The organism is Clostridioides sp. ZZV14-6387, assembly GCF_020657835.1.
Taxonomy (GTDB): Bacteria; Bacillota; Clostridia; order Peptostreptococcales; family Peptostreptococcaceae; genus Clostridioides; species Clostridioides difficile_A.
Window position 1 is genome coordinate 1 of the sequence record NZ_JAGWCW010000011.1, and the last position, 57671, is coordinate 57671.

The following is a 57671-nucleotide window of genomic DNA, read 5'->3' on the forward strand; positions in this document are numbered from 1 at the left end:
ATTCAACTCCTACTACTACACTTTGACTTGCATCTGTTTGTTCTATTGGTGTAAATGTATATGTTATTGTTTTAGTAGCTTTTTCATATTTGAAGTTATCTAATGCTAACTCCGTTTCTTGTCCTCCATCTATTGATTTATTTGCTGTAAAATCTCCTGCAACTGGATCTACTGTTGGCGCTTTATCTAGTACTATTGTTAATGTTCCATTTGTTGCATTCACAGTTGACACTGCTGCTACTACTTCTGTTGATTTTGCTGGCACTACCACATCTATCTCTGCTGTATCTGCTGTTTTCCCACTTGATATATGTGTTACTGTAAACACTATTTTTACTGTTTCTTCTGCATCTGGTGGTATTATTGTTCCATCTTTCTTTATTACAGACTCATCACCTGCTGATTTTATTTTTATTGTATATCCACTTGCTACTGTTGGCATAGTTAATTTAATCGCATCTTTTTCTGGTGTAGTTACACTTGTTACTTTTGCTGCCTCATTATTTACTGCTATCTGTAATTCTTCATCAGTTGATTTAGCTGGTACTATTACAGAAATTTCCTTTGTATCTGCTGTCTTTCCACTTGATGTATGCGTTACTGTAAACACTAATTTTACTGATGTTGCCGTATTTGGTGGTAATATTGTTCCATCTTTTTTTATAACACTCTCATCACTTGATGATTTTATCTTTATTGTGTATCCACTCGATACTGATGGCATAGTCAGTTTAGTTGCATCTTTTGCTGGTGTAGTTACACTTGTTATTTTTGCTGCCTCATTATTTACTGATGTTTGATTAGAAGAACTTCCTCCTGAAGATGAACCTCCTCCATGTGAACCTCCTCCACTTGATGAACTTCCTCCTGATGAATTAGAACTTGGACTATTTCCACTTATTGTTGGAGAATTATCTCCCTTAACACTACTTATTGAGCCCTTATTATCTATAGTAGTTCCTTTAGAATTATTTGTAACTGTAGTTATCTTTCCACCATTAGTCACTTTTACTTGGCTTGCTCCAGATGCTACTGTTAAACTACCAATCTCACCTTTAGAATTATTCTCTATCTTAGCTCCATTTTTATCATTAACCTTTAAGTTAGTTATTTTTCCATAGTTAATGAAAGTTCCATCTTTTACATCATCTATAACTACATCATCTACTTTTGCATAGTTGTTTACATCCCCATTAGGCATGTTTATAGTTACAGTCTTTGTATATGTACCATTTAAATTTACTGTTACTGCTTTATCAGTTTGTATTGTAAATGCTTCTTTAACCTCACTGGTTGGTTTAAAGTTTATAACATCATTTGCAGTAGCTTTATCTACAACTGATTTTAACTCAGAAATTGTCTTAGCTTCAACTGTACTTACTTCTTGTAATGACTTCATTTCATTGAATGTTGTCTCATTACCATTTCCACCGACTTTAGTTATTTTATCAAAACTCTTAGAGTTAACTAAGGATTTTTGTGAAGCTGATAAATTTTTTCCAACTAAAACTACTGGTGATTGATTCTTAGCACCTAGTACACCTACTGCTAATGCATCTATAAGTTGGTCTTGTTTATTCATACCATCTTTAGTCACATAAGCATTTTTTAAATCTGTATTCTTATAGAATTCTTTTACTACCTTTGCATTTGTATCATTTCTATCTGTTCCACCTAATCTTGTACTATTTGGTAGTTTATTTTTAACAGCCTCAGAAACCGAACTCTCTCCACCTACTACATAAGATTGAGTTATCCCAGCATCCTTTATAAATTTATCCGCTACTGCTGTTCCATTTTTAGAATCAGCAAGTATTACTGGCATATTGTTTTGTGCAGCTGGTGCTCCCACACTTACTGCATCTGCAAGCCCTTTTTCACCATTAACTACAGCTATTTTCTTAACATCACTTATAGCATCTAATCTCTTAGCTAATTCTAAAGATGTTTGGTATCTTTCAGCTCCAGAGATTCTCTCAAAAGATATTTTTAAATCTTTTATTTGTTTTTCTATATTTGTACTTAATACAGAAGTTCCACCTATCAAGTATACTTTTTTAGCTTTTAATCTTTGTATTTCTGCTTTTGTCTTATCATTTAATTTATCTTTACCTGTTAAAAGTATTGGAGCATTTTTTGCCTTTGCAAATGGTGTTGCAGATAATGCATCTGCTATAGATGAGTCATTTACTATTACTACCTCATCTGCATTTTTCCATCCATCTTGACTTATTTTAACAGCAGTCTCATATCTTTCTTGTCCCGTTAAATTTGTTGCTACAGTTTGTGCACTAGCTATACCTGCTGTTGAACTTCCAGCTATCATTGTAACTGTAAGCATGGCAGCAATCTTCTTTGGTATTTTCATTGTATTTTTCCCCCTTGTCCATTTGATAACATTTAAATTTTTTAATTCTGTTCCCGTTCTAATTCTAAGGGATACTTAATGCTTAATTTTAAAGAGGTTTTCTGACTATAATGATTTTATAATTAATATATAATTCACTTACTATTTTTTTACATTATAGTTATTATAAGGAAATAAACAAGTTTTCTAATTAATTGAAAAGTTAGTAAATTTATACTTTAACGTAGATTTAATTTTTTTGTTAATGAATTGTAGTAAAAGAGAGGATTTTACATAAAAAAAAGTAGCCCTTAGAATTAAAAGTGCTACTTTTTTTACAAATAAATTTTATTATTTACACTTGTAATTATATCTTATAAAACCAATTTTTTCCATATGAAAAACAAATAATTATGATATTTTTTTAATTATTCTTTATATTTATATTTTAATTTAAATTACTTTTATAAAGATAATATAAAATTCTATCATTCCATCACAAATTTCAACCCTGTATCCAAAATTATTTTCTTCAAGTATAGTTCTCACTATAGTAAGACCAAGACCTGTGCCAGAAAGTTCTTTACTTCTCGACTTCTCCAAAACATAAAAAGGCTTCCAGATATTCTCTATATCATCTTCCATATCATAATCTATACCATTTTTTATAGATAATACAGCATTCTCATTCTCTTCAAAAAGATTAATCTCTATTTCATTATTACTAGTATACTTTATCGCATTACTAATCAAATTATTAAATACTATATCTATACTATCTTTATCTGAACTTATTACAAAGTCTCTATCCTCTATACTACACTTAACACTTATACTACCTTTATCAATCAAAAGTTCATAGTTTTTCAAACTTTTATATAATCTTTCCTTTAAATCTACTGGTTGCAAATTAACTTCTCTCTTCTCATATTTTGCCCAGTACAAAAGAGTATTTATTGTATTAGCCATATTTTCTGCCTGTTCAATTATTGTATCAGTATAAGTACCATCATCTAGCCCATCTTTCATACCTATAGCATATGCTTTTATGAGTGCTATTGGAGTTTTCATTTCATGAGATGCATCTGATATAAAAGATTTTAGATTCTTATTTCTCTTATTCAATTCATTATGTGCTTTCTCAAGCTTTACACTCATTATATTTATGCTATAGGCTAATTCTTCTATTTCATCATTAGTTTTTATAGATTCAGTTCTAAAATTCAATTCAGATATATCTTTAGATAGAAGTTTTAGCTTTTCCATAGGTCTTATAATTCTATTTGATAAGATAAATATAAGTATAGTTATTATGATTACTGAAAAAATACCCATAATTATATTAAATCTATTTACAATACTAATAGTTTCTTCAGAATGTTCTATAGGTATAGATATAGCAAACAAGTAATTATCTTTCTTCATAAATTTTACAAGTAAACTATATTTGGTTTTACCCTGATTATATATTTTATTTATACTTTTATTATCAATGTTTTTTAAGCTATCTTCTTCAATCCAAAATTTATTTAAACTTAGTCCTTTCTTCCAAAATGCATTTAATAAATCATTATTTATTTTATCTATATTGCCCTTATCTTTGTAATCTTCATTTAATTCTATATATACTATATCTGTATTATTTTTTTCTTCAATAGAATCAATATCTGACTTTAATCTGTTTATGTCTTTATGTTTTATTTCATCTGCAATATTATCCAATATATTTCTTTTTTCATGTAAATAATATCTATGAATAAACATACTATTTATAGCTATCGACATCACATATACAACTACAACTACTATGGATATGCTTATGGACAGTTTTTTGTTTAGTTTAGTCATTAAAGTCCTCCAAACTATACCCTAATCCTCTATAAGTTTTTATTATATCTTCTCCTATCTTCGCTCTTAATCTCCTTACATGTGTGTCTACTGTTCTAAAATCTCCATCATAATCCAAGCCCCACACTAAATCTAAAAGTTTTTCCCTAGATAAAACAATCCCCTTATTATTGATTAGGCAGTGCATTAATTCTAATTCTTTTTTAGTCAATGGTAGTTCATTGCCACTTTTAAAAACTTTATTTGAACTAAAATCTATTTTTAAATCTTTAATATTGATTGTATTCTTATAATTTACTAGTTTCTTCGCTCTTATTATTAAAACTCTAGGGTCAAATGGTTTTTTTATGTATTCATCTGCTCCTATATTAAGTGCCTCTATCTCATCTTCACTTTGACTTTTGGCAGTCAACATAAGCACTTTTGTGTTACTGTTTTCCTTTATTTCTTTGCAAACCTCTATTCCATCAATTACTGGCATCATCCAGTCTAATATCGCTAAATCTATCTTATTCTCATAAAAAATATCTAAAGCTTCTTCCCCATTTTTTGCAGTAAGTACATTGAAATTTTCTTTTTTGAAATATGCACAAAGTATCTTAAGCATACTAATTTCATCATCAGCAATTAATATATTCATCTATTCACATCCCTAAAATTTATTATCATATTACATATTATATCCATTGCTTCAATTATATAAAATATATGTTACAAGAAGTTTACAATTATTTATAATATATTAATTACATGTAATTGCTATCTTTTTGAATCAACTTAAAATTTCATGTACAAATAAAAAAGTACCTCATCTAGATTAAAAATCTTTCTGAGGTACTTTTTAAAAGATTATATACTCTGTATAATGTGTATAATCTTAAAAATTACTCTATTATGAATTTAATTTACCCTAATTACTATACCTTTTATTACTACTTCTATTATAAATTTAATCAATCTATTTATAATCCTCTTTGACACATACAGTATATACATTTATTTAAAATAATCCCACAATACCTGTAATAGCTCCCACTACTATTAATATAAACATTATTTTTATTGGAGAAAGTCCTTTCTTTAAGGCAAAAAGTACTAATAATGTAAGCACCAAAGGAATTAATCCTGGAAATATCTTATCAAGTAAATCAGTTTGAAGACTAAATTTAAAATCTCCACTAGTATAACTTATTGGTGTGGATAAATTAATAAATCTACCTACAAGTCCTCCCATAACTAAAGTACCTAGTATAGAAGCTCCCTCTATAACCTTATTTACTATCCCACCTTGAAGTATGCTTTCAACAGCTTTTTTACCGTACTTATATCCATTTGTCCACATTCCATAAGAAATTGAAGTCATTATTACATATTGAGCTATTACAAATAATATAGGTCCTGCAATTGATGCTCCTCCCTCAGTTAAACCAATACAAACAGCTAACACTATTGGTGTTATAACTCCCTGAGTTAAAGTATCACCAATACCTGCTAATGGACCCATCAAACCTGTTTTTATTGCATTCATACCATCTCCACTTATCTCATCTGCACCATTAGCCTTTTCTTCCTCCATTGCTATTGTTATTCCATGTATAACACATCCACATATAGGCTCTGTATTAAAAAATGCCAAATGAGTTTCAACTTCTTGTTTTAACTCTTCTTTATCTGGATATAGTTTTTTAAGTACTGGTAACATTGAATGTGAAAATGCTGTTGATTGTAATCTTTCATAATTATAATTAGACTGTGCAAAGAAAAACCATCTTAACCATGATTTTATTACATCCTTCTTGCTTAACGTTTTCTTAGACACTTCACTTTTTATATCTGACATAATATTTTCCCCCTCTCATGTATTTAAGATGTAGCACTATCTTTTCCGTACTTGATTGAAGTAATTGTAAGAGCAAGTATTACCCCAATAACAGATATTACTATTATATCTACTTTAAAATAAACAGCCATTAATATCCCTAATATGAAAAAAGGCATAGTAAATTTATTACCAATCAATTTTAAGTTCATAGCAATTCCAAGTGCTGGTAACATAGCTCCAATTACATTAAATACATGAAGTACATTATCATTCATTACTTCCAACATCCCATCTATGGCATTTGGTCCAAAATAAACAACTAATAATGCAGGTATAAAACTCATTGCAAATAATAGTATCTGTGGAGGGACTATGTTTATAAATGCTACTTTGTCAACATTCCCCTTTTGAACCTCCTTATCAGCCCAATGTGCAAAAAAAGAATTTACTGTCATCTTTCCAATCCAAAGAACCGTTGCAACAGTACCTAATGGAACTGCTATTGCCATTGCAGTACTTACATCTAGCTTAGATGCTATAGCTAAAGCAGTCCCCACATATCCTGCAAAAGCTGGGTCCCCCATTTGAGCCCCCCCTGCTGATATAAATCCTAAATATATCATATTTATACCTGCTCCTATAATTGCACCTTGAACAGGGTCTCCTAATATAATTCCTGTTACAAATCCAGCTAACAAAGGTCTATTCCATGTAAAAAATCCAACATAAGTCAACCATGGACTCCAAGAAAGATAATAAAAAATTGCTATTAATACTGCCTGAATTAATGAAATTTGCATAGACTTCCTCCTTATATACTCCTAAAGATTCACAAGATAGTATTTTTATAATAACGTTCCTACATCAATTTTTTTTGCATCTGGTACTATTTGTATAAAACACTTAATATTCTTTGATATTAGTTCTTTAAATATTTCTTTTTCTTCATCTGATACAGATATATTTTTATAAAAACTTCTTCTTCCAAGTCCAGCTCCCATACCTCCAACATTTAACTCTTTTAAATCTACTCCATTATTTACTAGACCCAAAATAGTTTTAGGGTATTTAACTAAGACTATTAAATTTTCATCCCCATTATATGATTTTAATACCTCAGCACCTGATTCTACATCATGTACCTCAACCTTAACAGTTGATGGTGCTGCCATTTGTAAAACTTGAACTATGAATGGGTCTTTTACAACCAAATCGTCTACTATTATTATCCTTTTTGCTGATGTAATCTTACACCAAGCAGTAATAACCTGACCATGTATTAATCTATCATCAATTCTTGTTAATGCTATATTACTCATAATAATTCCTCCAGATTTTTATTTTATATATTTAAAACTGCTTTTACATCTTTAATCCCTGATATACCAACTTCTTCACATAAATTTTTTAACTCTTTTAGTTTCATATTTTCTCTATTTAAAAATAATTCTAAAAGCATAGGTAAATTTACACCTGTTAAACATTCTAATTCACATACTTTAGCAAATTTATTTATTACAATAGCAGATGTATTAAATGGCGTTCCACCATAAAAATCAAGCAATAATAAAACACCTTCATCTTTATATTTTTCAATTCCATTTTCTAATCTTTTACTAAAATCATCTATACTGTCACCATGGTTTAATCCTAAAGTTTCCACTTTTTCCTGTTTGCCTACTATTAATTCAGCACTTTCCAACATTGCCTTAGCCATATTTCCATGTGCAGCTATAACTATTCCTGCCATATGAATCATACCTTTCTTAACTAAACTTTTTATATAAATTTAAATTATTACTTTAATACTATAATCTAATTAGCTACATTAACCATTATCTTACCAAAGAAAATATCTCTTTTGTATATTTTTTCAAAATAAGATGGCACTTCCTCCAAGTTTATTCTATGTGTTACTAATTTTTCAACATTCATATCCCCTTTCTTCATATGATATAACCCAGCACTCCATTCTTTTCCTGGGAATGGGAATGAATTTCCAAACCAAGTTCCTTTTACAGTCAATTCACTTCGTACTATCTTCTCAAATTGTTCTCTAGTCAAAGCTACATCTCCATATGGTACTCCTGCATACAACACTGTCCCCCCCTTTTTAGCTAACAACAACACTTGACCACATGTCATTGGAGTTCCTGCTGATTCAATAACAACATCTGCACCAGCATCATTAGTTAATTTTTTTACTTCCTCTATAAGATTCTTGTCTTTTGCATTTATACAGATATCTGCCCCTAACTCTTTTGCTAGTTCTAATTTTTCATCAAACACATCCACAGCTATTATTTTCGTAGAGCCAAATATCTTTGCCCATTGTATTGAAAATAATCCTATTGGTCCTGTTCCAAGTACTACAACAGTATCTCCAACTTTAGTCTCTGACCTAAAAAGACCATGTCCTGCTATACATACTGGTTCCAATGCAGCAGCTGTCTCATAGCTTATTTCATCTGGTATTTTTATTAAATTTCTTTCTTTTAACTTTGTATACTCAGCAAAGCATCCTCCAAGCTCTTTATTTCCTATTATTGATACATTATTGCATCTTGAATATAGTCCTTTTTTACATTCATCACACTCAAAGCATGGCATAGCTGGGCAAACAGCAACTCTATCTCCTATTTCGAAATTTTTTACCTCTGAACCAATTTGAGCTACCTCTCCAGAAAATTCATGACCTAAAATTTCTCCCACCATATGTGGACCTGTCTTTGAATATTTTGATATATCAGAGCCACATATTCCAGCTACTTTTACTTTTACTATCACATCATCGTTTTCTAATATTTTTGGTACCTCTACATCCTCAACTCTTGTATCTCTTATACCATAGAATCTAACTGACTTCACTACCATTCACCCCTATTGTTTATTTTATTTAAATATACATTCATGTTCTATATGTTAAATATATTAAGCAACTTCCATGCCAATATATGTAAATACTGTTTTCATGCGATTTATCAGATTATCATTAAATGTGTGTCAAAGTGTGTCAATTTTTTTTTATATGAAGCCTTATGTGTGTCAATATAAATGACACTCACCTTCTGTGATATGTCTTATATCATAAAATCTATAAAATGTACTTTTTTTATTATTTTTACAAAAATGTTCGGAAATTTTACTACTATTTGTGATATAATATTAAATATAAGGTATCAACATAAATCTTCATGCGAATATCAGAACTTTTTTGACACTAATGCCTTATTCAATATAATAATTTAACTTTTTGGAGGTTGTTTATGAAAAAAGTGTATCAAGGAAAAACTAAAGATGTTTTCGAACTAGATAATGGAAATTACTTATTAAAATTTAAGGACGATGTAACTGGTAAAGATGGTGTATTTGATCCAGGTGAAAATAGTGTAGGCCTAAGTATAGATGGAATTGGTAGAGCTAATTTAGAAACATCTGTTAAATTCTTTGAAATTCTAAACAATGCTGGAATTAAAACTCATTATGTAGGTGCTAATTTAGAAGAAGCAACTATGGAAGTTCTACCAGCAAAAGTTTTTGGTAATGGATTAGAAGTTATTTGTCGTTATAGAGCTGTTGGTAGTTTCTTACGTCGTTATGGTTCATGTGTTGAAGAAGGAGCTAAACTAGATTGTTATGTAGAAGCAACTTTAAAAGATGATGACCGTTGTGACCCACTTATAACATCTGAAGGTCTAGAAGCTTTAAATATTATGACTCAAGCTCAATTTGATTCAATGAAAAGTATGACTCAAAAAATTTCTAATATAGTTCGTGATACTATAGCTGAAAAAGGACTTGAGCTTTATGATATCAAATTTGAATTTGGATTCTACAATGATGAAGTAATATTAATAGATGAAATAGCATCTGGAAATATGCGTGTTTATAAAGATGGTGTAATAGTTGACCCTATGGATTTAACTGCTCTTTTATTAGCAAAATAATACATAGTATATACATCTAATTTTCAAATATAATAAACTTGTAAAAAAGAAAAGCTATGAAGTAAAGAATTTTTAAATGTAATTATCTTAAGACATTTAGAAAATCTTTACTTTCATAGCTTATTTAAATTAAGTTATTCTAATTAGTAGACAACAACTTTAGACCTACAATCCCCACAACAATAAGACCTATACATGCAATTCTAGCTATACTGATAGGCTCATTTAATATAGCAATCCCTACAATAGCTGTACCAACTGTACCAATGCCAGTCCATATGGCATATGAAGTTCCAAGTGGAAGATGTTTAAGTGCTAATGATAAAAAGTAAAAACTGACAATCATTCCAACGACAGTAAGTATGCTTGGAGTTAATTTAGAAAATCCATGAGAATTTTTTAGTTGAAAAGCCCAAAAAACTTCAAACAAACCTGCAATAAATAAAAATAACCATTTCATAAAATCATCCCTCTTTTCAAATATCTCTTTTTTTACCAATAAAATAACCTGAGAAATATTCTAAAATATCTCCCAGGTTTTTATCCTTCCGTGTTCACAACAAAACTATGTTGTGGGTTTTATCTTGGACCAGACCAATCCTTAATAATTGCGGAACCCTATAAAACTCTATTAATTATTCTATTGTATTTATAATACTATCAACATATATAATAAAAGTCAATATATGGATATAGCCCATAATCATAATAATATCTACATATTTTTTTAGATACACTTATTTATTTTATTTACCTACTTATAAGAATCTAAGAATATCTAATTTTTATTTAATATGTTATAATAACATAAAAATATTGAAAGGAGTAATTTCTATGAATTCCTATAAAATTGCAGTATGTCAGATGATGACTACAGAAAATAAAATTGAAAATATCAATCATGCTGTAGAAATGGTAACGGAAGCTGCCATCAATGGAGCTAAAATTGTGATTCTGCCAGAAATGTTTAACTGTCCATATGAAAATAAATACTTTCCTAAATTTGCTGAAGAATATCCAGGTGAAACGACAACTATATTGAGTGAATTAGCTGAAAAGCATGGAATTTATCTAGTGTCTGGTAGTATACCTGAATTAGAGGATGGAAAAATCTATAATACTTGCTATGTATTTGATAAAAGTGGAACTCTAATTGGAAAACATCGTAAAATGCACTTATTTGATATTGAAGTTACAGGAAAGGTTAGCTTTAAAGAATCAGATACTCTTACAGCAGGAAATGATGTTACTGTAATAGATACTGAATATGGAAAAGTTGGTATAGCTATTTGTTATGATATTCGATTCCCTGAGTTATCACGTTTAATGGCTCTTAAAGGTGCTGAAATCGTTATCTTGCCTGCTGCATTTAATATGACTACTGGCCCTGCTCATTGGGAGTTATCTGTAAGAATGCGTGCTTTAGATAATCAGATATTCTATGTTGGTGCTGCACCTGCTAGAAATAAAGATGCTTCCTACATAGCTTTTGGCAATTCAAGAATTTCAGACCCTTGGGGAAAAATTATCGCTCAAGCAGACGAAAAGGAATGTATTATTTATGCTGATATTGATAGAGATTTAATTCCTGAAATAAGACAACAGTTACCTTTGCTTAAACATAGAAGAACAGACTTATATGAACTTAATACTTTGAAATAATAAACATAAGAGATGAGGCTATTGCATGAGCAAATTAAATCTGCTCTGCAATAGCTCTCTCTAGTTGTACTCTAACAAACACTACTATTTTCACCATATTTCATAGTTTTGACTTAGCAAATAAATCATTATTTTACTATTAACTCTATTTACTTGATGATATTTCTATTGATTTGGAGATATACACTTTTTAGGACATATAAGTTGACAAGCTCCACAGTCAACACATACAGATTCATTAATTATTCTTTTTTCTTCTAATTTTGTTATACATCCAACCTTACATACTTTCTCACAAGACCCACAACCTATACAATTAGATTTATTAATTCTTCTTGGCATAATTTTCTCCTCAAATTTAAAATATACTTTATAAAGTTTGTTTACAAGACTCAACTGTAATTTCTAATACTCTTGTTAAAAAAGGAAATTTCTCTACCATCAGTTTAAAATCACTTCCTTCTTTTAAGAATCTAGCTTTTCCCTCAAGTAAAAAACCTGTTCCCATGTATCTATATCCCATTACTTCATGACTACCAATAGTTAATTTAACTTTGGAGTTGATATTAATATTTTCCTCTGTTTTAATCATTGCAGCTGCTGGAATTAAGATTTTATTTTCGTCAGCAAGAACTATATAACTATTCCAAGTGTTAGATACATGAGCCTCACTATTATTATAAGTTACTATAGAAACTACACCTTCATTATTTAATACTTCAAAAAATTTTTCTGTAAACAATTTATATTTCCTCCTGTATATTAAGAATCATTCTTAAATTGATAAATATTTAAAAAATATATCAAAGATATTTATTATCGTCGATATTAATTATCTTTAATTATACTATAATAGTTTTTACACTATGTCAATGATAAAAATTATATTATTCTGTAAAATTTGATATTAAGGTAATGGGTTGAATGATAATTAATAATAATGTATTATTAAAGATATTATTTTAGAGAAGGAGTTTTGTTGTAATGAAGTTTTCAATAGGAGTAGAATATGCACTACATTGTTTATTATATATGGTGAATTTAGAAGAAGGTAAATCTGTTGGAATTAGAGATTTGGCAACATTTCAAGGAATATCAGAAACTTATCTATCAAAAATATATGCTAAATTAAGTAAATCAGGAATAGTAAAATCTGTTCCAGGAGTAAAAGGTGGATATGCATTAGCTCGTGATGCAAAAGATATAACATTTTGGGATGTTATTGAAGCAGTAGAAGGAAAAGAATCATTCTTCCAATGTGCAGAAATTAGACAAAATAACATATTATTAGATAAAGAAAATTTACCAGACACGCATACTAAATGTCCTTGTTTAATAAAAGTAGTAATGCTAGAAGCTGAGAATGAAATGAAAAAATACTTGAATAATAAGACTTTATCATGGTTATATAATCAAGTATATAATAACATACTTCCTAAAGATATGGAAAAAGCTACAATAGAATGGTTTAAAAATACTAAAAAATAATTTATTGAAGAAGTTACACACTATAAAATAACACCATGTCTTTTTATAATATGTAACTTCTCTCTTAATTACTAATCTATCCACTAATAAATATATATCTTTTCTTATCAAATATCCTTAATAGTTTCCTTCATCATATCCTCCAACTTTACATTTGGATTATGGTATCTCTTTCTATCTTTAGTTACATCTTTCCATTGAATTGCTTGTTTAGGACACCAATGCACACATGCCAAACAATGTTCACAATTATGTAAAAATCTTGGTCTACCCTCTTCAATGTCAATATTATTTACAGGGCATACTTTTGAACAAATACCACATTCTATACAACTATCTTCAACAGAAAAATATCTATCTTGATTTGCACAAGATGAAATATATTTTTTATATAACTTTTTATATATAAAATTTGTTTTACCAATTTTATTGCTTTTCTTATTTAAAATATCCTTTGACACTTTGTTAGCCTTAAGTTCTGCTTTACTAAGTAAATTACTAATTTTTTTATCATCCTTAATGCTGTACTCACAAATATAATTAGAAACCATTTGTATACCTGAACCTAACTTTAATTCATACCCATTCTCTTTTAACAAAACATCAACATCGAGATTTCTCTATTTATTTAATAACTATCTAAAATAAAATTAGTTGGTATATCAATTATATTTTAATCAAATATAAAAAACAACAGTAAGTGATATATCAACTGATTAATGTATATTAATTCATTTTTATAATTTATCTGATGTTTAATTGATATAAAATATGTCTTCAATTAAAATTACCAACAATCATATGCTTGATTTATTTAATGCCTCAAAATATACTAACTTTAATGATTAAATTTTGATATACACCTAGAAATTTGATAATTTATTGAGATTTTTATACTAGAATAAGCATACTTTAAAGACTTATATTTAGAAAGGAGAATTTTTATGAACAATAAAATACTTGTTGTAGATGATGAAGAAGGTATAATAACACTCTTAAAAGATTACTTTGAAATGAACGATTATGAGGTCTTCACTGCTCAAAGTGGAAAAGATGCATTAGAAAAAATATCCATGAACCCAGATATTATTTTACTTGATATAAATATGCCCGAAATAGATGGGATTGAGGTTTGTAATAGAGTTAGAGATTATGTATCATGCCCTATTCTATTTATTACTGCTAAGATTGAAAATACTGATAAGATAAATGGCTTTCGTGCTGGTGCTGATGATTATATTGTAAAACCTTTCGACTTAGATGAACTTGAAGCTAGAGTGTCTGCTCATTTAAGACGAGAACAAAGAAAGTCTAAACAAACCAAAATTAAATTTTATAATAATTTAGTAATAGATTATGAAAAAAGGTCAATTTCTATAGATAACAATCAAGTCTCACTTTCGAAAAAAGAATTTGATATAGTAGAGCTTCTCTCCATGAATCCTGGTCAAGTATTTGATAGAGAAAGAATTTATGATAGAATCTGGGGATACAATAGTAATGGCAATAGCGATGTTATAATGGAGCATATTAGAAAAATAAGAATCAAATTATCAAAATATACTCTTGAAAATTACATAGAAACAGTATGGGGAGTTGGTTACAAATGGATAAAATAAATAATATGTCACTAAAAAAGTCTTTCTTTTTTCTTACTTTATCTTCACTAATTATAGCATCAGTACTTACAGCTCTATCGTACATTTTGCTTAATAATATATATAACTCTATACAAAATAAGTATTTAGGTACACCTCTACATACAGGAACTATAACTATACTACAAAATAATATTAACCAGTTTAGTGATTATGATAAAACATTACTTAATGCAATTAGCACACTTCAACTTGTGCTTCCACTTGTATTTTTTATAGGATTTTTATTACTGGCTGATATAATTTTTTATAAGATAAAATTGAAAACACCTATTGAAATACTCAACAAAGGTGCAATTGAAATATCTAAAAATAACTTAGACTTTTGCTTAGAATATAAAAATAATGATGAATTAGGTAATCTCTGCAATGCTTTTGATAAAATGAGGTCAGAACTAAAGAAAAATAATATAAAAATGTGGACTATGATTAATGATAGGAAACAGCTCAATACTGCTTTTTCCCATGATTTAAGAAATCCTCTAACCGTTCTAAAAGGTTACTCAAATTATTTAATAAAATACATACCAACAGGAAAACTTAGTGATGAAAAGATTTTATCAACTACACAACTTATGTCTGAGCATATTAATAGAATTGAATGTTATGTAGAGAATATGAGTAGTTCTCAAAGATTGGAAGATTTAGTTGTTTCAAAAGCTCTCTTGAATATAGACAAGTTTATAAAAAAATTAGATAGAAATCTATCTATCATTGCTAAACAAGAAGAAAAATCTTTTACACTTAAAAGTAATCTAAATAATATAAATCTATTGTTTGATGAAAATATTATTTTCAGAGTTATTGAAAATATAGTATCAAATGCTTTTAGATATGCGAAAGATAATGTATCTATACTCATATATTTTGAACAAGAACTTCTTACATTTGTAATTGAAGATGATGGGATAGGATTTAGTGAAGAATCTCTAAAATCAGCCTTAAAACCTTTTTATAGAGATAAGGCTTCAAATAACAACAACATACATTTTGGTATGGGTCTTTATATATCTAAGATATTATGTGAAAAACATGGTGGCTCTATTTCCATTGAAAATAACGTATCCAATAGTGCTAAAATTACAGCTAAATTCTCAACAAAAAATTAAAGCAATTTTACAATCCCCCACTGCTCTTCTATAAGTTTTTGTTAATTTATAATTTATAGACTATATCTTTTTGAAATAAATTTTTAAGTAAATAAAATTGAGAAACTGAGAAAAAATTGAGTTTTAAAACTTACACTCTTCTTATATAGAAAAGGAGAGTGTTTTTTATGATTATAAAAGCAAAACAATTATCAAAAACATATGGTTCTGACAACAATAAAGTTATTGCACTTAATAATGTCAATTTAGAAATAAACTCAGGAGAATTTGTTTCTATAATTGGTCCTTCTGGAAGTGGAAAAAGTACGCTTTTACATATCTTAAGTGGTTTGGACAACCCTACCTCTGGACAGGTGTTTCTGGATGATAAAGATATATATAAATATAGTGAAAAGAAATTATCTGCTCTTAGAAGAAAATCCTTTGGATTTGTTTTTCAACAGTTTAATCTTTTACCAGTTCTTACAGCATCAGAAAATATTTTAATGCCTGTACTTCTAGATAAAAAACAACCTGATAAGAAATACTTAAATGAAATCTCATCATTACTTGGAATCACAGACAGACTTCACCATCTTCCTCATGAACTTTCAGGTGGTCAGCAACAAAGAGTTGCAATTGCAAGAGCACTTATTGCAAAGCCAGATATAATATTTGCTGATGAGCCTACAGGAAACTTAGATAGTAAAAGTGGTAGCGAAGTTATGAATCTTCTTATCAAAACCTCAAAACAGTTTGGTAAGACTTTAGTTGTAATCACTCATGATGATAGAATTGCAAAACTTGCTGATAGAAGACTTTCAATTATTGATGGCGCACTTATGGAGGTGGAATAATAATGAAGAGTTATCTTTCACTTTCAATAAAAGAATTAAAAAGCCAAAAACTTATGACTGCGCTTATTATTATCGCAATAGTACTATCAACCATTATGACGACTGTGATTGGACAGTCAATTGCTATACTTCAAAATTTAAGAATTGAACAAGCTCGCTCTTTTAATGGGGATAGGCATGTATCCTTTCATCAACTTACCAAAAATCAAGTTGATAAAATAAAGAAAGATAGTAGAATTTATCAAGCTGGTACTTCAATAGCTCTTGGTACTAGTAAAATAAAGGATTCTGGTATCTCTGTACTTGTAAAAGAGTATGATAAAATAGGACTTTCCAACTATCCAAAGTTAACAAAATTAAAGTCTGGAAATCTTCCTAAAAATGATAATGAAATAGCCTTAGATGAAAATACGCTAAAACTTATGGGTATAAAACCAAAACTAGGTATGACAGTATCTATGAATTTGGATATTTCACTTTTAAAAGATACTATACCAGCATATAATTACACAGCCAACTTTAAATTGAGTGGTATTTTAGAAGATGATTATACAGGATATGCAAGTGGCATAGTAAATGGTATTGTAGGCAAAGGCACATCAGAAAATTTTCTGCCTAAGAGATATGCCTTATCTTCATTAGATTTTAAAGTAAGACAACAAGACGAATTTCAAGAAATAGTGAATCAATTAGCTAAAAATATAGGTCTTCCTCACGATTCAATTCAGTATAATTGGATTTATTTAAATGCACTTGGGATACAGTTTGAAAAAGATAATTCTAATGATGATAGTATATCTATTATTATATTGGTATCTTTATTCGTTGCTTTATTAGTTTTATTGGCTTCAGGACTTGTAATCTATAATATTTTAAAAATATCTGTTACAAAGAAGATTAAAGAATATGGATGTCTAAGAGCAATAGGTGCTGAACCAAAGCAACTATATAAGCTTATTATTTTACAAGTTTTAATCTTATGTGCTATTGCTATACCTATTGGAGTTATAGTTGGAATTATATCTTCTGAAAGTATAACTACAATGGTAACTAATATCTTAAACCCAAATATACTTCTAGCAAATAATAATACAGAAATAACTGAGCTTATACATAAGAACTCAAATGCTTATCTATTCCCGTTATTAGTAAGTTCTAGTATGTCGTTGATTTTTTCACTTATTTCGGCATTACCATCAGCAATATACGCTTCACATGTATCTCCAAAAACTGCTATGGCTGGTACTACTACCAAAATCAAAAGAAAGATTAGAAAAGAAAAAACAATAAAAAACTTTGAAAGACATCTTGCATGGTTAAACTTAAAAAGAAATAAAGGAAGAACTATAATAACTATACTCTCTTTATTTATGAGTATAACAGTATTCGTTGCACTGAGTGAGTTTTCTAATGTATTAGATGTATCTAAATCAGTAAGTAGTTTAAAAGAAGGAGATTTCTCCTTAACAAACGAAATAACTGGTTTTGATAAATCCACTCTAGATAAAATAAACAGCATGAAAGATATCAATCGTACTTCTTTTATAAAATACTCAGAATACAAACAAGAGGAAATAGATACAAATATCAATTTTGAAAATAGTGGTGAGATGTTAAAAATCATTGGAATCGATGAGCAAACCTTAAAAGATTGTATGCCTTCTATTACAGATTCTACACTAGAAGATTTCAAAAATGGTTCTATTTGCTTTATAAAAAATCCAGTTGCGATTTCTACTCCAGGTATAAAAACTAAATATACAAGCCTAAAGCCAAAGGACAGTATTACAATAAATAAAAAGCAACTAGAAATATATAATACAATAGATAAAATGTTTATTTTACAAGGTAAGGGTTGGCTAAATGGTGTTGATATTATTATATATGACTCTGTTTATGATACTTTGACAAACAAGGACAAGTTCAATCAAATAAACATTTATGCTAAAGATAAGTCAGATTTAGAACAAATAAGATTATCTATAGAACAGATTTGTAAAAATAACCCTGGCTCTCATTGGATATCATATATCGAATCAGACAAGCAACTCAAAGAGAGTTTTAAACAAATAGAATTTCTAGCATGGGCAGTAATCCTGTTTGTGGGCTTGATTGGTACTTTAAACATAATTAACACAACTAATACAAATATAAATACTAGAATTAATGAGATTGGGGTTAAAAGAGCTATTGGTATGAGTAATAGTAGCCTCTATAAGATGTTTTTATGGGAAGGTGCTTACTATGGAATTTTCGCAGCCATATTTGGTTCTATTGCTGGATATGCCAGTGCCATTATCATAAACATGGCAACTATAGAAAAACTTGATTTTGCTAATATACCAATTCTTTCAATCTCACAAGCTACTCTTGTTTCTATACTTGCATGTATAATAGCTACTCTTATTCCATTAAGAAAAGTTAAAAAGATGAATATAATTGACTGCATAGATATTAATTGAAATTTAAGAAAGAGGAGGCATAATATCCCTCCTCTTTTGATTTAAAATATATAAGTTAAATTTATAAAGCTTTTAAGTAATTAAGAGACATGCCAAAATATAACACATGCCCCACCTGATTTTGAATTTTCTATTTTGACAGAACCTCCAAGCTGTTCCACTAATTGCTTAACAATATAAAGTCCAAGACCAGAATGACCACCTTTAGTCTGTCTAGCCTCATCACCTCTATAAAACTTATCAAGAGCCTTTTTCAAATCTTTAGAACTAAACCCACTACCAGAATCACAAATCTTATAATAGATATAGTTTTTTTCAGCTTCTACGATGATGTTAATACTACCACCTACTGGAGTGTATTCTAGACTATTGGATATAATATTATCAAAAATTCGTGTCAATCTATCAACATCTATTTGAACTGGAGATTGTATATTACCCTGTATTTTTAAAACAAGCTTGATTTCTTTTTGATGAGCCTGTAATTCATAGCCCTGTACCTTTTGTTCCAAAAACTCAGGTAAATTTACAGGGACGAGGTTTAATTGTATATTTGATTTTTCCAAATCAGAAGTGTATTGCATTTTCTGAACAAGAGATGCACTTTTTTCTGTATTTTCTCTTATAACTGTAAGATATCTGTGTAATTTTTCGTTACCCTCTAAATTATTGTCAATAAGTGCATCTGTATATCCCAAAATAATAGAAAGAGGAGACTTCAAGTCATGTGCTAAAGCCTCTACCATCTCAACACGTTCCTGTTCCATTTTCCACTGTACAGATAAAGATTTCTTTAATTCATCTTTCATTTCAGAAAAAGCACTGCAAAGTTCTCCAAGTTCATTATCTGAGTAGTAGTCGATTTCAAAATCAAGGTTCTTTTCTCTTATCTTCTTGGATGCATCGATTAAGAGATGTACTGGTTTATTGATATTTTTTACAAAATCTTTAGAAAACCATATAGTAAACCCAATAATATATAGAAATGGAGAGAATAAACCTGTTGCAATAATTACACCTATAAATTTCCCCCTATTATTTGCAAATGTAACTTTTACTACATAGGATAGAATAACAGCTCCCTCAACCTTCCCATTGTCATCTTTGATAGGAATAGTATAGATATAACTCCCTTTACGAGAAGTTTTTTTGCTAAAATTGCTAAATAATTCTTCTTTTGTCTTGAATGGTTTTTGTGGATTAATACTATACAAGACATTGCCATTATCATCCACAACTTGATATAAAATCCCATTCCCATGAATAACACTTTTTAATTCGTCTTCATTCGATTGAGATAACAAGTCTATGTTTTTTTCATTAACGTATGCCTCAATTCCAGAAACTTGCCTCTCATAGTAATTTGCTGGATAAATGTCTTTATTTAATGAATATATAAACAAGTAAATAGCAAACACATAAGTAATTACTGTGGAGACTATACTAGCCACTATAATCAAAAGAAAGGTGCGCCTGAATTGTGTTATAAGTGATTGATTTTTCATTTAATATTTTCTCCTTCCTTACATTTTATTCCACTTATATCCAATTCCCCAAACTGTAGAAATGTATTCTTTTTCTGGCATCACAGCGGCAAACTTAGCTCGTATTTTTTTAATTCGTTCAACAACAGTTGAAGAATCACCCTCAGAATCGCATCCCCATACTTTTTCATAGACTTGTTCTCTAGAAAAGACTTGTCCTGCATGGAGTGCTAGTAGTTCAACAATATCATACTCTATTTTAGTTAAATCAATCTCCTTACCATCAATTTTAACTGTACGTTCCCTCATACATAGACATAACTTTCCAAAGTACAATGTAGAGCGTTTGTTCTCTTCATTGATATACTGTGACCGTTTTTCCCTACGCAAATTGGCTTCAATTCTTGCCATAAGTTCACGTAGTCCAAAAGGTTTTGTTATATAATCATCCCCTCCAAAGGTCAAGCCCTTGATTTTGTCAGTTTCTGACTGCTTTGCACTCAAAAATATAATTGGACACAAGACATCATCCCTAATTGCCTGACATACTTCAAAACCATCCATTTTAGGCATCATAATATCTAGTATGATAAGGTCAGGCTGCTTTTTTGATAACTCTATACCAGTCTGTCCATCATAAGCTATCAATACTTCATGACCTTTTCCCTTTAACTCGTCTTCAAGTAACATTACTAAGTCTACTTCATCATCAATAATCAATATTTTACTCAATATAACACCACCTTTCTTTTGTAGGAAGGTAAGTATTAAAGTAATATATATCTACTCGCAATTTTTCCTTCCTTCCCATATTTTAAACCAAGTAACCCCTCCTATCAATAATATAATCAGACCTATTACTACAGCTACAAAATGTATAGTAGCTGATTGTATCATTTCAGAATAAATCACATCATTTGGAATATTTCCAGTTCCTTTAATAAAATAAGTTCCTGGAAGCATACCCAATTTTACTGGCCATGTCCAAGGTACAAATGGGCCAATTTTTGAGCCCACATTTGTTAGACCAAGTATTGCTGCCATTAAAATTCCACCAATACTAATACCAATAGATGCACCCATTCCCCATGCAAAACTCACCCAAAGATGAATAGCTAATAGTGGAAGCGTCCCAATCACCACAAGTCCTGCTGCTGACAGAAATAACCTTATTGTTACTCCATATGGCACTGCAATATTCATACCTATACAGAGTATCAATGTAGCAATAAATGTGCATACAGTTAAGCAAAACAAAAGAAAAAGAAATTTTCCAAGATATAATCTAACACGAGAAATACCTATGCATAAAAAACCATTGAAATTTCCAGCAAGCTCTTCCTCATATACTATAAATCCAGATAAAATACCTACTCCAATAGGAATGATGAATACAGTCCATACGGTAAAAAATCCTTCAAAAGCAAATGCTTGTGTACTCCCAGATTTGATTGCAAGATAGGCAACCACACATAATGAAAAAATAACAGGCATAAAAAGAGTAAGCCATCGGACGGCTGTTCTCTTTGTTCGAAGCCATTCTGATAATAAGAGTTTTATCATTTGTCATCCCTCCTACTAAACCAAACTGCAGTAAGTGCTGTTAATACTAGAAACACAACCAAAGAAACAACAATCCCAATAGAAATTACTGAAGTATTCAAAAGTGGGTCTCCAGCTTCTAATATAGTACCATTAGGATGTAAGTTAAGGATTGGACACACTATCCTAATTGCCCAACTCCATGGTACTGCAATCCAAAATGATTTTGTCGCAGCAAGGACACCCAATATCATTCCTAAAAATCCAACTCCCATGCTTAAGAACATACCTTTCCACGTAGCAAGCAATAACTGAATTGGAAGTATAGCAAGAGAGACAACCCAACATACAATACTTGCCTCTATAATCTGTCCAAAAGGAATTGGTCCAGCTTTCAATATTAAACCAGTTATAATTGTTATAACTATTAAAACTAGTGTTGAAATAAAACTGTAAACTGCCATCGCCATAACTTTATTAATCCAAAGCATCATAGGAGACACATTGCGTGTACGTAAAGCACGATAATTTCCAGCCTTTTTTTCCTGTGCAGCTACCAAAGTAGCAAACAATGCAAATCCAATAGACAGAAACATAAATGACCACCAATTAAAAATTAATGCTAAAAGACTTTGCCACGCCCAAGAATCTGATTGGGATAATGGATTTTGCATAAGTGTTCCTTGCATTATAAGTGCATATGCTGCAAAAGATACTGGGAAAAAAATAATAAGTTTTCCCATAAATGTTCTTTTATACTTTAAAAGTTCTGATTGTAAAGCATTCATCTGTTTTGTCCTCCTTTAAGAATAACATCTGTAAAAAATTCTTCTAGATTTTCATTGGGGTCAGGTATTCCTTGAAATAGTAATCGTCCTCCATTTATAATTCCTATATTATCTACAACTTGAGCAACCTCTGAAAGAATATGGCTAGAGAGAATTACAGTTATACCTTTTTTTGGAAAAGAAGCAATCAACTCACGAAGTTCTTGAATTCCAAAAGGGTCAAGCCCATTAGTTGGTTCATCTAGTATTAACAGTTCTGGGTCACTCAAAAGTGCAATAGCTATTCCTAACCTTTGTTTCATCCCCATAGAAAATTGTGAAGCTCTCTTTTTCCCTGTGTTTTTCAAGTTTACTATTTCTAATACCTCATAAATTTTATCTTTAGGAATTCCCAAAATTTTCGTATGTACTAATAAATTTTCCTCTGCTGTAAGATTCCCATACAAAGAAGGGGATTCTATTAAGGCACCAATTTTTGCAAGAGATTCTCGCTTCCAAAGTTTCCTATCAAAAATAATACGTCCATCTGTTGGACGAAGAAGACCAACAAGCATTTTAAGTGTGGTAGACTTCCCTGCACCATTTGGACCTAAAAGACCATAGATACTGTTTCGCTCAATTTGCAAAGAAACATTGTTAACTGCCATTTGTTCCCTATATCTTTTTGATAAATTTTTTGTTTCAAGAATTAAATCTTTCATATTTATTTCTCCTTTCTTGTAATTCATGAATTTCTGTTACTAAGAGAATACTAACATGAAAAAATAACAATTCTATAACAGCTATCAGTTTTAATAAATTTAAAATAAAAAAATAGAGTTGCCAATTTTATTTTGACAACTCTATCTAAATTTATGTTTAACATTTATATTAGATTTAAACTTAATTGTATTAGACTTAAACTTATTCCCTATAATTATACTAGCCTTAAATTTATTCTATAATTTTTAAATCATGTACTAATCTATTAATTCATATTTCTTTAGACATCTAACATAGTTTGCTACTAGATAATAATTATTTATATCATATTTATCTAATCCTCTAAAGGCAGTTATCTCATCATTAAGCTCATCACTACCCTCTACAAATACACATCCTGTTTCAAATTCCATACCCACTGTAATTGGACAACCACTATAAATTTCTTCTTGTGCATCGTATAATTTTTTTGCATTCCCTTCATTTTGAATTGTAAATACAATAGGCTTTAATTCTGCATTATTGGTAATCTTTTCTGAGAAAGGCTTATTTAATTTAATATTATTGATAATTACATCCTTGAACTCTTCTGAATTTTCTTCCTTTACAGTATATTTTTGTTTTAAAAACTCTATTACTTCTGAAATAGGTTTAGAATTTACTTTTAAAGTATCTTTATATTTTTCATATACCGATTTCCATTGTTCAATCTTTTCTTGAGATACTTCTTTAGTATATGTACTTACTTTTTCTTGTGATATTTTTTTCATTAAAATTTCTCCTTTGAGTCTATGTAATCACATTTACATATTTTATTTAAAATTATATATCTGTAACTTATTCATTTTGTTACTAGTATAATACTCTTAAAAACTTTACAAATCAATTTAATTTTGCTACCTTTTATTTATAACAACTTATAGTCCATTTCTCAACTATTTTCAATAACTTACTTTTATAAGGAGGTTTTCTTTATGATTTTAAATAGAACTGAGCTTTTCCGAGGATATTCTTTAGATAGATTTAATGAGATATGCAGTATATTGTCAGTAAATAAAATTAAATATAAGTATAAAGTAAGGAACAATACTTACTCTAAAGGGTCTTTTTCAAATAAAATGATTCTTGGAAATTTAGGGCAAAAAGAAGATTTTTCTTATGAGTACTCAATTTATGTACATAAAGATGACTATGAACAAGCAGATGCTCTAATAAATTCTAAATTTAGATAAGGTTATTAATTAAACATGACATTCTGTTGTCGTATTTGATATGTTATTATATTTTAAAATTATATACTTTAAAACTATTTTTATAGTATTTAAAGCTTTAAACTAAGGAGATACATTATATGAAAATAAATATAAAATCAACTTTAAATGAATTTATTAAGCAGAATAATCTTTTTGATAACGACAAAATAACATCATATCTTCCTAATATAACAATAGACACAGATACCATAAAAACTATCATGATTAATGAAGTTGTACCAAATAACCCTAATGATGATTTTTATAGTATAGATGAAGATGCTGATTACTTAAAAACCACTATCCCTTTATTCAACAATGCAGGTATAGAAGTATCTAATATAAATGATATTTTAGATATGGGTATCTATATAACCAATGCAGTAAAACTCCCTAAATCGGAATATACAATAACTAGTGACACAATTAAATTACACATGCCTATTTTAGAAGAGGAAATTAAATTATTCGATAATTTAGAAGTAGTGATGTTGATGGGAGATGTTGCAAAAAAATCTTTTAACATGATTACTAAAAAACATACAAAAAAGAATGCTATCCCTTCTATCTCAACATATAAACTTCGTAACAATGAACTTTATTATGATAAATTAAGAATATTTCCATCCTATATCATGACTGGTGGAAACATATTGATTGAAAAGTCAAAGTTTGAAATGGCATCAGAGGATATAAAAAAAATGGTTGAGATTATAAAATAATAGATACCAATTTAAATAAACAATAAGCGCCTCAAAAACTTTTATTTATGAGGCGCTTTTATCTTCATGTTAATAATCTTATATATTTATATATCATTCTTTTTAATCTCTACTATATTATATGATTACATATTACTATTTATAATCCTCTCATAAGATTACTGTATTTTTCTCTTTATTACTCTAAAATTTTTATTTAATAAGATAGTTATTAATACAAGTTAAATATATCTACTTATCTAAAAACATCTCCTTAACAGTAACATCTGGATGATGATACTTCTTTCTATCTGTTAAAAACGATTTTTTTATATTTATAGCCTCTTTTGGACACCAGTGAAAACAAGCTAAACATCTTTCACACTCATTACCCCATTTTGGCTTTTTATAAACTATACTTATATTGTCTACAGGACAAACCTTTTTACATGTCCCACATCCATTACATTTACTCTCTGCAAAAAATTTAGTAGTTGCAATTTGCATATTCTTCCCTACTAAACGAAGCATAACACTATCTATATATGACTTTAAATTATTCTTTCCTTCTATACTTCCATTTTCAGAATTATTGATATACTTTGCAATCTCAGATACTCTATTAGTTAAATTTCTTAATCTCTCTTCTTCAACATCTAAAGGTGTTGTCAAAGCGTTGCCAGGCATATCAATTATAAAACCAGCTGATAATTTTTTGCCCTTTTTCTTAAGCAACTTATCTATAGTAAACAAACTATGTCCAGCTACTCCATTACAAGTGGCAATAGCATATATATGAGTATTACTATTAAAATTTAATTTATCTACAAAAGATTTTACTATATCAGGAGCATTAGCAAAATACACAGGAAAAACGATTATTAGTACATCTTCATTTATATCTATATTTTGCTTTTTTCTATGTATAGCTAATGGTATTACTTCCTTATTTTCATTTAACATCCCTTTTAAAGTCTTTGAAACTACTAAAGAGTTCCCTGTCCCAGAAAAATAATAAATCTTAGAACTCATTCTTATCCCTCTTTCTATCATTTTGTATCATTAATAGTTAAAAAGACTTCTTAAAATAGAGTTTGTATCTACTTTCCAATTCTATCTAAAATCTTAGCAAACAAGGGTAACTCTTCATCAGAAATAGATTTAAATGTCTCTACTGCATACATACTTGCAATTTTATTTAATGGTTCTTCTAATTCTCTACCTAAATCTGTTAAGAATATTTGAAACTTACGTCTATCTTTAGCATCTACTTTACGTACAATCAATCCTTTATTTTTCATAACATCTAAGATTCTTGTAGTATTGGATTTATCCTTACATGATTTTTCACATAAATCTATCTGAGAAATTCCATCTTGTTCCCATAGAAATCTTAATAACGCATAATGATCAGCTGTTATATCATATCCATTTTGTTTAAACATTTTTTTCAAATCATCTTTTACCTTCAATGAAGTACTTACTAGCTTAGTTGTAACTTCATATAGTTCCTCAAAATCTTTCATTTTACCTCCATTTAGATAATCCCTTGCGCCTCCCATCTATCAATTATTCCTTTATATTGCTCAATATTTTTAAAAGCCATTGGCTTTAAAACAACATTCATAGCAATAAAGTTATAGATTTGAGAAAACACAGGCGGATTTTTATTTTCCTCTATGCAATAAATAAATTTTTTAGATACTTTTTGTATCTTTAATTCTACTCTTTCAGTTATAGGATTCTGATTAAATCCAGTTTTTATAGATAAATTACCACAAGTATAACCTCCAGAATCTAAGACCATCGATTTCATAAAAGAAATTGCTTTTGAACCACGAGCATTTTCATATGTAGTAACTGCTATACATGGCTTACGATGTAATAATCTTTCCAACATCATATGTGCTCTATCTGTAAATACCTTGAAAAGCCCAGTTACACTACTTCCATAAGTAGGACTACCAAATATAACACCATCACTCTTAGTAATTATATCATGAATGTACTCTACTTTATCACTTTGATTAATACACTTCCCCATTTTATAACAATTTAAACAACCAATACAATACGATGGATTGACTTCACTTAAATCAAAATAATTAATTTCTACTGTTGGAATTAATCTTTCAATATCTTTGCACAAACAAGTCAAAACCTTTGATGTAGCCCCATTTTTTCTAGGACTTCCATTTATAACCGTGATTATCATTTCTATACCCCCTTTTTAGTTGTTATATCAACAATAAGTATATCAACTATATTTTCAGCTGTCAATATACACATTTATTTAACTTAAAGCTATACTTACACAACTCAACTAAGAATTAAATTTAATTATATCTAGTTATTTAGGAGTTATAAATGAGCTATTTTTACTAATTGACAAACTAAATTAATGATAATATACTTTATATATTACAAATGTAAGTATAAGGAGGTATAATCATGAAAAAAGTACCACAAATTTCAGAAGCAGAGTATCAAGTTATGAAGATTGTTTGGAAATATGCTCCTATTAGCACTAATGAAGTAATTGAAAAATTAGTAGAAACAAGTACATGGAGTCCTAAAACTATTCAAACAATGCTATTGCGATTAGTTAAAAAAGGAGCTTTAACATATGAAAAAAATAGTAGAGTTTTCGTTTATACTCCACTTGTTAAAGAAGAAGAATATGTAGCTACAGAAAGTCGTTCTTTCTTAAATCGTTTTTATAATGGTGCTCTTAATTCTATGGTGCTAAACTTTTTGGAAAACGATAAACTATCTGAAGATGATATTGAGGAATTGAAAGAGATTTTAAACAAAAGGGTGACTAAGGAGGATAAGTAAATATGTATGCTCCATTCTTTATACGATTCCTATTCAGTACATTAACCCTATCATTATTAATTGTTGCAATTTTATTTATTAAAAAGATATTTAATAAGCACATTTCTGCAAAATGCCACTATAATATTGGATTTATATTGCTTATAACATTAATAATTCCATTTATCCCTCTTAAATACATTAATCTTGGAAATATGCTTAACTATCTATATGGTTTTACTCAAATTGAAAATAATACTGCTAATACTTATATAATAAAAAATAGCTCAAATAGTATTATTAATCACTCAAATACATTAAAGGATTTTTCAGTATCTCTGAATCAATCTAATTTTGATAGTTTAAATATTTTATTATTAACATTATGGATGATTGGTATTTCAATTATGATAGTTATCACGATTCATTGTAATTTTAAAATAAGAAATATGAAAAAATCTGCACATATTTTAGATGATGATGAGATAGTTTTACTATCTGAACAATGTAAAAAAGATATTGGTATAAATAAAGATTTTATATTATGTAAATCCTGCATCATAAATACACCTATTACATTTGGATACTTTAAACCACATATTATATTACCAGATAAGTCTATATCTAAATTATCTTTAAAAGATATAAAATATATTTTACTTCATGAATTACAACATTCTAAAAATAGAGACATATTGATAAATTATATAATGTGTTTTTTCCAAATATTATACTGGTTTAACCCTCTTGTATGGTATGCTCTTAAAGAAATGCGAGTAGACCGTGAAATTGCATGTGATATTTCAGTTCTAAAGAAACTTGATAAAGATGATTATATAGAATATGGACAAACACTAATAAACTTTGTAGATAATATTTCAAGACCCTCTAATCTCGCACTTACATCAGATATTGGTGGGTCAAAACAACAAATTAAAAGGCGATTATTGAAGATAACAAATTTTCATACTGAGTCAAAATTTTTAAAACTAAAAAGTCTTTTAATTCTTACATTGATTGCTTTAATTGTATTTGGAAATAGCCCTACATTATCTATTATGGCGGATGTTAATGAAGAATATAAACCTACAAATAGTCAAACTATGTATGAAGACCTAAGCAAATACTTTAAAGGTTTTGATGGAAGTTTTGTTATGTATGATTTAAAATCCAATCAATATCATATTTACAATGAGGAAAAAAGTAAAAAAAGAATTTCTCCAAATTCTACTTATAAAATTTATAGTGCTTTATTGGGATTAGAAAATGGGATTATAACAAAAAATAATTCATACATCCCTTGGGATGGAAAACTTCATTCTATTAACTCTTGGAATAAAGACCAAGACTTATTTTCTGCTATGGAGAACTCCGTAAACTGGTACTTTCATTATCTAGATAAAAAAACAGGGATAAAAGATATACAAACTTATCTTAAACAGATTAAGTATGGTAATTGTGATATTTCAGGAGGTATCTCACGTTTTTGGCTAGAATCCTCATTAAAAATTTCACCTATTGAACAGGTAAAAGTACTTAGAGATTTCTATACAAATAAGTTTAATTTTAAAGATAAAAATATAGAAGCTGTAAAAGATTCATTGATAGTATCAAAAAAGGATGGCGTCTCACTTTCTGGCAAAACAGGCACCGCTACTATAAATGGTAAAGATGTAAATGGTTGGTTTATAGGTTATGTAGAAAAAAATGAAAATACTTATTTCTTTGCTACAAATATCCAAAGTAAAGATTATTCTAATGGTAGTTTAGCAGCTAAAATAACATTATCTATATTAAATGACAAAAAAATCTATAATTTTTAATATATTTACTATAAAACCTAAAAACTTCACATAATTTTCATATGAATTATCTATTAAATTCACATACAAGAGTTATTATGTAAACATAGAAGATAGTAAAACTAGCTTAAAAACATAATATAATACCCTATATGAAATAGTGGCAACTCTCCCTCACATCCTCAATTGTTGCCACTATTTTAATTTTTTGTATGATAACATATAAGATATATAAAAAAATCAACAGAAAAATCAATATCGTATCCATTCAGAAAAACCATATGAAAGAATTGGATTAAAAGAGATAAAATTTTATTTCTGATAAAAACCATATTATTATAATCTTTTCTTGCTAATTATTTATTCAATTTACTAACTTTTATTTTAATTAATGTGTTCTACTTGATTTTATTATAATTAACCTGATTTTTTATCTAAAACTTGTCTATCAATTTTATCAATAACATGAAAATACATATTCACAAAAAAAAAGTCATCTAGCTCAATAGATGACTTTTTATTAGATAATTATTTTCAAATTCGTCGATTGGTATAGGCTTGCTAAATAAATATCCTTGTGCTGTCTCTACTCTACATTGTAATAGCGTAGAAAATTGTTCCTCAGTTTCAATTCCTTCAGCAACCATATAAATATTTAATTTATGACATATTCCTGTAATATATTCCATAATCACCTTTGTTCTAGGATTCGATACAATATTATCAATTAGGCTCTTATCTAATTTCAATATATCAAACTCAACTTCAGAGAGCAGTGCTAAATTTGCATTCTCAGTTCCGAAATCATCAATTGCAATAGCAAAACCAACATCTCTTAAATCTGATATGATTTTTTTCACATCAAGATGCTTCTCATCATGTACTCTTTCTGTTATTTCAATTTTTATGTATTTGGTAGGGACATTATAAGTCTGACAAATTGACACTAAACAATTCACAAATTCTGGTGTTTCTAGTGATTCTTCTGAAAAATTTATAGATATTGGAACGATTGGAACATCATTATCAATCCAATTGCTAAATTTCTTACAAATAGATTCAAATACATAGAAGTCTATTTTACTTAATAGTCCAGATGCTTCTAATATAGGAAGAAAATTATTTGGAGCTACAAGTGAATTAGAATTATCCAAATAACGTATAAGTGCTTCTGCACCTACAACTGAGCGGTCTGAGAAAGAAATCTGAGGTTGTAAATAAACGAGAAAACGATTATTTTGTATTTCTCTTTCAAGAACCTCAGCTTTGCTTAAATGTAACATTTCATCACTATGATGGCGATATCTCTGAGAAACAGAGTGTTTACGATAAAAAGCTTTTTTATCTTCATACATTTCTGCATCCGCATTTTTTATGATTTCTCCTATATCATCAACTGTATTCGCCCAATATGACCCTATCGCAACTTGGCAAGTAGGTCTTTTTCTAAATTCGCCTTTTAGTTCTATTATTTTCTTACTAAAAACGTCTTCTTCAATTTCACGACAAATAATTACAAATTCATCTCCACCTAAACGGTAAAAATCAGAATAATGAAATACCAATTTCATTCGTCTCGCACATTCTATTAATAACTTATCTCCCATTTCATGCCCATATTTATCATTGATATCCTTTAAACCATTCACATCTAAATAAATAATTCCTATAGAAATATCAACTTTTGTAAGTGATTGTGAATCTTCTATAAATCGATTTCTGTTATAGAAAGAAGTAAGTTTATCAATATAACTTAGTTTTGATAATTGCTCCTGAGTTTTAGAATGTTGGCTAGCAAGGGAAATAAAGTAGCAAAGTGTTTGAAGTAATGATGCAATATTCATAATTTTATCTGGAGGCGGATTATCAACTCCTAAATAACCGATAAGTTCTCCATTATGTTCTAATGGGGCTACAACAAGACTAGTAATAGATTGATTATGTAATATTTGGTATTCCCCTGGCGATGTAGATTTAATCTCTTCTAAATCTTTTATAACTATACATTCCTTATTATTAAAATATGGAATCCATCGCTCAATAGTAGATAGTGGAAGGTCTTGTAGATAGTTTCTCTGCGACAAAATATGTTCCTCACACCATTCATAATCATTATACATAAGACCATCTCGAATATAAATAATATATGAACGGTCAGCAGATAAAAAACGACCTAACTTTTCAAGCACAGACATAGTTGCTTTTTTAATGTCACTATCTCTATATAAAATATCTACACACTCTGTAATTATTTTTTCAGCCTCAAGTGTAAATCGTAATTTTATTTTCTCTTCTTCTGATTTTGTGGTATCAAACGCAATCTCCATTCTTGCTGGCTTACCTTCCCATTCAATTAAACGGTCTTTTAACAGATAATGACGACCTGTTACTGGATTTGTAAATTCCCAAGTATAGTTTTCACTTTCTTTTAAATAAGAATTTGTACAAAACTCACAAGGTTCATCTTTTTTCTGTAGTACTTTATAACATTTTTGCCCTTTTATTTGGTCAACCTTAAAACTTTCAATACCTGCTTTATTTAAAAATAATAAATCATAAGTCTCTAAATCACTGATATATAAAAGCTCTGAAATATCATTCATTGGAGCCTGTAAGTCTTCAGCCAATTGAATAAGACGTTCTCTTTTTCTCTGATTATCCTCTTCTGCTAGTACAAGTTTCTTTTGCAAAATATCTTGTTTGGTATCATACATATAAATAAAAATAACTAATAAGGCAAATGAAAGATTTAAAACAATCAAAATATTTTCAGCTGAAGAAACTTTGTTCTCACTAAATTTTTCAGCAGATAAAACTGTTTTGTCTGCTAAATCAAAAAAATCTTCACTGTCTTTATAGAGTGTATCACTTTTTCCACCATCACGAACAATATATATTTCTTGCTTTAAACGTTTCCAATCTCTTTCCATTTGAATCATATTAGTTTGAAAGTCATGGTCATCTACATAAGCAATATTATACACACCACTTCTACCTTGAAGCTCATGAATAATATTATCTACTCTTTTTATTAATTTATCATTTGGCTTATGATTCAATTCTTGCTTAATCACACGTTGTGTTGCTCCACGTATAATCCCAGTATAATTAATTACTTTGGCATTTCCTTGCAAATTGTAGACTAAGTAAATAGATAGTAGGCTGGAAAAAAGAAGCCCTATACTTAAAGTGATTAGAAATCTTTTTCTTCTCATACAGTCCCCTTTCAATTTCATTTAGGAATAAAAACTAATCTCTAATTTATTGGTAACTTTGAAGTATTTATTAAACAAATATAATTACTTTGTATAAGTACTACTAAAATTAGTTATCTTTGTCCATTATACTCCTCTATTTGGCTTTCTTCAACAATAAATACCTCTCTTATTTTAAGATTTTTTTAATAATATAATATTATATATTTGTAATTATATGGAAATAATTAAGATTTTCTCATAATTTATTAGCTATTTTACTTATATCTCTAAGGTCAAATATCCCAAGTATCACAATTTATGATTTCACTTACGATTAAATTTTTAAGTAAATCTATCTAATGAATTTTTTTAATACATATACTTTATTTCTTTTAATAAAATTTTTTAAATATTAAAAAATAGGTAATAAAAAATAACATATAAAATACAATCTTCAAGTGAATGAGATTAATCCTAAAATTAAGAAAAATTAATCTTCAAATATTGATTTAACAATAGGTATAACATAATGGCTTCCTCCACGATTCTTTACATCTTCAATCATAGCAATTGCCAGATACTGTTTATCACTATTTTCATCTACAGTAAAAGCGTTGAACCATCCAAGTTCTGTCCCTGTAATATCATCTTTAGATGCTTTAATTTCTGCTGTACCAGTTTTACCAGCAATAGTAATTCCCTTAGTCATAGCACTATGACCCGTGCCATTAGGATTTTCAACAACTTGAATCAAATCATCACGAATAATTTTTACAGACTGTTTGGAAAATACACCTTTCTTCCAAAATTCAGCATGTGAATTATCTTTAAATTCAAGGTATGGCTTTATCATATCTCCATTATTTACAAAAGTTGAATACATTGATGCCATATGTACTGGGTTTACTAGAACCTTCCCCTGACCATATCCACTATCTGCTAATTGTATTTCAGTGTCAAATTTATCGTCAGTACCAAATCTTGAAGAAGATATTCCAAATTCAAACGGCATACTTTCCTCAAAACCAAGCTTTAACAACTCTTTTGATAATGTATCTTCACCTATTTTTAATGCTGCTTTAGCAAAATAAATATTGTCAGAATAAATTAATGCATTCTTCATGTTTACAGTGTTACCATAATCTTTTAATGTAGTTACCTTATAACTCCCCCAACTAGAATCTTTTTGCCAGCTAAGACCACTGTGTCCAAAGTTTTCATTTGAATTAAGCTTTCCTGTTGTTAAACCAATACCAGCAGTGATTGGTTTAAAAGAAGACCCAGGACATAATCGTGCTTTAAATCTATTGTACATTGGTTTGTTTTCATTTTCATTGACTTCCTTCCATCTATCTTCTGACATCCCTAGTATAAATTCATTTGGATTGTATGATGGGCTACTTACAAGGGATAAGATTTCTCCTGTTTTAGGATTCATAACTACTGCACATCCTTTATCATTTTTCATTTGTTCATATAATTTACTTTGTAGTTTTGAATCTATAGTTAATTTTACATCTTCTCCATCTATTTTAGGCTCAGTTACTAGAGTTTTTTTCTTATCTCCATATCTATCAGCTATAATAACCTCACATCCATCAATACCACGTATCCTGTCTTCCAGTAAACTCTCTAAACCAATCTTACCAATTATGCTATTAGAATTATATCTCTTACCTTCTTTTTCCTTTAATATCTCTGCATTTACATTTTGAACATATCCAGTTAGATGCCCAGCTTTTTCACCTAATGGATACTGTCTAACCTCTGTATTAGATATCTTAACTCCTGGGATACTAAGAAGTGAGTCTTGTAATGCTTTGTCTTCTATTTTTTCGATGGTTTTTATAGGTACCATTGAATTGTCTTTTACCCAAGATGCATTTAATTTCTTTTGAATTTGTTCAACTGGTATATTTAATAAAGTAGATAATTTTTTTAAGTCTTCTGTATTATCACTCATTTTTTCAGGAACTAGACCTATCATTGATGCAAGGCCTTGTCCTGCAATCATTACTCCATTTCGGTCTAAAATATTTCCTCTTTTGGCTTTAAGCTTTGATATTCTTATAGTATTATCTTCTTCAAGTTCTGGAAATATAACATCTGACTTCCATCTTATTCTATAATCTCCATCTTTATCTCTATTTAATGGCACTTCATTTGAAAATGAAATTTCTCCTGCTAAGGTATCCATCTTCGAATCGTATTTTATTATTTTGTCACTATCTTTTTCTTTTTTAACTTCATTAATCTTTACACTTATATTACGTGAATTAATTCCTTCATATATTTTTTTATTTCTTAAAATAAATTTTTCTTTTTTAATTTCTGATTTACTCTTTTCATCTAACAAGTCGTACATCTTTTCATATTGTCTTTCATTTGCAAAAGACATATATTGCTTAAATACTTCATCTGGTTTGCTTTTATTGAGTCCCTCTAATATGAATTTAGCTAAAAAACCAACAATAACTACAAGTAAACAAATTAGAAAACCAAAAATTATCATTTTTCTTGTTTTTTTATTTTTTCTCATACAAACCACCCTTATTATTTTATATATTACATATGTAAGTTTTATGTTTAAAGGAATCTTATGAACATAACTACTCTATACTTTTGTTATGTTTTTAAGTATATCCTAAAAATATGTAGGTAAATATATAATTGATAGTAACTTATATATTACACACGTAAGTTTTAAAAGTCAATAATATTATTACTATTTAATTACTCTTCATATCAATTTAAAAATAAATCATGCTTCTTGTATTGTCCAACCGTTTTATAAATTAATATTATTTTATTGTACATTCACTTTATAGAGAATAAATTCGGCTTGACAAAACGACACATGTGTCTCATAATTAAAGTGACACTCATGTCGTTAATAAGGAGGTTAAAGCATATGCCAACAAAAGGAGAACAAACTAGACAATTTATTATTGATACATCAATAAGGTTATTTGCTGATAAAGGATATAGTAATGTAACAATGAAAGATATCTGTGAAGCATGTAATTTAAGTCGTGGTGGACTGTATAGACACTTTAATTCAACAAAAGAAATTTTTATTAATATACTAAATACTCATAAAGACGACTCTCAAAATTTATTAGATAAGGGTATCAAGGAAAATATATCAGCTAAACATATGCTAGAATATTTTTTACAGCAACAAAAAAATGATATAAAAAGTAAATATTGTGGTTTGAATTTTGCAATACATGAATTTGCTTTTGTAGAAAAGGACCAACGTGATTATATGAATAAAAGATATAATTCAGCTATCACAATGCTTTCAAATTTAATCGACTATGGACAATCTAAATGTGAATTTAAAAAATGCGACTCTAAAACAATTGCAATACACATAATGTTTTTATTTGATAGTATGAAAACATCTTCTCCTGTTTTAAAGATTACAAATGAAGATATTGATAATCAAATAAGTATTATAAAGGATATGGTGATTTCATATGAGTAAACGAGAATTCCATAAAATTGACTTACAAAACTGGGAACGATATACACATTTTTACTATTTTTCAAAAATGACAAATGTAGGATTTGATTTAACTATAGAAATAGACATTACTAATTTAATTAAGGAAACGAAAGAAAGAAATATTAAATTTTACCCAGCATATTTATACATAATAACGACTTGCTTAAATCAATATAAAGAATTAAAAATTGCATATGATGAAGATGAACTTGGTTATTGGAGTACATTAACACCATTCTATGCAATCTTTCATGATGATGATAAGACTTTTTCATCAATATGGACAGAATATGATAAAGATTTTTCGATATTCTATGAAAATTATTTAGCTGATATTAAAGAATATGGAAAAAATTATGGTTTTCTAGCAAAACCAAATCAACCAAAAAACTGTTATACTGTTTCTTGTATTCCCTGGATTAGTTTTAAGAGTTTTACTGTGCATAATCATGGTCTTGAAAATTATTTTTTCCCTACGATTGAAGCAGGTAAATACTATCAAAAAGATGAAAAAATACTTCTCCCTCTTTCTATAACAGTTCATCATGCATCTACTGATGGATACCATGTAAGTTGCTTTATTGATGACATACAAAAAATGTGCTTTAATACTAAGGAATGGTTATACTAAAAATTTATATTTTGGATTTAAAATGTCATTAAAATGATTAGATACAATAATAAAAGCCAATAACCTTTGAAAATTAGAGATTATTGGCTCTTTTGCATTATACAAAGTTTTATATTAGTCAATTATTATGACTCAAGTATTTGCTTCTTTGAGTAAACTTCATAGCTAATAAAGATAAAACTAATGTCATGGCTATTAAAATGAAAATATAACCCATATTAAAAAAACTTCCTTTTCTCTCTTCCACATAAGTCACAAAACTAATAAACCATCGTATTGGACTTATAATGCTAATATTTTGTAACATTGTTGGCATTTTCTCAATTGGAATAAATGAACCACCAATAAGTGATACTATAAGGGCTATACATGTAGAAAATAAATTTGCATACATTTCTTTATTGAATAAAGAAGATACAAATGTTCCAAAAGAAGTTGCTAAAGCTGATACCAAAATTCCTAAACAAACCAAGTCTATATAATCCATGCCAATATCAACCTTAAATAACTTAATTATAGATATTGAAACTAAGTACTGAAAATATGTTATTGTAAAATTATATAACATATTTCCTAACACATATCCTTTTATATTTTGTGGAGAATATAGTACTCTTGTAAATGTACCTGAGTTTTTATCTTTGATAATCATTGATGCTGTTACAGTAGATGTTATCATCAGAAATAATATGATAAATGCAATTATTCTTTGTAATATACCTAAGGTATTTTCTTCTAGTTCACTTATATCTATAGGAGTTGAGTCTTTTTTATATCTTTCTATTAAATACTTTAATATATCATTCGTATTTTTATCTTTTACAGAATATAACTTAAAATCACTCTTATTAAAATGTATAACAGCTGAATACTTCCCAGTTATAATATCAGTTTTAACTGTTTTAAGGTCTGCAATCTCTACATTGATTCCTTGAGTATTTTTTAAAGCTATTATTGTATTATCATATATTCTTTTTTCAGATTCGCTTAGGAGTTGTTCGTTTTTGTAATCATTTAAAATACCAATATTGAAAGATGGTTTACTTATGTAATTTGCCAATATCCCAAGTATTACTACAATTATAGGGAATAAGATTGTAACTAAGAAAACTAATCTCTTATTCATACTTCTTTTTAAATTATTATTAAAAATGTTTATTAAATTCACTATATAAAAACCTCCTTTTTGAAAAATTTAATTGTAAGTATTGTTATAAATATACTTGTGACTATAAATATGCATGATATATTAAAAAGGAGATGCAAGTTATTATCATATATACAAGCAACTATAGCTCTATTAATCCATGTTAATGGTGATATATTTATTATTAATGAAATAGTTGAATTTAATGAGCTAACTGGAAAAAATACTCCTCCTAAAAAGCCAAAAATCACTATTGGTATATTAATGATATTACGTAACATATCTAAATTTTTACAAACAAATCCCAAAAACAATCCAATGGATGATACTACAATTGATTCACATGTCAAAAGAAAAATAACAGCTAAAAATTTTCCACCAAAACTCATATGAAAAATACCTATTAACAAAAATAAAGTTATCAAATTGCATAGTGAAAGTATTATTGTACAAGAGAAGAGTTTTGAAAGAACTAAGTTTGCTACTGAAATAGGAGAAATCATATAACGATATGATGTATTTGAAACTTTTTCATCCTGTGCTGCATATGAAACACTAATGATTCCCATAAAAATACAAAATGGTATTGTAACAATGGTATAATAATTGTATGATGTAAATTCCTCTCCATAAGATTTTGATGTTAAATATCCTAATAGTATGATGATGATTACTGGAAAAACAATATTATAAGATAAAATAAAAAAATCTTTACTTCTTCGTTTCACTCCTAATTTGAACAATGGTAAAAAATATCTCATCTATTTATTCCTCCAAATCTCTTAAGTCTGTACCTGTAATATGTAAAAAAATATCTTCTAATGTCTTACAACCAAATTTAAAATATTTGCTTTTATATAAGTTTTTATCTAAATCTTCTATAATCACTCCTTTGTCTATTAAAACAATTCTATTGCATAAGATTTCAATTTCTTCCATATAGTGACTAGTATATATAACTGTTGTACCATTAGCATTAATATCTTTAATTGCCTCCATAATTTTATTTCTTGATTGAGGGTCAATACCTACTGTTGGCTCATCCATAATAAGGATTTTAGGGCTATGTGAAATTGCACAGGCTATGTTGAGCCTACGTTTCATCCCTCCTGAAAATTTTGAAGGAAACTCCTTATGTCTCTCCCAAAGTCCAACAAACTCTAAAGCTTCTTTAGTTCTATTTTTAAGTTCTCTACCTCTAAATCCATATAATGAACAAAAAAATTTAACATTATCATATGCACTTAAATCTTCATATATAGCTAATTCCTGTGGTACAACACCAAGTGAACGCTTAAAATCATTTTTTTGATTAGATATATTTTTTCCTTCATAATATATGTTTCCAGCATCAGGTGACACAATCGTTGTAAACATATTTATAGATGTGCTTTTTCCTGCTCCATTTGGTCCAATAAAACCTAAAATATCTCCTTCGAATACCTTGAAGCTTTCTCCTGATATAACTTCCTTGTCCTTATACTTCTTAGATATATTTTCAATCTCCAATAATACATTACTCATTTATAAACCTCCCAAGTATTTAACCAATATTATATATCCAACATTGTATATATTATTTTTTTAAAACACGAGTATTTTACTCGTGCTATTATAATAAAATTTAATGCTTATTTTTTAATTTTAATATTATTTTATCTATGTTCTCTATAGCTTTATCTGGGTTATCAATTATTTCATCTCTAAGTCTCTGGACTTCTAGTAATTCATTTGTTGTCTCAGATGTAAATAAAAAATCATCTTCTATATTTGAAAAATCTATAGATTTAATTATATTTTGCGTCTCACAACCGACAGATATATACTTATCAAGATTATTTAATATTTCTTCATGCCATAGAATTTGATAATTTAGATTATCTATTGTCATATCAAATGCAATCTTTTCTGTTGCAAGACTCTTTTTATCAATTTTTTTAATCTCTTTCCAATTTTCCCAATACTTCTTCTGTTCTATCAAATATTTTATATGCTTTTCAAGATTCTTTTGTAAAATATCCTTAGGTAAGACATCCAAAATATTATGTAATAGGAATTTATTTGAACCTGTTGGTACTATTGGCGTTTGAAGTTCTTTTTGTATTTCTTCCTTTAACTCTAATTTGCCACTTTGGGTAATCTCATAGATTTTACGAATTCTAGCACCAGTTTTTTCTTCTCTTAAAACCCTAACTGCTCCATCTTTTTCTAGTTTTGTCAACGCATAGTATATTGACCCAGACTGTATTTTAGTCCATCTATCTGCACCAGACACCTGTAGAAACTTCTGAATTTCATACCCATGTGTTGGTTTAATATTTAGATAATATAAAATTAAAGTGCGTATCATAAAATTCACCACCTATACTCAATCTTGGATATTATATTATCACCAATATTGGATATAGTCAATAGATAATATAGGATATACCTATTATAGATTGTTATTTTTGTTACTTAATGCAAGGAAGTCCATGAGACATACATATCCATTCATATTTAAAATTATTTAATTCTTTTATAGATTTCATCATCTTTTCAGAATCCCAATTCCAAAGATTAGGATAAGGAATTATATTCCCATTCTTATTTTTAACTAAATCTCCTGCAAATAATACATCTTCAAAAACCATACACACATGCCCTGGAGTATGACCTGGAGTATGGATAATTTGTATATTTCCAATCTTCATATTTTCTTCATAAGGTTCAATATCCTTAATAATTCTTCTCGAAATTGTCTTTCCTATAAACTTTTTGAATCCAGGTCTATCCTTCTCTCCTATAATAAAAGGTATATCTTCTATATGAGCCCACACTTTCGCTCTTGTCTGTTCTTTTAGCAACTTAACATTAGATATATGGTCAACATCATGATGTGTTAGTAAAATATGTTTAATATCTGTAAGTTTAATTCCAAGTGTTTTTAATTCTTTAATTATGCTCTTCCCCATAAAAGGAAGTCCTGTGTCTATAAGAGTAAGCTCTTTATCAAACACAATAAAACAATTTGAACCACAAGTACTATCTAACATTAATACATTTTCTGTTATTTTCATAAATAAATTCCCCCTATTTAGTCTTTTGCCTATATAATTAATTAGTGAAGTTATAAATATCTATAAGACTTAATATCAATTTTATTTTCATAAAAGTATACCATCAGTATATAAATATATCATAATTACACAAGTATACCATCGGTATACATTATTATCAATAGAAAGGAATAATTTATATGTCAGAATTATCAAGAAGAGATAAAGAAAAATTACAAAAAGAAAACGAGATTATTGATAAGGCAGAAATATTATTTTGCCTTAATGGCTTTGATAATACAACTATGAATGAATTGGCAAAAGAAGTTGAATATACTAAACGTACTATATATAAATATTTCTCATGTAAAGAAGATTTATTTTTTGCTGTCGTTTTAAGAGGATATGAGAGACTTTGGAATAGTATTGAAATAGAAAATGTAAAGGGTAAAACAGGATTTGAAAAAATAAAATTTTCATACTTTGCATTTTATAAATTTTATTGTACTAATCCCTCACTTCTATCTCTTATGGGGATGATTGGTGCTGTACAATCGAGAAACTCAGATACAGAGATACCATTTAAGAATAAGTTTTTTTCTTTTAACAAATTTATGTTTGACGAAATCCAAGCAATGTTTGAAGTTGGAAAAAATGATGGAAGTATTAGATATGATATTGAAATACCTACTCTTATGTATTCATCAATATTTACCCTCACAGGATTTTTTAATTTATTATCTTTAACAGGAAAATCGTACCTAGATAATTTTAATATAGATGAAGAGAAATTTATTGAAACAACACTTTCTCTTTTGATAAATTCACTTAAAGTTTAGAAGTTTATAAATTAAACTTTATATTACTTAAATTATACTTTTCCTATCTTTAATATGAAAAAATATTAAATCTAAAATTAAAAATTTAAACTGATGAAAGGATTAAAAGTAAATGGCTAAAATACTACTTCTGGAAGATGATGATACAATTACATTTGGGATAAAAACTTCTCTTGAAAAGAAAAATCACACAGTGTGTTGTTATAATACTATTGCTGAAGCGAAGAAAAACTTTGATAAAACTATTGATTTGGTTCTACTTGACTTAAATTTACCTGATGGTATTGGATATGAATTTTGTCAATATGTTAAAAGTATAGAAGATACTCCAGTAATATTTTTGACTGTTCGTGATGATGAAAAAGACATTATACATGGATTAGATATGGGTGCAGATGACTATGTGGTTAAGCCATTTTTACTTTCAGTACTCCAATCTAGAATTAATGCAGTTCTTAGAAGAACTCATCCTGATATTAACAATACTATTACATGCAAAAATATAAAATTGAATAAAGTTGAAGTCAAAGTATATTTAGATAATGTTGAAGTACTTTTGACAGCAGGAGAATATAAGCTCCTTTTAAGCTTGATGGAAAATAAGAATAAAGCTATGACTCGCACAAAGTTATTAGAAATGCTATGGGACGTAGATGGCAACTTTGTCAATGACAATACCCTTACTGTTACAATAAAACGTCTTAGGGAAAAATTAAAAAATCCACCTTGTATAAAAACATTGAGAGGCATAGGATATAGAATGGAGGATAATTAGTGAAAACTCCAAGAGACATCAATAATACAGCTGTGTTTATATTATTCTGTTTCGCTATAACTGTTTTGTTAAGTGTAATTCTAACAACTATAACTTCTTTTGATGAATATAAAATGATGTCTAAAGCTATTGGTGCATCATATGAGTTCAATCCTAAGTCTACAGAACATATACTAAAATCTCTAAAAGATTCAGGTGATAATAACCTTAACATTGGAAATGAGATTTTATTAAAGCATGGATACTCTAAAGGTACATTTTGGAGTAAAAACTTTTTTTACTTTTTCGTGGTTTCTTTTATTATAATTTCAACAATAGCTCTAGTTGTATATATACTTAAACATAAACAAAATATACAAAAAATGAATAGAATAAACAATCTTACTAGATACTTAGAAAAAGTAAACTCAGGAAAAGAGTCTGTGCTTTTACGATGTGAAGATGAATTTTCTCACCTTGAAGATGAGATATACAAAACAGTAGGAGAGCTTCGTTGTTCAAAGGAATTTGCTTTAAAAGAAAGGCAGACCCTTTCTGATAATCTTGCAGATATTGCACATCAGCTTAAGACTCCAATTACTTCTATGTCACTTATGGCACAACTACTTTCAGAAAGTTGCTCTGATGAGGAAATAGATTATATTCATAGACTTACAAATCAAATCTCAAGACTTGAGAGATTAGTTTCATCTTTACTTATATTATCAAAATTGGATACAAGTACTTTAATATTTGAAAGAAAACTTATAGATGTACATTCTCTACTCACTTATGCAGTTGAGCCTATAGAAGATTCTTTAAAAGAAAAACATCAAACACTTTCTATAGAAAGTTGCGATTCAGTAGAATTTGAAGTTGATATTAATTGGACTTTAGAAGCTCTTTTGAATATTTTCAAAAATTGTAGTGAACATATAGAAAATGGTGGACATATTATTGCTTACTACAACAAAAATCCTCTATATACTGAAATTATTATAGAGGATAATGGTAATGGATTTTCTCAGGAAGAACTCCCATATATTTTTAATAGATTTTATCGTGGTAAAAATGCTAATAAGGATAGTATTGGTATAGGACTTGCTCTATCAAGGTCTATTATAGAACGTCAAAACGGAACTCTGCATGCAGAAAATTGTCATAATGGTGGTGCAAGGTTCATAATTAAATTTTACACATAAAAGACTGGATTATAGGTAAAATCCTATAATCCAGTCATATTTATATCCTATCTATTATTTAAACAATATATTTCTATTTATATTTCATACTTTATTAAATAAATCAAATTTTATTAAATAAATAATAGAACCATACCTATACTTATCAATAGTCTTAAGGTGTTATTCTTAAATTAATTCAGATAACTTTTATTTATATTGTTTCATTTTTTATAGATTCTACTATATTTTCATTCTTTAATTGCTTATATCCTATCATATATGATGATATTACAATAAAAAGTATCAATACAGTAAAACCTATTATTGTAGATAAAGGTGCAAATGGTAAATACTCTATAAAGTGTATTTCATTTATACGTAGAAAAATATATACTATTGCTATTTGTACAGGAATACTGAGTAATAATGGTGTAATTCCTAAAAATAATCCTTCTAAAGCAAGCATCTTTTTTATACCATCTGGTGATAATCCAACAGAACGTAACATGGCAAACTCTTGTCTTCTGCTTCTAAGATTCCCTGACACTGTGGCCAATACATTAGATAATCCAATCATAGCCAACAATCCTGTAATGAAGCTCACTATTAAATTCATAGTCTTTCTTCCACTAGCATCTTTTTCTTCATTTTCTACAACATCCTCAATACTATAATCTCCAGACCCGTAAGCTTTATTATAAATAGACTCTAATTTTTCTTTTACTTTTGGGATATCTTCACGATTATCTACTTTAAATAATCCCATCATATTATTTGAACGTAGTCTACCTTCTTCATTATAATTTTTAGATATTTCCTGCACTATAGACATTGGTACTATTTGAATTAATGTATATCTTGAATTAGTATTTATTATTTGAGGAAGCTTATTTGTAATAGCTCCCACTTTCATATTAAAAGTATAATCGCCTTTACCTTCATCATATATTCTTTCATTTAATTTAAGATTGTCTCCTATTGAAAGATTTAAATAATCTATATATACTTTATCTCTTCGTGTACTACGATTAATATCTTCCTCTTTATTATATACAATTGAAGTTAGATTTTCTGTATTGTAGAATATCTTCGGGTCCACAGAAATTTGTCTGCAATATTCTGTAAAACTCTTATCATCAAGTCCAATTATAGCTGAGTATATACGAAATTTACCATTACGTTCTATAGGAGAGTATTTTTTAGATGAAACTACACCTTTAAATCCACCATTTTCTGCAAGTTCTTTCGAGGCATCTTTTTCAGTTAACCAAGTAGCAGCAGACATTTTAAGATAACATAATGAACTCTTTACACCTTCTGTCTTACTTAGTTTTTCAATAAAAGCAGGCTCTACAGATTCTCCATTTGCTAAATGGATTGATATATCCCTTTGTTTTTCATAAGCGTCACTTCCATAGACATCTTCTGCTCCTTCTTGGTTTGCGATTATATGCAAAAAACCTGTAAGCAATAGAAAAGATAGTGTTAAAGATATTGTTGCAGTACGATAGGATTTTTTACGTGCATGAAGTGCATTCATTGCAAGTTCTCCTTCTATACCAAATATCTTTCCTAGCGAATATTTATGTGATTTTTTTATCTTAATACTATCTCCTTGTCGTATTGCTTCTATAGGAGATATCTTTGATACTTTTCGTGCTGGTATAAGTGCAGAAATCCAGACTGTTATTATTGTAAGTAAAACTGCTGGTAAAAAAGCAGGAATACCATAAGTATATACCACACTTTGAGTACCTGTAGAAGAATTGATTGAATTAATATAAATTATAAGTCTATCACACAATAACCAGCCTAAAAATAAACCAATTGGCAGAGGTATAATAGTTAATAAAAAGCCTTCAAATAGCACAGATTTCCTAATTTGTTTTGGTGATGCACCAATGCTAGATAATATCCCTAATTGAGTAAGTCTAGCATTTACTGATAATGAAAATGCATTGTAAATCACCATTACAAATACTGCTACTGTAAAAATTGCTATTGTAAAGTACATAATTGGAGTTGCAAATTTTTCTATACTATTCATAGATGCTTTCTGTTCTGGAGAAAATACTAACATCTTTAAAAGATAATTACTATTGTATTTAAGATTATATTTTCCATATTCGTTAGTTTTCCACCCCAATGACTTAGCAAGCTTTGGGAGTTCTTTATATGTATCTCGTATATTTTTAAATCGTAAGTACACAGTTATATTATCATTGGGTTTTATACTTTTTTTATCCAAATATCCTAAAGCTGTGTATGCAGGTACAACTGATGATGTTGTAACATCCATTTTTCCTACTATTGTTAATGTTATTTCTGAAGTTTTTTTAAAACTCTCACTTTTTGATTTTGGAGCTACAGGTTCAAGAGAATTTCCATTTAAAGTTCTATAACCTATTGGAATAGTAATCTTATCACCAATCTTTGTACTTGGATTACTTTCAAAGTACTGTTTTGAAAGTGCAATTTCATTAGCATTCTTTGGTTGACGACCTTCTAGTATAGTGTCTTTTTCTGGCATGGAGTTCCAGTATTCTGATGTAGCATTTCTATAAATTATATAATCTCTTTTGTCATTACTAATTTTCCCTACATACCATTGTCCTTTCACCATTACATCATCAACAGAAGAAAAATTTTCAATTAATGATAGGTCACTTCCATAGGTAGTATCAAATAATTCACCATGCCAGTTACCTTCTTTCTCTATTGAAAGTCTTACGAAATCACTCCACATCGTATACAATAGCCCACATAAAGAAGACATCATTGTTGTAGTAAGTAATATGGCTAACATTATGGCTATACTACTGCGTTTATTGCGACGTACAAAGTCTAAGGTGTATTCTTGAAGAATATTCATTTCTTCACCACCTTTTCAGAGACAATCATACCATCTTCCATAGTTACAATACGATTTGCTTCTAGTGCTATTTTCTCATCATGAGTAATAAGAAGTATTGTCTGATTAAATCGTTTATTTGATATATTCAGTAAGTCTACAATTTCTTCTGAATTTTTTCTATCAAGATTACCTGTTGGCTCATCTGCTAATAAAATAGCTGGTCTATAGATTAAACTTCTAGCTATAGATACTCTTTGTTGTTGTCCACCTGAAAGTTGACTTGGAAGATGATTTAATCTATCAGATAATCCTAGTATTGATACAATTTCAGAAAATCTCTCTTCATCCACTTTTCTTTTATCAAGTAACATCGGTAATAATATATTTTTTCTGACATCAAGAGTTGGTATAAGATTATAAAATTGATAGATAAGACCCACTTTTCTACGTCGAAAAACTGCTAGAGCTTCTTCTTTTAAACTTGCTATTTCTGTATCTTCAATATAAATTTTCCCAGATGTTGGTCTGTCTACTCCTCCAAGCATGTGTAATAATGTTGATTTACCAGAACCAGATGCTCCTACAATGGATACAAAATCCCCTTTTTGAACTGATAAATTCACATTATTTAAGGCTGTCACCCTAGTTTGATTTGAACCATATATTTTTGTGAGATTTTCACATTTTAGTATTTCCATATACAATCATCTCCTTTATGGTTAAATTTTATCAACCTAAAATGACATTATAGTGACACAAATCTAAATATAAACAACTATTAAAATACTTGCTTTAATTAGGCAAATTATATTTTATAAACACATTTATATTTTAATTATTTTTAATTAGTCTAAGTCACTTTTACTCAAAAAATCACTCTTACTTAAGTGATATAAATCATTTTCTTCATCGTATTCAAAATTATTCGTTCTTAAAGAGTTACAAGAAGCAAGATTTTCTTTTTCTGGTTTAACTACTATTCTTTCAGCTTCTGTTTCATTAAATATTTTATGTATAAGCAATTTAATGATTGCTTTTCCAATACCTTTCCTTAAATACTCTTCCTCTCCAATTAAATAATCTATACTAAACGTACCTATAATTAGTATTTCAGGGTGAAAGATTTCATTTGCACTAAGACAGTCATAATATTGGCAAAACCCAATTGGCATATTATCATACATAACAATAAAATGTTTTATAAAACTAAATTCCCCAAATCTAGCTTTAATTTCTTTTATCCATTCTTCAGAACTTTTAAACCATTTAAGTATATATTCTTGGTTAATCCAGTTTTCTATCAATTTGACATCTTCATCATATACAGGTCTGATATATAGTAGTCTATCCATAACCTTCAGCTCCTTAAAATATTATTTTATTCTTTAATTGCCTTTATATATTTTTATATATTATTTAAGATTATAATGTAAAATAAAAACTATGCAACATATTTTATTTATACTTTTAATATATTGCATAGTCTCTAAGAGCTATTAACATTTATTTTAATATGTATTATGATTTATTTTATTACTCAATAACAAATATTTTATGTACTATAAGATTTAGACATAATCTATACTTAACTTAGTAAAATTATTTAATGACTAAATAGCTTATACATGCAAATAAAATTAAGCTTATTTTGTGATATTATAGTATTTCTTAATTATATTAACTGCAATCTCTTTTACCTTTGGACCTGTAACTTCTTTATTGGAATCATCTGATTTAATAGCAAAATAATAAGTATCATCTTTAATCTCTACCATACCAACAAACCAAGCATCTACATGTTGATTTTTTCCATCATATCCTGTTCCAGTTTTTCCATACAAATTTATGTTTTTGTCATTTACATCTATTTTCATAATATCTTTTAAAATATTAATATGCTCTTTTTTAAAGCTTGTATCTCCTTCAAATATCTTTGCTACTGTTTCTGCTTGCTCTTTTGGAGATATTTGTAATGAAGATTCTAACCAAAATCCATTTAAATGTCCCATTCCATTTTTTAAATCGCCTTCCCATTCACTAATATCGCAGTTTCCATATTTTAAATCATCTAGAATTTTTTGAACAGAATTAGAGTCAACTTTATTTAATAATTTTTTATAGTACCAAACACAAGATTGCTTAAATGCCTCTTCCAAATTAAGATTTCTATTCCAAGTTTTATTTTTATAAATTGTTCCATCATATCCCATAACTGATTCTTTCGAGTTTATTACTCCTTTTTCTAGACCAATTAGAGTTGAAACTATTTTAAAAGTAGAACATGGTGACCTTCTTGTTTCGATTAATTCTTTGTTATATATATTATATTCTTTATTTTTAGTATTATAAAAAACAGCTCCTCCACTAATATTTTTAAAACAATCACTATAATCAACTATATTAATTTTTTCTTTTTTGTTTTTATCCTTGTTTTCAGTTTTAGAGTTATTTAATTCAGAGTTTATATAATTCTTATCATACTTTTGTTTTGTATCGTTATGCTTTTTTCCTACATAATATACTCCCATAGCTATGACAATTAGGAGAATAACTATCCAAATAAAATCATTTTTTCTTTTCATACTTTATATCATCTCCTCTACATAAGCTTATAATCCACCTTTAAAATAATAGACATTATTTGTAATATACTCCAATCTAGGAGCTTGGATACTTCTGTTTATAAAATCTAACTTTGGTTTAACATCTTTTAGGTCTTTAAAAATTACAATACCATCAATAGACTGTAATTCAGCTCCAAATAAAAAATAGACTAAATTTCTATCTCCAGAAATTTTAACTACATCTAAATTTCTGTTTAATTTTTTCATTTTTTTTATTACTTCTTTAGAAAATATCTTCTCCAATTCGTTTTTATCAGATTTAATATAAAAGGTACATTCAGAGCTTAACTTTTTTTCGTCATAAACTTTCAAAATAGCTTTAGCTACTACACTATAATCTTCTTCGTAAAGTTTAAATCTAAAACTTTCACTTGGACTAGGAATAAATATAGTGCCTATACTTATAAAGATACCAAATATACATCCAATCATTTTTCTTTTATTTAAATCTTTTTTATAGTAAAGCTTAATCATATGTACTAAAATCCATATAAATGCAATTAACATCAATGGTATTGCAAATAAGCCTATAAATAGTAGAATTACTCCTCCCCTATATATGATATTTCCACACAAAAATAAAAAATCACTTACAATAAATAGAATTAAAGGTATAACTATGTCTCTTATATTTTCTTTACCTAATATAATTATATTGATTGAAGCTATGATGAAGATACTTAATATAACTATTAGTATCATTATGTCCTCCTTTCAGTTAGTGAGGTAATTATTTGTTCTTTATTTAAAACTTACTATTGTAATATTTAAATATTACAATAGTAAGTTTTAAATGTCAAGTCGTTTTAATTGTATAATTATCTTTATATTTATCAAATTACGAGTATCTATTATGTACTTTTTTATCTATTATCAACTAGCATTTATTCAGATTGTGTGAGACTGATTAAACTTAGAAATACGTCCTATAACATAGCAGAATATATCAAGAAAGTAGCTTTTAATTTTATTATAATATGGTTACATAATATAATTGCTTTACTAAAATGTACTCAGAAAGGATTTAACATTCATGTCAAATATTATAATAAAAGGACTTACACAAAATAACCTAAAAAATATATCATTTAAAATTCCTAAAAATAAAATTGTTGTTTTTACTGGTGTTTCTGGCTCTGGAAAATCCAGTATCGTATTTGATACAATCGCAGCAGAATCACAAAGACAGATGAATGAAACATATTCTTCATTTATCAGAAATAGACTACCTAAGTATAGAAAACCTCAGGTAGAGCTGATTGATAATTTAACTGCTTCTGTAATCGTAGACCAAACTCCTCTTGGTGGTAATGCACGTTCCACAGTTGGTACTATAAGTGATTTGTATTCATCACTAAGATTATTATTTTCTAGAATTGGAGAACCTTACATAGGAACAACTTCACATTTTTCTTTTAATGACCCAAATGGTATGTGTAAAAATTGTGCTGGGATTGGTAGAGTTAAAGTAATCAATATTGAATCTATTATAAATCCTGAAAATTCATGGAATACAGGATGTATAAATGACTCTTTATTTAAACCTAATTCATGGTACTGGAAGCAGTATGCAGAGTCTGGACTTTTTGACTTAGATAAACCTATAAAGGATTATTCTTTAGAAGAATATAATTTATTGCTTTATGGCTCAAAAAATAAAGATGGCAAACAGGAAAATCCAAAAATAGAAGGTATTTTTAACAAGTATATTCAAACATATCTGAATCGAGATATTAGCAATATGAGTAAACACACAAAAGAGAAATCAGAAAGACTTATAACAGATAAAGAATGTCCTATCTGCCACGGAAAAAGATTAAATAAAGAAACTCTTAACTGCACTATCTTAGGATATTCGATTGCAGATATGTGTGATATGGAACTTACTGACCTTTATGATTTATTGTTACAAATAAAAGATAAAAGGGTTGAAACTGTAATAAAGACTCTTGCTGATGGTTTAAAAAGAATGATTGATATTGGACTTCCTTACCTACATCTAAATAGAGAATCATCATCTCTATCTGGAGGAGAAGCTCAAAGATTAAAACTTGTACGCTATATGGGAAGTAGCCTCACAGGTATGACTTATATTTTCGATGAACCTAGTACTGGTATGCACTCACGAGATGTACATCGTATGAATCAGTTATTAAAAAAACTTAGAGATAGAGGAAACACTGTCCTTGTGGTAGAGCATGATAAAGACGTTATCTCCATAGCAGATGAAGTTATAGATATTGGACCGAGTGCCGGTATGCATGGTGGACATGTTGTATTCCAAGGTTCTTATGACAAATTACTTTTAGCAAATACTCTTACTTCAAATGCAATGAATCTATCATTACCTATAAAAACTAATTCTCGTCAGCCAAAAGGTACCCTTCCAATTAGAGATGCTTGTATAAATAATCTAAAACATGTTGATGTAGATTTACCAGTGGGAATTATGACTGTTGTTACTGGAGTAGCAGGTTCTGGCAAGAGTACTTTAATCTCTCATGTTTTTGCACAAAAGTACGAAAAAGATGTTATTAAAATCGACCAAAGCCGTATTACAGCTACAAGCCGTTCTATGCCTGCTACATTTCTTGGTTTCTTTGATGAGATAAGAAAAGTATTTGCTAAAGAAAATAATGTTGAAGAAGGTTTATTCAGCTTTAATTCAAAGGGGGCTTGTCCTGTTTGCGATGGTAAAGGAGTACTTGTTACAGAACTTGTATTCATGGACCCTATTATTAATACATGTGAAGCTTGCAAAGGTACTAGATATAGTAAAGAAGTCTTGGCAAAATTATATAAAGGCAAACATATAGTTGATGTACTATCCATGACAGTCGATGAAGCTCTTGAATTTTTTACAGAAAAGAAGCTTTGTAAAATCTTACAAACCATGAAAGATGTTGGCTTATCTTATATGACCTTAGGTCAACCGCTTAGCACACTATCTGGAGGAGAACGTCAACGAATTAAGTTAGCTAAAAACCTCAACAAAAAAGGTACTATCTATATTTTAGATGAGCCGACTACAGGGCTTCATGGTTCTGATATTGAAAAACTTATGTTGATTTTTGAGCATATAGTCGATAAAGGTAATACTATAATTATAATTGAACATAATTTGGATGTATTGAAACAAGCTGATTGGGTGATTGATATTGGTCCTGACGGTGGCAAAAATGGTGGTCAGGTCGTATTTGAAGGTACACCACTAGAAATGTTTGAAAGAGGTTGCACTATAACATCAGATTTCCTTAGAAAATCAATAAAGGTATAGATAATATAATACTACTATTAAGAGATTAAGAACTATTACATATATATTACTACTTTGTTTTAGTTCATAAATTTAAAGTTTAACTTTACTTTAAAAGAAATTAACATTATAAAAGCTATAAATCATAAAATTTTATTAAATTTCAAATGTAATTTATAGCTTTTATTTTTTATTTGTTTATAAGTATTATTTTTTATTGATTTATTGATGAATCTTTGTCTCAATTCTCATTTATGATAATAAATGCATATAAAATATAATCTACATGCTTATAAGTTGAGTTAATGTACCAACATATGTTAACTTAAGTTTGTGCATAGCTCGTGTACAAGCAATATACAACAAACTGCGGTCATAATCACTATAATATGTTTTATTATTTACTGAAGGTACAATAACTTCATCAAACTCTAGACCTTTTGACATTTTAATAGAAGTTATGGAGACTCCTTTTGTAAAGCTAGAACTTTCAGAAGATATTAAGTGAACACTATATTCTTCTCTTAACACATCATATATAGCTTTAGCGTCATTATCTGTCTTTAATATAATACCAAGAGTAGCATTATCACTCTTTTTAAATTCTTCAATTTCTATTTTTATCTTATTTATCTCATCTTGTTCGTTATTACATTTTAATAAAGCTGGTTCTTCGCCATGTCGCTCAATAGGCTCTAATGAAGATATGTCTTGAATCTTTTTTGTGAAATTAATAATCTCAAAAGTAGAACGGTAACTCTTGTTCAACATAACTAGTTCCCCATCATCATATAGTTGTTTCATATCATCTAGTGTGTGAGTATGATTGGGATTAACTAATTGTCCAAAATCTCCAAGAATAGTCTTTTTACACTTAAAAAGCAAGTTTATTACAGCATATTGAATAGGTGTATAATCCTGCATTTCGTCAATAACAATATGTCTTATAACCTTATCTTCTTGTAATCCTTCATATGCAGCATGGATATATATAAATGGATATACATCTGACCATTCAAGTGTTTTCTTTTCTGGCATCACAAACATGTTTGATATATTCATTTGCTTAAAGAAATCCTTATACAACAAAAGGGTATTTTTTATTTTCAACATTCCATTTAAGTTCTTAAGTATGCTTTTTACTCTTGGTAAATCTTCTTCCATAATATTATCTGTTTCGAATCTATAACGAATATCTTCAGCTACCTTTTCAAGTCTTCTCTTAACTGGATATTTATTATATGCATCAAATCTACTCTGTATCCAATCACTTTTAGCTATGAAGTCTCCAAAAATATAATCTTCTGGAATAAAAATCTTATTAGGCATTTGTTTTATATAACTATCCATAAGTTTTACAAAATCAAGTGTAGATTTAAAACGCACTCTTTCACTCCATTTAGCATCATTTGTTTCTAATGGGTTTCTCTCACTTTCAAAGTTAATTATTCTCTCTAATTGTACTTCTGCTATATTTTCAAAGCTTAATTCACATAATGGTTCTTCTCCAAGTTCTGGTAGAACATTGGAAATATAGTCTCCAAAAACTTTATTAGGTGATAGGATAATTACATTATTTGCTGATATTTTATCTTTAAATCTATAAAGAAGAAAAGCAATTCTATGTAATGCTATAGATGTTTTACCAGAACCAGCTACCCCTTGAATAATCAATGTATCAGCTTTATCATTTCTGATAATTTGATTTTGTTCTTTTTGTATTGTTGAAATAATTGACTTCATTTTTTCGTCTGAAGTATGACTAAGTTCTTTTTGAAGAATATCATCTTGTATATTGATAGAACTTTCTAATGCGTATTCCAATTTCCCATTTTTGATTTTAAATTGTCGCTTTCTTGTTATTTCTCCATCTACCCATCCTATTGGCGCATCATATCCTGCTACTCCTATTTCATAATCATAAAACATACTAGCAATTGGAGAACGCCAATCAAGTATTAACAGTTCATCTTCATAATCAAATGCAAATCTACCTATGTAGTACTTATATTCATCATCCACATCTTTCAATCTAAAATCTATTCTAGCAAAGTATGGAGAATCTTTAGTTTTATCAATCTTATCTCGAACTTTCACCATAAAAGCTCCATAGTTATCTATTTGTTTTAGTGATTGTTCATTTTGAAACATTTCATGTGGGTCTATTTCGCCCCGATTTTTTACCATATAGATTTTGGCTTCCATATAATCTCTCTCAAGTTTTCCAACAAGATTTTCAGCTTTATTAAAAGCATCTTCTATCTTATTGTTTATATCTATTAGATGTACAATCTCATCTGGAAAAGAAGTTAATAGCTCTGTATCATGTTCATATATGTTATGTTCACAATCAGATACAATAGAATCAAAATTTACTACCTGTTTATTTTTAGACATTTAAATCCTCCTTGTTAATTAAGTACTTATATTGAATCATTATACTTAATTATATTTTGGAGTTTTTAATCATTATTGCTATTTATTGTTCTTTTTATCTACAGAAGTCATGACAAATTTTTGAGTAGGATATCCAAATTCCACAAGCAACTCTGCTTCTGCAAATCCCAACTTCTTTATCATATCTCTATGCCCTGTATCGGCTTTGTCACCCTCTCGAAAGGTAGTAATTGAGATATCTGTATCTATTAAGAAATCTTCAATAACTTTCTTCAAAAACACTTGTGCAATATCTGAATTACGATATTGTGGATGTATACCAAAAAAATCAATACTTCTAGTTTCTCTATTAAATATCATATTTGCAATAGCAATATTATTAAGCTTTAATATCAAGGCTCTTTCTTCTAAAATATACTGTTCCAATTGAGAAATATATTCTTCCTCTTGCAAATTTGGAAATCCATCTATGACTAATCGCACTAAATTCATCCACAATGGTATATCAGACATATTTGCAAGTTTAATTTCTTTTTCCAACTCTAACACGTTTTTTGAAAATAAATCGTCTTTTTTCAAAACAAATCTTAGCTGCAAAGGATAAAATTCTTGTTCTTTTCGATATTTATTTGGAGATTTTTTGTACATAGCTTTAAATATAGAAGTGAATGCCTGTTGACTTTCATATCCAGCTATCAATGCAATTTCAATTATTGGTTTCTTTGAAAATACCAATAGTTTTGCTGCTTCTGTTAATTTTCTTCGCTTTATATAATCATGCATTGTCAAGCCAACAGAAGATGTGAAAGTTCTATGTAAGTGATATTTTGAATAATGAACAGCATTAGCAACTATATCTAAATCCAGCTTATCTGATAAATGCTCCTCTATATAGTCAATAGCTGTTATGACATTAATTACTTTATAAGACATTGCAGCTCTCCTCCTTTTATCCATGCAACATTATATCAATCATCACTTAGTCATATTTAATGAATCTTGCTCTTTTGTAAACAAATTTATTTTTATATATACTTTATATTTACTATAGTATACTTAATAATTTCCTTATATGTTTTCCAATCCTAATAATAATTGTTTCCAAAATAATATCTTAACCTCATAATAAATTCTTAGTTCAATAGTTTAATATAACTTTTACTTTTTAATTAAAGACTCTAACCCTTTAATTTTCAATAATTTTTCATTTAGTAAATCTAAAAAATTATTTATTATTTCTTTCTTACTAGATTCCTTAATTAAGTAATAAATAAATCTATCTGGAGGTGCATCTTTTATATAATGTATTTCGATATTTGATATTTCTTTAAGATGGTATGCTACTGACACTGGCACAATAGCCCACACATTTTCTTGCCTCATAAAGTACTCCAAAAGTGACATCTGGTCTAGAAATACTTTAGGTTGAAGAGTTGAACGAAACCAAAAATTGTGCCATAAATCATATTCAGGATTCCACGGAAGCCTTATCTCATCAGCAACATCTAAGATAGAAGGATGTAACTCACTTTTATATTTTGAACCATAACTTGTTACTAGTAACATAGCTTCTTTAAATATTGGTATTGTTTCTATATTATTAAAAAACATATCATCAGAAATAAGTGCTATATCTACTTCTCCCTTTGAAATGTAATCATATGCTTCATAAGAATGATAATTGTAAAAGTTTATATTATATTCTGGATATGTGTTCATAAAGCATGAAAATACATCTGGAAGTATATATGAACTTACACTCCCTATAGAGGATATGTTTAGAATTTTACTTCTATCCATTTTAGTTATAGACTTGGCTTCTTGTAAAAGAATTTTATATTTTTCTGCAATTGGTACAAATGCTTTTCCCTCTTCTGTCAATTCTGATATTCGTATACCTTTTTTTCTTCTAATTAACTTGTATCCTAGTTCTGTTTCTAATGCATTTATTCTTCTACTTAATGCTGGCTG

At 28.4% G+C, this 57671-nt stretch carries 53 protein-coding genes and 1 riboswitch (1 of these 54 running past the window's edge); of the genes, 17 read left to right on the plus strand and 36 right to left on the minus strand.

Annotation, left to right across the window (positions count from 1 at the left end; all coding sequences use genetic code 11):
- The 8 genes from KGF38_RS08635 to KGF38_RS08670 form a co-directional block, all read right to left on the minus strand.
- Nucleotides 1-2368 (minus strand): cell wall-binding repeat-containing protein (locus tag KGF38_RS08635; protein WP_227832305.1); only part of this gene is annotated, 2368 nt, incomplete at its 3' end.
- 432 nt (nucleotides 2369-2800) lie between these two features.
- Nucleotides 2801-4195, minus strand: a complete 1395-nt coding sequence (locus tag KGF38_RS08640) for a sensor histidine kinase (RefSeq protein ID WP_227832306.1) — start codon at nucleotides 4193-4195, stop codon at nucleotides 2801-2803.
- Nucleotides 4188-4835 (minus strand): response regulator transcription factor, encoded by a 648-nt coding sequence (locus tag KGF38_RS08645; RefSeq protein ID WP_054269036.1) that lies wholly within the window; start codon nucleotides 4833-4835, stop codon nucleotides 4188-4190. The genes KGF38_RS08640 and KGF38_RS08645 overlap by 8 nt, the downstream gene beginning before the upstream one ends.
- Nucleotides 4836-5195: 360 nt before the next feature.
- Nucleotides 5196-6035, minus strand: coding sequence for a PTS system mannose/fructose/sorbose family transporter subunit IID (locus tag KGF38_RS08650; protein ID WP_054269035.1), 840 nt, complete (start codon nucleotides 6033-6035; stop codon nucleotides 5196-5198).
- Between the two features lie 23 nt (nucleotides 6036-6058).
- Nucleotides 6059-6817 carry a PTS mannose/fructose/sorbose/N-acetylgalactosamine transporter subunit IIC gene (locus tag KGF38_RS08655; RefSeq protein WP_054269034.1) on the minus strand — a complete coding sequence of 253 codons (759 nt, stop codon included), beginning with the start codon at nucleotides 6815-6817 and terminating at the stop codon, nucleotides 6059-6061.
- 45 nt (nucleotides 6818-6862) lie between these two features.
- Nucleotides 6863-7336, minus strand: coding sequence for a PTS system mannose/fructose/N-acetylgalactosamine-transporter subunit IIB (locus tag KGF38_RS08660; RefSeq protein ID WP_054269033.1), 474 nt, complete (start codon nucleotides 7334-7336; stop codon nucleotides 6863-6865).
- A 23-nt stretch (nucleotides 7337-7359) separates the two neighbouring features.
- Nucleotides 7360-7776 carry a PTS sugar transporter subunit IIA gene (locus tag KGF38_RS08665; protein WP_161803362.1) on the minus strand — a complete coding sequence of 139 codons (417 nt, stop codon included), beginning with the start codon at nucleotides 7774-7776 and terminating at the stop codon, nucleotides 7360-7362.
- 56 nt (nucleotides 7777-7832) lie between these two features.
- Entirely contained in the window at nucleotides 7833-8885 is a 1053-nt protein-coding gene (locus KGF38_RS08670) for a galactitol-1-phosphate 5-dehydrogenase (RefSeq protein ID WP_054269031.1), read from the minus strand.
- A gap of 398 nt (nucleotides 8886-9283) precedes the next feature.
- Here KGF38_RS08670 and KGF38_RS08675 point away from each other — a divergent pair, with 398 nt between their 5' ends.
- Nucleotides 9284-9964: a phosphoribosylaminoimidazolesuccinocarboxamide synthase gene (locus tag KGF38_RS08675; RefSeq protein ID WP_021382918.1), complete on the plus strand. Its 681-nt coding sequence runs from the start codon at nucleotides 9284-9286 to the stop codon at nucleotides 9962-9964.
- 139 nt (nucleotides 9965-10103) lie between these two features.
- Here the strand turns inward: KGF38_RS08675 and sugE are convergent, their stop codons facing one another.
- Nucleotides 10104-10424 (minus strand): quaternary ammonium compound efflux SMR transporter SugE, encoded by a 321-nt coding sequence (gene sugE, locus KGF38_RS08680; RefSeq protein WP_054269030.1) that lies wholly within the window; start codon nucleotides 10422-10424, stop codon nucleotides 10104-10106.
- 67 nt (nucleotides 10425-10491) lie between these two features.
- A riboswitch (guanidine-I (ykkC/yxkD leader) is annotated at nucleotides 10492-10597 on the minus strand.
- Between the two features lie 201 nt (nucleotides 10598-10798).
- On the opposite strand from sugE, the gene KGF38_RS08685 reads away from it, so the two are divergent.
- Nucleotides 10799-11626 carry a carbon-nitrogen hydrolase family protein gene (locus KGF38_RS08685; RefSeq protein WP_054269029.1) on the plus strand — a complete coding sequence of 276 codons (828 nt, stop codon included), beginning with the start codon at nucleotides 10799-10801 and terminating at the stop codon, nucleotides 11624-11626.
- 165 nt (nucleotides 11627-11791) lie between these two features.
- Here the strand turns inward: KGF38_RS08685 and KGF38_RS08690 are convergent, their stop codons facing one another.
- Together KGF38_RS08690 and KGF38_RS08695 are read right to left on the minus strand one after the other, a co-directional pair.
- Nucleotides 11792-11968 (minus strand): indolepyruvate ferredoxin oxidoreductase subunit alpha, encoded by a 177-nt coding sequence (locus tag KGF38_RS08690; RefSeq protein ID WP_054269028.1) that lies wholly within the window; start codon nucleotides 11966-11968, stop codon nucleotides 11792-11794.
- A gap of 28 nt (nucleotides 11969-11996) precedes the next feature.
- Nucleotides 11997-12368: a pyridoxamine 5'-phosphate oxidase family protein gene (locus KGF38_RS08695; protein ID WP_054269027.1), complete on the minus strand. Its 372-nt coding sequence runs from the start codon at nucleotides 12366-12368 to the stop codon at nucleotides 11997-11999.
- 242 nt (nucleotides 12369-12610) lie between these two features.
- Here KGF38_RS08695 and KGF38_RS08700 point away from each other — a divergent pair, with 242 nt between their 5' ends.
- Nucleotides 12611-13114, plus strand: coding sequence for an Rrf2 family transcriptional regulator (locus KGF38_RS08700; protein ID WP_054269026.1), 504 nt, complete (start codon nucleotides 12611-12613; stop codon nucleotides 13112-13114).
- A 107-nt stretch (nucleotides 13115-13221) separates the two neighbouring features.
- On the opposite strand, the gene KGF38_RS08705 is transcribed toward KGF38_RS08700, so the two are convergent.
- Nucleotides 13222-13713, minus strand: coding sequence for an EFR1 family ferrodoxin (locus KGF38_RS08705; protein WP_227832307.1), 492 nt, complete (start codon nucleotides 13711-13713; stop codon nucleotides 13222-13224).
- Nucleotides 13714-14058: 345 nt separating this feature from the next.
- Between KGF38_RS08705 and KGF38_RS08710 the strand changes: the two genes are divergently transcribed.
- The 4 genes from KGF38_RS08710 (at nucleotide 14059) to KGF38_RS08725 (ending at nucleotide 19179) form a co-directional block, all read left to right on the plus strand.
- Nucleotides 14059-14733, plus strand: coding sequence for a response regulator transcription factor (locus tag KGF38_RS08710; protein WP_074180000.1), 675 nt, complete (start codon nucleotides 14059-14061; stop codon nucleotides 14731-14733).
- Nucleotides 14721-15881, plus strand: a complete 1161-nt coding sequence (locus KGF38_RS08715) for a sensor histidine kinase (protein ID WP_176702551.1) — start codon at nucleotides 14721-14723, stop codon at nucleotides 15879-15881. The genes KGF38_RS08710 and KGF38_RS08715 overlap by 13 nt, the downstream gene beginning before the upstream one ends.
- Nucleotides 15882-16048: 167 nt before the next feature.
- Complete coding sequence (locus KGF38_RS08720; protein ID WP_074179999.1) at nucleotides 16049-16717, plus strand: ABC transporter ATP-binding protein; 669 nt, start codon at nucleotides 16049-16051, stop codon at nucleotides 16715-16717.
- 2 nt (nucleotides 16718-16719) lie between these two features.
- Nucleotides 16720-19179, plus strand: a complete 2460-nt coding sequence (locus tag KGF38_RS08725) for an ABC transporter permease (RefSeq protein WP_074179998.1) — start codon at nucleotides 16720-16722, stop codon at nucleotides 19177-19179.
- A gap of 80 nt (nucleotides 19180-19259) precedes the next feature.
- On the opposite strand, the gene KGF38_RS08730 is transcribed toward KGF38_RS08725, so the two are convergent.
- The 6 genes from KGF38_RS08730 to KGF38_RS08755 form a co-directional block, all read right to left on the minus strand.
- On the minus strand, nucleotides 19260-20684 hold the full coding sequence (locus KGF38_RS08730; protein WP_054269020.1) for a sensor histidine kinase: 1425 nt from the start codon (nucleotides 20682-20684) through the stop codon (nucleotides 19260-19262).
- 18 nt (nucleotides 20685-20702) lie between these two features.
- Nucleotides 20703-21395, minus strand: a complete 693-nt coding sequence (locus KGF38_RS08735; RefSeq protein ID WP_054269019.1) for a response regulator transcription factor — start codon at nucleotides 21393-21395, stop codon at nucleotides 20703-20705.
- A 51-nt stretch (nucleotides 21396-21446) separates the two neighbouring features.
- Nucleotides 21447-22226, minus strand: a complete 780-nt coding sequence (locus tag KGF38_RS08740; RefSeq protein WP_074179996.1) for a lantibiotic immunity ABC transporter MutG family permease subunit — start codon at nucleotides 22224-22226, stop codon at nucleotides 21447-21449.
- Nucleotides 22223-22993 (minus strand): lantibiotic immunity ABC transporter MutE/EpiE family permease subunit, encoded by a 771-nt coding sequence (locus tag KGF38_RS08745; RefSeq protein ID WP_054269017.1) that lies wholly within the window; start codon nucleotides 22991-22993, stop codon nucleotides 22223-22225. Before KGF38_RS08745 ends, KGF38_RS08740 begins: the two co-directional genes overlap by 4 nt.
- Entirely contained in the window at nucleotides 22990-23694 is a 705-nt protein-coding gene (locus KGF38_RS08750) for a lantibiotic protection ABC transporter ATP-binding protein (RefSeq protein ID WP_054269016.1), read from the minus strand. Before KGF38_RS08750 ends, KGF38_RS08745 begins: the two co-directional genes overlap by 4 nt.
- Before the next feature lie 258 nt (nucleotides 23695-23952).
- Nucleotides 23953-24465, minus strand: a complete 513-nt coding sequence (locus KGF38_RS08755) for a hypothetical protein (protein WP_054269015.1) — start codon at nucleotides 24463-24465, stop codon at nucleotides 23953-23955.
- 204 nt (nucleotides 24466-24669) lie between these two features.
- Between KGF38_RS08755 and KGF38_RS08760 the strand changes: the two genes are divergently transcribed.
- Together KGF38_RS08760 and KGF38_RS08765 are read left to right on the plus strand one after the other, a co-directional pair.
- Nucleotides 24670-24927 (plus strand): hypothetical protein, encoded by a 258-nt coding sequence (locus KGF38_RS08760; protein WP_054269014.1) that lies wholly within the window; start codon nucleotides 24670-24672, stop codon nucleotides 24925-24927.
- Between the two features lie 119 nt (nucleotides 24928-25046).
- On the plus strand, nucleotides 25047-25670 hold the full coding sequence (locus KGF38_RS08765) for a uracil-DNA glycosylase family protein (RefSeq protein ID WP_074179994.1): 624 nt from the start codon (nucleotides 25047-25049) through the stop codon (nucleotides 25668-25670).
- A gap of 231 nt (nucleotides 25671-25901) precedes the next feature.
- On the opposite strand, the gene KGF38_RS08770 is transcribed toward KGF38_RS08765, so the two are convergent.
- The 3 genes from KGF38_RS08770 to KGF38_RS08780 all read right to left on the minus strand — a co-directional run bounded on the left by KGF38_RS08770 (nucleotide 25902) and on the right by KGF38_RS08780 (nucleotide 27864).
- Nucleotides 25902-26681, minus strand: coding sequence for an EFR1 family ferrodoxin (locus KGF38_RS08770; protein WP_054269012.1), 780 nt, complete (start codon nucleotides 26679-26681; stop codon nucleotides 25902-25904).
- A gap of 68 nt (nucleotides 26682-26749) precedes the next feature.
- Complete coding sequence (locus KGF38_RS08775) at nucleotides 26750-27175, minus strand: MarR family transcriptional regulator (RefSeq protein ID WP_074179993.1); 426 nt, start codon at nucleotides 27173-27175, stop codon at nucleotides 26750-26752.
- 11 nt (nucleotides 27176-27186) lie between these two features.
- On the minus strand, nucleotides 27187-27864 hold the full coding sequence (locus tag KGF38_RS08780) for a flavodoxin family protein (protein ID WP_054269010.1): 678 nt from the start codon (nucleotides 27862-27864) through the stop codon (nucleotides 27187-27189).
- 236 nt (nucleotides 27865-28100) lie between these two features.
- On the opposite strand from KGF38_RS08780, the gene KGF38_RS08785 reads away from it, so the two are divergent.
- Complete coding sequence (locus KGF38_RS08785; RefSeq protein ID WP_054269009.1) at nucleotides 28101-28487, plus strand: BlaI/MecI/CopY family transcriptional regulator; 387 nt, start codon at nucleotides 28101-28103, stop codon at nucleotides 28485-28487.
- A 2-nt stretch (nucleotides 28488-28489) separates the two neighbouring features.
- Nucleotides 28490-30289, plus strand: coding sequence for a BlaR1 family beta-lactam sensor/signal transducer (locus tag KGF38_RS08790; protein ID WP_074179992.1), 1800 nt, complete (start codon nucleotides 28490-28492; stop codon nucleotides 30287-30289).
- Nucleotides 30290-30765: 476 nt separating this feature from the next.
- Here the strand turns inward: KGF38_RS08790 and KGF38_RS08795 are convergent, their stop codons facing one another.
- A complete protein-coding gene (locus tag KGF38_RS08795) occupies nucleotides 30766-33483 on the minus strand; it encodes an EAL domain-containing protein (RefSeq protein ID WP_054268989.1) in 2718 nt (905 codons plus the stop codon).
- 472 nt (nucleotides 33484-33955) lie between these two features.
- Nucleotides 33956-36004 carry a penicillin-binding transpeptidase domain-containing protein gene (locus KGF38_RS08800; protein ID WP_074179991.1) on the minus strand — a complete coding sequence of 683 codons (2049 nt, stop codon included), beginning with the start codon at nucleotides 36002-36004 and terminating at the stop codon, nucleotides 33956-33958.
- A 372-nt stretch (nucleotides 36005-36376) separates the two neighbouring features.
- On the opposite strand from KGF38_RS08800, the gene KGF38_RS08805 reads away from it, so the two are divergent.
- Together KGF38_RS08805 and KGF38_RS08810 are read left to right on the plus strand one after the other, a co-directional pair.
- Complete coding sequence (locus KGF38_RS08805) at nucleotides 36377-36955, plus strand: TetR/AcrR family transcriptional regulator (RefSeq protein ID WP_054268987.1); 579 nt, start codon at nucleotides 36377-36379, stop codon at nucleotides 36953-36955.
- Nucleotides 36948-37607: a chloramphenicol acetyltransferase gene (locus KGF38_RS08810; protein WP_054268986.1), complete on the plus strand. Its 660-nt coding sequence runs from the start codon at nucleotides 36948-36950 to the stop codon at nucleotides 37605-37607. Before KGF38_RS08805 ends, KGF38_RS08810 begins: the two co-directional genes overlap by 8 nt.
- A gap of 118 nt (nucleotides 37608-37725) precedes the next feature.
- On the opposite strand, the gene KGF38_RS08815 is transcribed toward KGF38_RS08810, so the two are convergent.
- The 5 genes from KGF38_RS08815 to KGF38_RS08835 all read right to left on the minus strand — a co-directional run bounded on the left by KGF38_RS08815 (nucleotide 37726) and on the right by KGF38_RS08835 (nucleotide 41813).
- Nucleotides 37726-38775 carry an ABC transporter permease gene (locus KGF38_RS08815; RefSeq protein WP_054268985.1) on the minus strand — a complete coding sequence of 350 codons (1050 nt, stop codon included), beginning with the start codon at nucleotides 38773-38775 and terminating at the stop codon, nucleotides 37726-37728.
- Nucleotides 38775-39515 (minus strand): ABC transporter permease, encoded by a 741-nt coding sequence (locus KGF38_RS08820; protein ID WP_054268984.1) that lies wholly within the window; start codon nucleotides 39513-39515, stop codon nucleotides 38775-38777. The genes KGF38_RS08815 and KGF38_RS08820 overlap by 1 nt, the downstream gene beginning before the upstream one ends.
- 4 nt (nucleotides 39516-39519) lie before the next feature.
- Nucleotides 39520-40278: an ABC transporter ATP-binding protein gene (locus KGF38_RS08825; RefSeq protein WP_054268983.1), complete on the minus strand. Its 759-nt coding sequence runs from the start codon at nucleotides 40276-40278 to the stop codon at nucleotides 39520-39522.
- 100 nt (nucleotides 40279-40378) lie between these two features.
- Entirely contained in the window at nucleotides 40379-41104 is a 726-nt protein-coding gene (locus KGF38_RS08830) for a PadR family transcriptional regulator (protein ID WP_054268982.1), read from the minus strand.
- 103 nt (nucleotides 41105-41207) lie between these two features.
- Complete coding sequence (locus KGF38_RS08835; RefSeq protein WP_054268981.1) at nucleotides 41208-41813, minus strand: MBL fold metallo-hydrolase; 606 nt, start codon at nucleotides 41811-41813, stop codon at nucleotides 41208-41210.
- A 179-nt stretch (nucleotides 41814-41992) separates the two neighbouring features.
- Between KGF38_RS08835 and KGF38_RS08840 the strand changes: the two genes are divergently transcribed.
- The 3 genes from KGF38_RS08840 to KGF38_RS08850 all read left to right on the plus strand — a co-directional run bounded on the left by KGF38_RS08840 (nucleotide 41993) and on the right by KGF38_RS08850 (nucleotide 44587).
- On the plus strand, nucleotides 41993-42631 hold the full coding sequence (locus KGF38_RS08840) for a TetR/AcrR family transcriptional regulator (RefSeq protein ID WP_054268980.1): 639 nt from the start codon (nucleotides 41993-41995) through the stop codon (nucleotides 42629-42631).
- 112 nt (nucleotides 42632-42743) lie between these two features.
- The gene (locus KGF38_RS08845; protein WP_054268979.1) at nucleotides 42744-43406 is read left to right on the plus strand and encodes a response regulator transcription factor; all 663 of its coding nucleotides are present in this window, start codon (nucleotides 42744-42746) and stop codon (nucleotides 43404-43406) included.
- Entirely contained in the window at nucleotides 43406-44587 is a 1182-nt protein-coding gene (locus KGF38_RS08850; protein WP_054268978.1) for a sensor histidine kinase, read from the plus strand. The genes KGF38_RS08845 and KGF38_RS08850 overlap by 1 nt, the downstream gene beginning before the upstream one ends.
- A 193-nt stretch (nucleotides 44588-44780) precedes the next feature.
- Here KGF38_RS08850 and KGF38_RS08855 read toward each other — a convergent pair whose 3' ends face one another.
- From KGF38_RS08855 to KGF38_RS08875, 5 genes are all read right to left on the minus strand, one after another.
- Entirely contained in the window at nucleotides 44781-47441 is a 2661-nt protein-coding gene (locus tag KGF38_RS08855; protein WP_074179990.1) for an ABC transporter permease, read from the minus strand.
- On the minus strand, nucleotides 47438-48121 hold the full coding sequence (locus KGF38_RS08860) for an ABC transporter ATP-binding protein (RefSeq protein WP_054268976.1): 684 nt from the start codon (nucleotides 48119-48121) through the stop codon (nucleotides 47438-47440). Before KGF38_RS08860 ends, KGF38_RS08855 begins: the two co-directional genes overlap by 4 nt.
- A gap of 147 nt (nucleotides 48122-48268) precedes the next feature.
- Entirely contained in the window at nucleotides 48269-48775 is a 507-nt protein-coding gene (locus KGF38_RS08865; RefSeq protein ID WP_054268975.1) for a GNAT family N-acetyltransferase, read from the minus strand.
- Between the two features lie 291 nt (nucleotides 48776-49066).
- Nucleotides 49067-50005 (minus strand): CDD family class D beta-lactamase, encoded by a 939-nt coding sequence (gene blaCDD, locus KGF38_RS08870; RefSeq protein ID WP_054268974.1) that lies wholly within the window; start codon nucleotides 50003-50005, stop codon nucleotides 49067-49069.
- Nucleotides 50006-50032: 27 nt separating this feature from the next.
- Nucleotides 50033-50749: a hypothetical protein gene (locus tag KGF38_RS08875; RefSeq protein ID WP_054268973.1), complete on the minus strand. Its 717-nt coding sequence runs from the start codon at nucleotides 50747-50749 to the stop codon at nucleotides 50033-50035.
- Between the two features lie 331 nt (nucleotides 50750-51080).
- Between KGF38_RS08875 and KGF38_RS08880 the strand changes: the two genes are divergently transcribed.
- Nucleotides 51081-53324 (plus strand): ATP-binding cassette domain-containing protein, encoded by a 2244-nt coding sequence (locus KGF38_RS08880; RefSeq protein WP_074179988.1) that lies wholly within the window; start codon nucleotides 51081-51083, stop codon nucleotides 53322-53324.
- Between the two features lie 261 nt (nucleotides 53325-53585).
- On the opposite strand, the gene KGF38_RS08885 is transcribed toward KGF38_RS08880, so the two are convergent.
- From KGF38_RS08885 to KGF38_RS08895, 3 genes are all read right to left on the minus strand, one after another.
- Nucleotides 53586-55700, minus strand: coding sequence for a HelD family protein (locus KGF38_RS08885; protein ID WP_074179987.1), 2115 nt, complete (start codon nucleotides 55698-55700; stop codon nucleotides 53586-53588).
- A 78-nt stretch (nucleotides 55701-55778) separates the two neighbouring features.
- Nucleotides 55779-56633: a helix-turn-helix transcriptional regulator gene (locus KGF38_RS08890; protein WP_054268971.1), complete on the minus strand. Its 855-nt coding sequence runs from the start codon at nucleotides 56631-56633 to the stop codon at nucleotides 55779-55781.
- Between the two features lie 225 nt (nucleotides 56634-56858).
- A protein-coding gene (locus KGF38_RS08895) for a LysR family transcriptional regulator (protein WP_054268970.1) crosses the window boundary here: on the minus strand, nucleotides 56859-57671 show its 3' portion. It continues 84 nt past the right edge of the window; the window shows 813 of its 897 coding nt (coding positions 85-897); its start codon lies off the right edge, out of view — the gene reads right to left on this strand; it ends in the stop codon at nucleotides 56859-56861.

Coding starts and splice junctions, on each gene's coding strand:
- KGF38_RS08750 (WP_054269016.1), bottom strand. CDS start 23,694: ATGAAAGATTTAATTCTTGAAACAAAAAATTTATCAAAAAGATATAGG.
- KGF38_RS08755 (WP_054269015.1), bottom strand. CDS start 24,465: ATGAAAAAAATATCACAAGAAAAAGTAAGTACATATACTAAAGAAGTA.
- KGF38_RS08740 (WP_074179996.1), bottom strand. CDS start 22,226: ATGATAAAACTCTTATTATCAGAATGGCTTCGAACAAAGAGAACAGCC.
- KGF38_RS08765 (WP_074179994.1), top strand. CDS start 25,047: ATGAAAATAAATATAAAATCAACTTTAAATGAATTTATTAAGCAGAAT.
- KGF38_RS08725 (WP_074179998.1), top strand. CDS start 16,720: ATGAAGAGTTATCTTTCACTTTCAATAAAAGAATTAAAAAGCCAAAAA.
- blaCDD (WP_054268974.1), bottom strand. CDS start 50,005: ATGAAAAGAAAAAATGATTTTATTTGGATAGTTATTCTCCTAATTGTC.
- KGF38_RS08865 (WP_054268975.1), bottom strand. CDS start 48,775: ATGGATAGACTACTATATATCAGACCTGTATATGATGAAGATGTCAAA.
- KGF38_RS08770 (WP_054269012.1), bottom strand. CDS start 26,681: ATGAGTTCTAAGATTTATTATTTTTCTGGGACAGGGAACTCTTTAGTA.
- KGF38_RS08775 (WP_074179993.1), bottom strand. CDS start 27,175: ATGAAAGATTTTGAGGAACTATATGAAGTTACAACTAAGCTAGTAAGT.
- KGF38_RS08875 (WP_054268973.1), bottom strand. CDS start 50,749: ATGATACTAATAGTTATATTAAGTATCTTCATCATAGCTTCAATCAAT.
- KGF38_RS08855 (WP_074179990.1), bottom strand. CDS start 47,441: ATGAATATTCTTCAAGAATACACCTTAGACTTTGTACGTCGCAATAAA.
- KGF38_RS08780 (WP_054269010.1), bottom strand. CDS start 27,864: ATGATAATCACGGTTATAAATGGAAGTCCTAGAAAAAATGGGGCTACA.
- KGF38_RS08650 (WP_054269035.1), bottom strand. CDS start 6,035: ATGTCAGATATAAAAAGTGAAGTGTCTAAGAAAACGTTAAGCAAGAAG.
- KGF38_RS08890 (WP_054268971.1), bottom strand. CDS start 56,633: ATGTCTTATAAAGTAATTAATGTCATAACAGCTATTGACTATATAGAG.
- KGF38_RS08685 (WP_054269029.1), top strand. CDS start 10,799: ATGAATTCCTATAAAATTGCAGTATGTCAGATGATGACTACAGAAAAT.
- KGF38_RS08880 (WP_074179988.1), top strand. CDS start 51,081: ATGTCAAATATTATAATAAAAGGACTTACACAAAATAACCTAAAAAAT.
- KGF38_RS08885 (WP_074179987.1), bottom strand. CDS start 55,700: ATGTCTAAAAATAAACAGGTAGTAAATTTTGATTCTATTGTATCTGAT.
- KGF38_RS08860 (WP_054268976.1), bottom strand. CDS start 48,121: ATGGAAATACTAAAATGTGAAAATCTCACAAAAATATATGGTTCAAAT.
- KGF38_RS08835 (WP_054268981.1), bottom strand. CDS start 41,813: ATGAAAATAACAGAAAATGTATTAATGTTAGATAGTACTTGTGGTTCA.
- KGF38_RS08715 (WP_176702551.1), top strand. CDS start 14,721: ATGGATAAAATAAATAATATGTCACTAAAAAAGTCTTTCTTTTTTCTT.
- KGF38_RS08655 (WP_054269034.1), bottom strand. CDS start 6,817: ATGCAAATTTCATTAATTCAGGCAGTATTAATAGCAATTTTTTATTAT.
- KGF38_RS08760 (WP_054269014.1), top strand. CDS start 24,670: ATGATTTTAAATAGAACTGAGCTTTTCCGAGGATATTCTTTAGATAGA.
- KGF38_RS08825 (WP_054268983.1), bottom strand. CDS start 40,278: ATGAGTAATGTATTATTGGAGATTGAAAATATATCTAAGAAGTATAAG.
- KGF38_RS08805 (WP_054268987.1), top strand. CDS start 36,377: ATGCCAACAAAAGGAGAACAAACTAGACAATTTATTATTGATACATCA.
- KGF38_RS08700 (WP_054269026.1), top strand. CDS start 12,611: ATGAAGTTTTCAATAGGAGTAGAATATGCACTACATTGTTTATTATAT.
- KGF38_RS08665 (WP_161803362.1), bottom strand. CDS start 7,776: ATGATTCATATGGCAGGAATAGTTATAGCTGCACATGGAAATATGGCT.
- KGF38_RS08830 (WP_054268982.1), bottom strand. CDS start 41,104: ATGATACGCACTTTAATTTTATATTATCTAAATATTAAACCAACACAT.
- KGF38_RS08745 (WP_054269017.1), bottom strand. CDS start 22,993: ATGAATGCTTTACAATCAGAACTTTTAAAGTATAAAAGAACATTTATG.
- KGF38_RS08675 (WP_021382918.1), top strand. CDS start 9,284: ATGAAAAAAGTGTATCAAGGAAAAACTAAAGATGTTTTCGAACTAGAT.
- KGF38_RS08810 (WP_054268986.1), top strand. CDS start 36,948: ATGAGTAAACGAGAATTCCATAAAATTGACTTACAAAACTGGGAACGA.
- KGF38_RS08795 (WP_054268989.1), bottom strand. CDS start 33,483: ATGAGAAGAAAAAGATTTCTAATCACTTTAAGTATAGGGCTTCTTTTT.
- KGF38_RS08710 (WP_074180000.1), top strand. CDS start 14,059: ATGAACAATAAAATACTTGTTGTAGATGATGAAGAAGGTATAATAACA.
- KGF38_RS08800 (WP_074179991.1), bottom strand. CDS start 36,004: ATGAGAAAAAATAAAAAAACAAGAAAAATGATAATTTTTGGTTTTCTA.
- KGF38_RS08790 (WP_074179992.1), top strand. CDS start 28,490: ATGTATGCTCCATTCTTTATACGATTCCTATTCAGTACATTAACCCTA.
- KGF38_RS08730 (WP_054269020.1), bottom strand. CDS start 20,684: ATGAAAAATCAATCACTTATAACACAATTCAGGCGCACCTTTCTTTTG.
- KGF38_RS08690 (WP_054269028.1), bottom strand. CDS start 11,968: ATGCCAAGAAGAATTAATAAATCTAATTGTATAGGTTGTGGGTCTTGT.
- KGF38_RS08840 (WP_054268980.1), top strand. CDS start 41,993: ATGTCAGAATTATCAAGAAGAGATAAAGAAAAATTACAAAAAGAAAAC.
- KGF38_RS08845 (WP_054268979.1), top strand. CDS start 42,744: ATGGCTAAAATACTACTTCTGGAAGATGATGATACAATTACATTTGGG.
- KGF38_RS08660 (WP_054269033.1), bottom strand. CDS start 7,336: ATGAGTAATATAGCATTAACAAGAATTGATGATAGATTAATACATGGT.
- KGF38_RS08785 (WP_054269009.1), top strand. CDS start 28,101: ATGAAAAAAGTACCACAAATTTCAGAAGCAGAGTATCAAGTTATGAAG.
- KGF38_RS08720 (WP_074179999.1), top strand. CDS start 16,049: ATGATTATAAAAGCAAAACAATTATCAAAAACATATGGTTCTGACAAC.
- KGF38_RS08820 (WP_054268984.1), bottom strand. CDS start 39,515: ATGAGATATTTTTTACCATTGTTCAAATTAGGAGTGAAACGAAGAAGT.
- KGF38_RS08645 (WP_054269036.1), bottom strand. CDS start 4,835: ATGAATATATTAATTGCTGATGATGAAATTAGTATGCTTAAGATACTT.
- sugE (WP_054269030.1), bottom strand. CDS start 10,424: ATGAAATGGTTATTTTTATTTATTGCAGGTTTGTTTGAAGTTTTTTGG.
- KGF38_RS08640 (WP_227832306.1), bottom strand. CDS start 4,195: ATGACTAAACTAAACAAAAAACTGTCCATAAGCATATCCATAGTAGTT.